The sequence below is a fragment of the Pseudomonas sp. MHK4 genome, from assembly GCF_054600775.1.
This window is the reverse complement of sequence record NZ_BAAIAK010000005.1, coordinates 340,509-396,084: the sequence shown is the minus strand read 5'-3', so window position 1 is coordinate 396,084 and position 55,576 is coordinate 340,509. Positions and strand designations below refer to the sequence as shown.

Below are 55,576 nucleotides of genomic sequence, written 5' to 3'. Positions count from 1 at the left end.
TGCTGTCAGGGGACGACGGCGAGTTGCGCCTGCTGGATTTCGGCCTCGCCTACTGCCCCGGCCTGTCTGAAGATCAACCCAGCGTCCTGCCGGGAACCCCCAGCTACATCGCCCCGGAGGCCTTCCGCGGCGATGCACCGACGCCGCAACAGGACCTGTATGCGGTGGGGGTGACTTTGTATTTTCTGCTCACAGGGCAGTATCCCTACGGTGAAATAGAAGCCTTTCAACGCCCCCGCTTCGGCGTGCCGGTCAGTGCCAGTCGCTACCGCCCCGACCTGCCGGAATGGCTGGCGCAAAGCCTGGAACGTGCGGTGGCCGCAGACCCGGCCCAGCGTTTTGAAACGGCCGAGGAATGGTTGCGGCTGCTGGAACAGGGGGAGCAATGCAGTTCAAGCGTACGGCCCAGGCCTTTGCTGGAGCGCGAACCGCTGAAGGTATGGCGCACATTGGCCTTGCTGTCGCTGGTGGCGAACCTGGGTTTGCTGTTCCTGGCGTTCCATGGCTGAGCTTGTTTTGCCTTCAAAACCGATCATCGTCATTTCGTGAGGAAAAACACTATGAACGCAAAGGTCTGGCTGGTGGGTGCGGGACCCGGTGATCCTGAATTGCTGACCCTCAAGGCGGTGCGCGCTTTGAAAGAGGCAGATGTGGTGCTGATCGATGACCTGGTCAATGGCGCGATCCTCGAACACTGCCCTGAGGCACGGATCGTTGCGGTGGGTAAACGCGGTGGTTGCCGCTCCACACCGCAAGCGTTCATCCATCGTTTGATGTTGCGTTACGCCCGGCAGGGCAAATGCGTGGTGCGACTCAAAGGGGGTGACCCGTGCATTTTCGGGCGTGGTGGCGAAGAGGCTCAGTGGCTGCGCGAGCGCGGGGTTGAGGTAGAGCTGGTCAATGGCATCACTGCCGGGCTAGCGGGCGCCACGCAATGCGATATCCCGCTGACCCTGCGCGGTGTGGCGCGCGGCGTGACTCTGGTCACCGCCCATACCCAGGACGGCAGCAGCCTGAACTGGCAGGCACTGGCCCAGGGCGGTACGACCCTGGTGATCTACATGGGCGTGGCCAAACTCAGCGAAATCCGCGAGCAGCTGTTGGCTGGCGGGATGGCGGCGGACACACCGGTGGCGATGATCGAAAACGCTTCATTGCCCCATCAGCGGGAATGCAGGAGTGATCTGACAGCCATGGAGGAAGATGCCTGCGCCTTTGAGCTGAAAAGCCCGGCCATTTTGGTGATTGGTGCGGTGGCGGCGAGCAGCTGGCGAGAAGATCAAAAGATCACCCGAAACGCGGCCCGAACCTGCGGCAGCTCCATGGGTCCTGCGTAAATCCTCAAATCGCAGGCAAAGAAAAGCCCGGCCTGAGCCGGGCTTTTCTCACAGCTGCGGGCTAATTACTTAGCTTGAGCTTCAACCTGCGCTTCTACGCGACGGTTTACAGCGCGGCCAGCGTCAGTTTTGTTGTCAGCAACTGGGCGGGATTCGCCGTAGCCAACAGACTGAACGCGGGACGATTCAACACCGTACTGGTTGGTCAGAACCTGCTTAACGGCGTTTGCACGACGCTCGGACAGTTTCTGGTTGTAAGCGTCAGGACCGACGGAGTCAGTGTGACCTTCAACAGTAGTGGTGGTGGATGGGTACTGCTTCATGAAGTCAGCCAGGTTCTTGATGTCGCCGTAGCTGTTAGGCTTGACTACCGACTTGTCGAAGTCGAATTTCACGTCCAGCTCAACACGAACAACTTCAGCAACTGCTGGGCAGCCGTCAGCGTCAACAGTTACGTTGGCTGGGGTGTCCGGGCACTTGTCAACGTTGTCGCAAACGCCATCGTTGTCGCTGTCGGAGCAAACTTCTGGAGCTGGAACTGGAGCAGGAGCTGGTTTGGAGCCGCCACCGAAGTTCACACCGATACCGACGCTAGGAGCCCACTCGGTGTTGCCCTGGTCGATGTTGTATTGAGCTTCAACGCCAGCACGGGCGTAGAAGTTCTCGGTGAAGTACAGCTTGGCGCCGCCGCCAACGTTGGCGAAGGTGGAACGGTTACGGCCGTTCGAACCATTCTGGTCGATGCTCTGGTCGGAGAAACCGCCGGAGAGGTACGGACGCACCATGTCGCCTGGGTTGTTGAAGTGGTACAGAGCGTCCAGAGCGGTGTTGGCGCCCTTCACGTTCTGGCCATCATCGGTAACGGCGTTGTGGACTTCGTCGTAAGCCAGACGCAGTTCAACGTCGTCAGTCAGGAAGTAACCGATCGAACCGCCCGGCAGGATGCCGTCGTTCTTGAAGTTACGGTCGCTATCGAAATACTGCTTCTTTGCGTAGCCTTCGATTTCAACTGCGCCTTGGCCCTGTGCCAGAGCGCCGAACGAAGTGGCGGCAATAAGAGAACCAATGGCCAAGCCCAAGGTGTTTTTCAGTTTCATCCGTTAAATCCCCATCTGGTGATTGTGAAGCAGTCCCGCAAACCGGGGGACAACTCGGCAGCAAGTCTATCAGAACTTGCCTACACGTAAGAGATATTTGCGCTGAACTAAGTTTCAGCAATGCCTGCAAATTTCTCACGCAATTTATCTAGAGCGCGTTTGTACCGCATTTTTGTTGCGCTCAAGCCCATGTGCATGATGTCTGCGATCTCCTGAAACTCCAGCTCTGCGACAAATCGTAGCACCAAAATTTCGCGGTCAATCGGGTTCACATACACTAACCAACGATCAAGTCCACCCTTCTCCTCGGGTTTCGGCGCCTTTTCTTCGGACGCTTCCTCGAGGGGGTCAAGACTCAATGCGTCCATCAAGCGACGCTTTCGCCTTTCCTTGCGATACTGCGTAATGCACTCGTTGTACGTGATGCTATATAGCCATGTCTTGAACTTCGATTTGCCCTCGAAGTTCTTCAGGCCATACAGCACCTTCAACATGACCTCCTGACAGACATCATCAGCGTCGCGATCGTTCCCGAGATACCTTGCACAGACGTTAAATAATGTTCGCTGGTAACGCCGCATCAGTTCTTCATACGCGCGCGTCACGTGAAACAGCTCGGTATGCGAGCGCGCGACCAACTCCTCATCAGAGAGCTCGCGGGGGTCATAGCGCGTGGATAGCGATTGGGCTTTATTCAAAACAAGTCGTGCCGACAGTCAGGTCAATGTCCGCCGCAGCCAACATCAGGCGGCATTTTGCGGCGGCATACATTAGCAGGGTTTGCCGGGTTAGCGGCTACTCACATGCTGCTCGAGGAGGATCCGATTGGAAAGAGAGACTAGCTCACCCTCATCGGTCAGCAATGTAGTTTTAACCGTGCCGATCTCTTCGATCTGCCCTTCGACCTCTCCAACTCGCACTTGTTGCCCAACCTGGTACAACTCACGCACATAGATTCCCGCAAGAATCTGACCGGCAATTTCCCGGCTTCCCAGCCCCATGGCCAGCGCAACCGCCAGACCAACGGTAATCAATACGATCACGATCACATGGTTGAGCAGGTCCGTCTTGACCTCCAACTGACTGATCGCAACCGAGATACTGATGATGATCACCAGGCCCTGGGCAATTCTCCCAAGCCCCGAAGCGTAGTCGAGTCCTACGCCTTCTGCCGCACCGCGCACCAGCCCATTGGCCAATTGCGCCAGCAAGACACCCACCAGCAGCACCAGCGCCGCGCCGAACACTTTCGGCAAATACAACGCAAGCATATCCAGCGTAGCTGAAACTCTCTCAAGTCCAAGGGATTCTGCGGCAGAAACCAAAAAAATAAGCAGAACGAACCAATAGACGATCTTGCCGATCAGTGTCGATATGGGTACTTGCAGCCCGGCGCGGGACATCAACTTGGTCAAACCGGTACCGCCCATCAAGCGATCCAGACCCAGTTTGGCGAGTAATTTGGACAGCAGGGTATCCAGCAGCTTGGCCACGACAAAACCGAGCAGGAGCACGACCAATGCGCCAAACAGGTTCGGAATGAAGTTCGCAACCTTGGTCCATAACGCAGTCATTGCAGTGACGAGGCTCTGTGTCCAGAGATCAAGTTCCATATTCAATCAGCCTTATCAGCAGTGCGAGCGGTAGGTTTACGAAGACGGGAGACCGGCGTGACATGGGACGAGCCGTTATTGAGGGCGATCATCAGGGCGGGCAACCAGCGGCCCAGCAGGCTGAACAAATCACCGGCGCCGACCTGGCGATTGGCGGTTTTCAGGACACGGCCCAGGCACGCATCGTCGTCCCGGGTGGACGGTGATGCATTGAGCATGTCGCGCAAAGACTGTTCAAACGGATCGTGCATACGCACCTCTCGTGATGTCTGTGAAAGACGCGGTCAAATTTGCCCGGGTCACATGGCGCATTTTCAAACCCAGCGCAAACGTCGGAATAACCACCACTGCCCAAGCGCCACCGAGATCATCAGCAGGCAGGCGACGAGGAAGCCATAGGGGCTTTGTGAAAATGGAATGCCCCCGACGTTGATCCCCAAAAGACCGGTCAGAAAACTCATCGGTAAAAAAATCCCGGTGACGATACCAAAGCGATACATCGTGCGGTTCATGCGCACGCTCAATCGCCGGTCTTCAGCCTCCAGGACCAGCCCCACCCGCTCCCGCGTCAACTCAAGCTCTTCCAGATAACGGGTCAGGCTGTTGTTCAATTCGTTCCAGTAATCGCCGTCGTCCTCGACGAACCAGGGCAGCTTGATCCGCGTCAGTTGGCCAAAAATGTCCCGCTGCGGAGCGAGAAAGCGCTTCAACGCAGCGGCCCGGCGACGGATCTGTAAAACAGCGCCGTGCTCGGGCGTGTACCGTTCGTCGGAATCCAGCTTTTCTTCTTCCTCATCGACCACTTCCGAGAGGCAACTGACCAGATCCTGCACCTTGTTGGTGAGGTACTGAGCCATGTAGAGAATGAGTTCGGAGGCGGTTTTCGGTCCCTTGCCCTCCTCCAGTTGCACCAGCAGTTCTTCGGTGGCACGCAACGGACGCAAACGCAGGGAAATCACCCGCTGGGCGGAGCCGAAGATCCGCACCGACACCATGTCTTCGGGCTCGGCTCCCGGATTGAGGTTCACCCCGCGCAAAAATAGCAGCAGTTCGCTGTCCGAAAGCTGTAGCAGGCGCGGTCGGGTGTTTTCTTCAAGCAAGAGGTCGCAGCTGAACTCGCTCAGGCCACTGTACTTGCGCAGCCAGGTCTGGGTCTGCGGGTGACTGCGATCCCAGTGCAGCCACAGGCTTTCGTGAGCCTGCAGCTGCAATTCGTCGAGTTCTGTCCGGGCTATCGAACGCGCACCGCCTTTACCGTCCAGCACCAGGGCATGTACCAGCCCCCACTGCGCGTTTTCTTCCTCGAACATCCGCATTCCTTGGCTCAAATAATTACTCAGGCATTTTCAACGGGCTGGGCGAGACGATCACGCCGTTGTTGTCCGCATAGATGTAATGGCCAGGGTGGAAGGTCACGCCGGCGAAGGTCACGGCAACGTTCAGATCGCCGATACCGCGCTTGTCGGTCTTCATAGGGTGGCTGGCCAATGCCTGAACCCCCAGGTCGGTTTGTGCGATGACGTCGACGTCACGGATGCAACCGTAGATCACCAGCCCTTCCCAGCCGTTTTTCGCGGCTTTCTCGGCGATCATATCGCCCAGCAATGCACGGCGCAGGGAGCCACCACCATCGACCACCAACACCTTGCCATTACCCTTGAGCTCGGCCTGCTCCTTTACCAGCGAGTTGTCTTCGAAGCACTTGATGGTCACGATCTCGCCGCCGAAGGAATCCCGGCCACCGAAATTGCTGAACATCGGTTCCAGCACCTGCACCAGCTCCGGATAGGCGTCGCACAGGTCAGGCGTGAGGTAATGGTTCATCGAGAAACTCCTGTAAAGAGGAAGAAAGCACGAACATCATTACTGATTCAGTCATAGAAAATGACCGGAACAGCTCAATGCGTCATATCTTAGCCGCAAGCCGACCAGAGCGAAATGCCCTTGATAGAGCGTCCAGCTTAGATCGCCGTGGCCAAATCCGCTTGATCACCGAGCAACGGCGTGTGCTGATCCGTCAGCCAGCGCGCTACCAAGGGCCAGACTTCAGCCTGGGCGGCTTTGCTGACCAACATTTCCACATGACCGAAATTATCGGCAAAACCCTGCTCGCGTCCCAGGTTGATAAATTGCTTGTGCTCGGAACCTACCTGATCGAACAACTTGCGGCACGCCCAGGCCGGGTCCTGATGATCGCCTGCGGCACTCACCGCCAGCACCGGCATCCTGACCTCGGCCAGGCCCGCCCACCAGTCCTTGTCTGCATCGCCAAAGCGCCCAAACAGGCCGTACCAGCGCATGCTTTCCAGGGCCAGGCCGATCGGCTCGTCCTCGGGGCCACGCTTGAGCCGTGAACCGGACAGCTGGGCAAAACGCTTGAGGATGAAACGACCGCTCCATTCCACTGGTGGAATCTTCAACGGCCAGTAAGTGCGGCTGACTTGCGTGCCAAAAAACGCCGCGGACGCAACCACCGGTTCGCCAATGTATTCGCCACCCAGCGCGGCCGCCAAGGTAATGCCGCCCAGCGAATGGCCGATCCAGTGCGGGACTTGGCCGCTTTGCTCGCGCACGAAGGCGCCAATGGCTGGCAGATCGTATCGCGCGTAGTCGGCAACACGGTTCTTGCGATAGTTCTGGTTGCGCTGGGACAGGCCGTGACCGCGCATTTCGGCGATCCAGACATCGAACCCCAGGCGTGTCAGATAGGCACCCAGGCCCAGCCCCTTGGGGGAGAACCAGAAACGTCGATTGGAAAAGCTGCCGTGCAACAAGATGACCGGCACGCCACGCGATGCGGGTTCATCAGCCATGCCGAGGCGCGTCACCGCCAGTTCTACGGTGCCGTCGGGGCTGTTACCGGGTTTCAACCGGTAGACGTCTTCGCTCAGATCGCCGCGCCGCTCGGCGCTGATCAGAGCGACAGGAAACAGGTTGCTGCTGCTTTGCATAATCTCTTGCACAAAAAAGGGCGGCATCCGGAGGAGCCCGCCCTACTTGAATCAAAACGGCCGCCCCTGTCGGAGCGAGCTTGCTCGCGATGGACTCCGGGACAACGCGTTCATCCAGCAAACACGCGTTATCGTTGACGTCCATCGCGAGCGAGCTCGCTCCTACAGGGGGAGCGGCCCGTTCACACCGGATCAGGCCTGCGCCTGACCCTCAGCCAGGAAGAACCAGGTTTCCAGTACGGAATCGGGGTTCAACGAAACGCTTTCGATGCCCTGCTCCATCAGCCACTTGGCCAGGTCCGGGTGGTCCGAAGGACCCTGGCCGCAGATGCCGATGTATTTGCCAGCCTTGTTGCAGGCAGCAATGGCGTTGGCCAGCAGCTTCTTGACCGCCGGGTTACGCTCATCGAACAGGTGCGCGATGATCCCGGAGTCACGGTCCAGGCCCAGGGTGAGCTGGGTCAGGTCGTTGGAGCCGATGGAGAAGCCGTCGAAGAACTCGAGGAACTCTTCAGCCAGGATCGCGTTGGACGGCAGTTCGCACATCATGATGATGCGCAGACCGTTGTCGCCGCGGGCCAGGCCGTTTTCGGCCAGCAGGTCGATCACTTGGCTGGCTTCGCCCAGGGTACGGACGAACGGCACCATGATTTCGACGTTGGTCAGGCCCATCTCGTTGCGCACGCGCTTGAGGGCGCGGCATTCGAGTTCGAAGCAGTCACGGAACGATTCGCTGATGTAACGCGAAGCGCCGCGGAAGCCGAGCATCGGGTTCTCTTCTTCCGGCTCGTAGAGCTTGCCGCCGATCAGGTTGGCGTATTCGTTGGACTTGAAGTCCGACAGGCGCACGATGACCTTTTTCGGCGTGAACGCTGCCGCCAGGGTGCTGATGCCTTCGACCAGTTTGTCGACGTAGAAGTCGACCGGATCACTGTAACCGGCGATGCGCTTGTCGACGCTTTCCTTGATGTCCTGTGGCAGGCCGTCGTAGTTCAGCAGGGCTTTCGGGTGCACGCCGATCATGCGGTTGATGATGAATTCCAGGCGGGCCAGGCCCACACCAGCGTTCGGCAGCTGTGCGAAATCGAATGCGCGGTCCGGGTTGCCGACGTTCATCATGATCTTGAACGGCAGGTCCGGCATGGCGTCAACGGAGTTCTTCTTGATGTCGAAGCCCAGTTCGCCTTCGAAGATGAAACCGGTGTCGCCTTCAGCGCAGGAAACGGTCACGCCCTGGCCGTCTTTCAACAGCTGGGTGGCGTTGCCGCAACCGACCACGGCCGGAATGCCCAGCTCACGGGCGATGATCGCCGCGTGGCAGGTACGACCGCCACGGTTGGTGACGATGGCGCTGGCGCGCTTCATGACCGGTTCCCAGTCCGGGTCAGTCATGTCGGACACCAGTACGTCGCCTGGCTGGACCTTGTCCATCTCGGACACGTCCTTGATGATGCGGACCTTGCCGGCGCCGATGCGCTGGCCAATGGCACGGCCTTCGACCAGCACGGTGCCGGTTTCTTTCAACAGGTAACGTTCCATGACGTTGGCCTGGGTACGGCTTTTCACGGTTTCAGGACGGGCCTGCACGATGTACAGCTTGCCGTCGTCACCGTCCTTGGCCCATTCGATGTCCATCGGGCACTTGTAGTGCTTCTCGATGATCATCGCCTGCTTGGCCAGCTCGCTGACTTCGGCGTCGGTCAGGCAGAAACGCGCGCGTTCGGCCTTGTCGACGTCGACGGTCTTGACCGAACGACCAGCCTTGGCCTCGTCGCCGTAGATCATCTTGATAGCCTTGCTGCCCAGGTTGCGGCGCAGGATCGCCGGGCGACCGGCAGCCAGCGTGCCTTTGTGGACGTAGAACTCATCCGGATTCACCGCGCCTTGCACGACGGTTTCACCCAGGCCGTATGCGCCGGTGATGAACACCACGTCACGGAAGCCCGACTCGGTATCGAGGGTGAACATCACGCCGGCGGTGCCGGTTTCGGAGCGGACCATGCGCTGCACGCCAGCCGACAGGGCGACCAGCTTGTGGTCGAAGCCCTGGTGTACGCGGTAGGAAATGGCGCGATCGTTGAACAGGGAAGCGAACACCTCTTTGGCGGCACGAATGACGTTTTCGACACCACGGATGTTCAGGAAGGTTTCCTGCTGACCGGCGAAGGAGGCATCGGGCAGGTCTTCGGCGGTAGCGGAAGAGCGCACGGCCACGGCCACGTCAGGGTTGCCGGCGGACAGCGTGGCGAACGCCGTGCGGATCTCGGCATTCAGTTTTTCCGGGAACTCGGCTTCCATGATCCATTGGCGGATCTGGGCGCCGGTCTTGGCCAGGGCATTCACGTCGTCGACGTCCAGGGCATCCAGGGCGTCATGAATCTGCTGGTTCAGGCCGCTCAGTTCGAGGAAATCACGATATGCCTGAGCGGTCGTGGCGAAGCCACCGGGTACCGATACACCGGCACCCGCAAGGTTGCTGATCATCTCGCCCAGGGATGCGTTCTTGCCCCCCACGTGCTCAACGTCGTCTTTGCCGAGCTTGTCGAGGGAAACTACGTACTCTACCAAGGTGATCTCTCCACTAACTGTGTTGGAAAAGCTCAGAAACCGGCTGCTTAAATGTGCATTTACCGGCTATATGGCCTGGACCTGGAAAATAAGTGAGAATGCGGGCCAATGGCGGCCGGCAAATCGCGCCTATCATATCCAAGATTCGTCACTAGCTTAAGGCCCAAGGTGCAAATGAAACGATCTGCTTTCTTTATCTCCGATGGCACGGGCATTACCGCCGAAACCCTCGGCCAAAGCCTTTTGGCGCAGTTCGAAAACATTACCTTCAGCAAAGTCACGCGGCCGTACATCGACAACGTGGACAAAGCGCGGGCCATGGTACAACAAATCAACAAAGCCGCCGAAACCGACGGCTTCCGTCCGATTATCTTCGACACCATCGTCAATCAGGACATTCGTGAGATCCTCGCGACTTCCAATGGTTTCATGATCGACATTTTCTCGACCTTCCTGGCGCCCCTTGAACAGGAACTGACCGAGCATTCTTCATACACCGTGGGCAAATCCCACTCCATCGGTGCCAACACCAATTACATGGAGCGTATCGAGGCGGTGAACTTCGCCCTCGACAACGACGACGGTGCCCGCACGCATTATTACGACAAGGCCGACCTGATCCTGGTCGGCGTATCGCGCTGCGGCAAGACCCCCACCTGCCTGTACATGGCCATGCAATTCGGCATCCGCGCGGCCAACTACCCGCTGACCGAAGACGACATGGAGCGCCTGCAATTGCCAAGCGCCCTGCGTGCCCACCAGCACAAGCTGTTCGGCCTGACCATCGACCCGGACCGCCTCACCGCGATCCGCAACGAGCGCAAGCCCAACAGCCGCTATTCGAGCTACGCCCAGTGCGAGTTCGAAGTGCGCGAGGTGGAAAACCTGTTCCGCCGCGAGAACATTCCGAATATCAACTCCACGCATTTTTCCGTGGAAGAGATCTCCGCGAAGATTCTTGTGGAGAAAGGTGTGGAGCGGCGCTTCAAATAATTCTCTATTGCCTGTTCTGGCCTCATCGCCAGCAGGCTGGCTCCCACAGTTGATCTGCGGTGAATACAAATCAACTGTGGGAGCCAGCCTGCTGGCGATTGAACGATAACGCGGTCTCCTAGATAACAAACAGATCCACAAACCGGTTCACCGCTGTCGCCTCAAGCCCCGCCTGATCCTTGCACAACGCAAAAATCTCCTCGCTACGCTGCCCCGTGAATCGGGTCAGCAGGTTCGCCCTGAACTTGTCCTCCAACAACGGAATGCCCTCGCCGCGGCGCCGACGATGACCGATCGGATACTCCACCACCACGTTCTCGGTGCTGGACCCATCCTTGAAAAACACCTGGATGGCATTGGCGATCGAGCGCTTGTCGGCCTCCAGGTATTCGCGGGTGAAACGCGGATCTTCGACAATGACCATCTTGTCGCGCAGCACATCAATGATCGGATGCGCCCTGTGAAAATCATCTTCGTAGTGCTCGGCCACCAGGTTGCCGAACGCTAGTGGCACCGCTGCCATGTACTGAATGCAGTGATCGCGGTCGGCGGCATTGGCCAGCGGGCCGACCTTGGAAATGATGCGGATCGCCGATTGTTGGGTGGTGATGACGATCCGATCGATTTCATGCAGGCGATTGCGCACCTGCGGGTGCAGGGTCACCGCGGCTTCACAGGCCGTTTGCGCGTGGAACTCGGCGGGAAAACTGATCTTGAACAGCACGTTTTCCATTACATAACTGCCGTAAGGCCGCGCGAAGCTGAACCCACGCAGGTCTTGCGGCTTGAGCGCAAGGTCGTTGTTGGTGTGACTGAACAGCACGTCGTAAAAGCCCCATTGCCTGGCACTCAACACGCCTGGAATGCCCGTCTCGCCACGCATGGCGATGTCTGCCAGGCGCACACCACGACTGGAGGCATCCCCCGCCGCCCAGGATTTGCGCGAGCCGGCATTCGGCGCATGGCGATAGGTTCGCAATGCCTGGCCGTCAGCGAACGCATGGGACAACGCCGAGAGCAACTGCTCACGATTGGCGCCCATGAGTTTGGCGGTGACCGCGGTGGAGGCGACTTTCACCAGGATGACGTGGTCGAGGCCGACACGGTTGAAGGAGTTTTCCAACGCGATCACGCCCTGGATCTCATGGGCCATGATCATCGCTTCAAGCACCGTGCGCACGGTCAGCGGCGCCTCACCATTGGCAAGACGCTTTTGCGACAGGTGGTCAGCCACCGCGAGAATGCCACCGAGGTTATCCGACGGATGGCCCCATTCAGCCGCGAGCCAGGTGTCGTTGTAATCAAGCCAGCGCACAATACACCCAATGTCCCACGCGGCCTTGACCGGGTCGAGTCGGTAACTGGTGCCTGGCACTCGGGCGCCAAACGGCACGACGGTGCCTTCGACCATGGGCCCCAGGTGCTTGGTGCATTCCGGGAAACGCAGGGCCAGCAGGCCGCAGCCGAGGGTATCCATCAGGCAATTGCGGGCAGTGTCGAGGGCTTCCCGGGACTCGATCTTGTAGTTCAGGACGTAATCGGCAATGTCCTGCAGGACCTGGTCGTAGTCGGGGCGGTTGTTGAGGTCGACGTTGGCGCTCATGTTCGATTCACCTGTGTGGAGCTGGCTTGCCAGCGAAAGCGGTGTCATACATAACAATGATGTTGAATTTGACGGCCTCTTCGCTGGCAAGCCAGCTCCTACAGGCGATGGCGATTTCAAGGACGCCATCGCCGGCAAGCCGGGCTCCTACAGGGGCTGTTGCGGTTAGAAGGAGTCACCCGGTACGCGAACGAAACCTTCCATCAACACCCGTGCACTACGGCTCATGATGGCCTTGTTCACGGTCCATTCGCCGTTGACCTGGCTGGCTTCAGCTCCAACGCGCAGGGTGCCCGACGGGTGACCGAAGCGCACCGCGTTGCGTTCGACACCGCCCGCTGCAAGGTTGACCAAGGTGCCGGAAATCGCTGCCGCGGTGCCGATGGCGACAGCCGCCGTGCCCATCATCGCGTGGTGCAACTTGCCCATGGACAGTGCACGTACCAGCAGGTCGACATCGCCCGCCGCTACCGTTTTACCACTGGACGACACGTAGTCCGCAGGCTTGGCCACGAACGCCACTTTCGGCGTGTGCTGACGCTTGGCCGCTTCGTCGACGTTGGATATCAGGCCCATGCGCAGTGCGCCGTAGGCACGGATGGTTTCGAACATCAGCAACGCTTTCGGATCGCCGTTGATCGCGCCTTGCAACTCGGTGCCCTTGTAGCCGATGTCTTCGGCATTGACGAAGATGGTCGGGATACCGGCGTTGATCATGGTGGCCTTGAAGGTCCCTACGCCAGGCACTTCCAGGTCATCGACCAGGTTGCCGGTAGGGAACATCGAACCGCCACCACCCTCCTCTTCCGCTGCCGGGTCGAGGAATTCGACCTGCACTTCCGCCGCCGGGAAGGTCACGCCGTCGAGTTCGAAATCGCCGGTTTCCTGCACTTCGCCGTTGGTGATCGGCACGTGGGCGATGATGGTCTTGCCAATGTTGGCTTGCCACACGCGGACCACGGCAATGCCGTTGTGCGGGATGCGGCTGGCGTCCACCAGGCCGTTGCTGACGGCGAACGAACCGACCGCCGCGGTCAGGTTGCCGCAGTTGCCGCTCCAGTCGACGAATGGCTTGTCGATCGACACCTGACCGAACAGGTAATCGACGTCGTGATCGGCCTTGATGCTTTTCGACAGGATCACGGTTTTGCTGGTGCTGGACGTCGCGCCGCCCATGCCGTCGATCTGCTTGTCGTACGGGTCGGGGCTGCCGATCACGCGCAGCAACAGCGCATCTCGGGCCGGGCCTGGAACCTGTGCTGATTCAGGCAGATCTTTCAGGCTGAAGAACACGCCTTTGCTGGTGCCGCCGCGCATGTAAGTAGCGGGAATTTTGATTTGCGGTGCATGAGCCATGGTGTTGCTTACTCCTTAGCTAGAAAACAGACACGGGACTCAAAGTCCCGTGTCGGCGCAGCAAGTGTTAAACGGCTACCGCCGATTCTTCGAGGAAGTCCTGGGCGAAGCGTTGCAACACGCCGCCAGCCTCGTAGATCGACACTTCTTCAGCGGTGTCGAGGCGGCAGGTTACCGGCACATCGACGCGCTCGCCGTTCTTGCGATGGATCACCAGGGTCAGCTCGGCACGCGGGGTGCGGTCGCCGATAACGTCGTAGGTTTCACTGCCGTCGATGGCCAGGGTGTGACGGTTGGTGCCCGGCTTGAACTCCAGCGGCAACACGCCCATGCCCACCAGGTTGGTGCGGTGGATGCGCTCGAAGCCTTCGGCAGCAATCGCTTCCACGCCGGCCAGGCGCACGCCCTTCGCTGCCCAGTCGCGGGACGAACCCTGACCGTAGTCGGCACCGGCGATAATGATCAGCGGCTGCTTGCGATCCATGTAGGTCTCGATGGCTTCCCACATGCGCATCACTTTGCCTTCCGGCTCGACGCGGGCCAGGGAACCCTGCTTGACCTTGCCGTTTTCCTGAACCATTTCGTTGAACAGTTTCGGGTTGGCGAAGGTTGCGCGTTGTGCAGTCAAATGGTCGCCCCTATGAGTCGCGTAGGAGTTGAAGTCCTCTTCCGGCAGGCCCATTTTCGCCAGGTATTCGCCGGCGGCGCTGTCCATCATGATCGCGTTGGATGGCGACAGGTGGTCGGTGGTGATGTTGTCCGGCAGTACCGCCAGCGGGCGCATGCCCTTGAGCGGACGCGCGCCGGCCAGTGCGCCTTCCCAGTACGGCGGACGGCGAATGTAGGTACTCATCTCGCGCCAGTCGTACAGCGGCGCGACTTTGGGACCTGTGTCTTCGTGGATGGCGAACATCGGGATGTAGACCTGGCGGAACTGCTCCGGCTTCACCGAGGCTTTCACTACGGCGTCGATTTCTTCGTCGCTCGGCCAGATGTCCTTCAGGCGGATTTCCTTGCCGTCGACCACGCCCAGCACATCCTTCTCGATATCGAAACGGATGGTACCGGCGATCGCGTAGGCGACGACCAGAGGCGGCGAAGCGAGGAACGCCTGCTTGGCGTACGGGTGAATCCGCCCGTCGAAGTTACGGTTACCGGACAGTACCGCCGTGGCGTACAGGTCGCGGTCGATGATCTCTTGCTGGATCACCGGGTCCAGCGCGCCGGACATGCCGTTGCAGGTGGTGCAGGCGAAGGCCACGACGCCGAAACCGAGCTGTTCCAGCTCATCGGTCAGGCCGGCTTCGTCGAGGTACAGGGCCACGGTTTTCGAGCCCGGTGCCAGGGACGACTTGACCCACGGCTTGCGGGTCAGGCCGAGCTTGTTGGCATTGCGTGCCAGCAGGCCGGCGGCGATCACGTTGCGCGGGTTGCTGGTGTTGGTGCAACTGGTGATGGCGGCGATGATCACCGCGCCGTCCGGCATTTGCCCCGGCACATCGTCCCACTGACCGGAGATGCCTTTGGCAGCCAGGTCCGACACCGCGACACGGGCGTGCGGGTTGCTCGGGCCGGCCATGTTGCGCACTACCGAAGACAGGTCGAAGGTCAGGCCGCGCTCGTACTGCGCGCCTTTGAGGCTGTCTGCCCACAGGCCGGTGGTCTTCGCGTAGTTCTCGACCAGCTGCACCTGCTCGTCTTCACGACCGGTGAGCTTGAGGTAGTCGATGGTCTGCTGGTCGATGTAGAACATCGCCGCGGTGGCGCCGTATTCCGGGGCCATGTTGGAGATGGTTGCGCGGTCACCCAGGGTCAGCGCCGCGGCGCCTTCACCGAAGAACTCCAGCCATGCGCCAACCACTTTTTGCTTGCGCAGGAACTCGGTCAGCGCCAGCACCATGTCGGTGGCGGTGATGCCCGGTTGCAGCTTGCCGGTGAGCTCGACGCCGACGCTTTCCGGCAGGCGCATCCAGGAGGCACGGCCCAGCATCACGCTTTCGGCTTCCAGGCCGCCAACGCCGATGGCGATCACGCCCAGCGCATCGACGTGCGGGGTGTGGCTGTCGGTGCCGACGCAGGTGTCAGGGAATGCCACGCCGTCACGTACCTGGATCACCGGAGACATTTTCTCCAGGTTGATCTGGTGCATGATGCCGTTGCCCGGCGGAATCACGTCGACGTTCTTGAACGCCTTCTTGGTCCAGTTGATGAAGTGGAAACGGTCTTCGTTGCGACGGTCTTCAATGGCGCGGTTCTTCTCGAACGCCTCCGGATCGAAACCACCGCGCTCGACGGCCAGGGAGTGGTCGACGATCAGTTGCGTCGGCACCACCGGGTTCACTTGCGCAGGATCGCCGCCTTGCAGGGCGATGGCGTCACGCAGGCCGGCGAGGTCGACCAGCGCGGTCTGGCCGAGAATGTCGTGGCACACCACACGGGCCGGGAACCACGGGAAATCGAGGTCGCGCTTGCGCTCGATGAATTGCTTGAGGGATTCGGTCAGCGTGGCCGGGTCGCAGCGACGCACCAGGTTTTCCGCCAGCACGCGGGAGGTGTACGGCAGGGTGTCATAGGCGCCGGGCTGGATGGCCTCGACCGCCGCGCGGACGTCGAAGTAATCCAGGTGGCTGCCGGGCAGCGTTTTACGGAATTCAGTGTTCATCGTCAGGACTCGGGTCACGGTAGTTACAAAGGGTGGGGCCTGGCACAGCTCCCGAATTCAACACGGACCTCTGTAGGAGCTGGCTTGCCAGCGATTGCGGTGGGTCAATCAACGAAGATGTTGGATGACAAACCGTCTTCGCTGGCAAGCCAGCACCTACAGGGTCACCGGTTCATTCAGTGACCTGTGCAGGCATTCCCACCATTCAGCGTTGTTCGATTGGCACGAACTTGCGCTGTTCGACGCCGGTGTATTCGGCGCTCGGGCGGATGATGCGGTTGTTGGCGCGTTGTTCGTACACGTGGGCCGCCCAGCCGGTCAGGCGCGAGCAGACGAAGATCGGTGTGAACAACTTGGTCGGGATGCCCATGAAGTGGTACGCCGAGGCATGGTAGAAGTCGGCGTTCGGGAACAGTTTCTTCTGCTCCCACATGGTCTTGTCGATGGCTTCGGAAACCGGGAACAACACCTTGTCACCCACTTCGTCGGCGAGTTTTTTCGACCAGGCCTTGATCACCTCGTTACGCGGATCGTTGTCCTTATAGATCGCGTGGCCGAAGCCCATGATCTTGTCCTTGCGCTCGAGCATGCCGAGGGTGCCCTTGATCGCGTCTTCAGGCGACGAGAAACGCTCGATCATTTCCATCGCCGCTTCGTTGGCGCCGCCGTGCAGCGGACCACGCAGCGAACCGATGGCCGCGGTGATGCACGAATACAGGTCGGACAGGGTCGACGCGCACACACGGGCGGTGAAGGTCGAGGCGTTGAATTCGTGCTCCGCGTAGAGGATCAGCGAAACGTTCATCACCTTGACGTGCAGCTCGCTCGGCTTCTTGCCGTGCAGCAAGTGCAGGAAGTGACCACCGATAGACTGCTCGTCGCTCACGCATTCGATGCGCTTGCCTTCGTGGCTGAAGCGGTACCAGTAGGTCATGATCGCCGGGAAAGCAGCCAGCAGGCGGTCAGTCTTGTCGTGTTGCTCGCAGAAGTCGTTCTCCGGCTCCAGGTTGCCCAGGAACGAGCAGCCGGTGCGCATCACGTCCATCGGGTGGGCGTCGGCAGGGATGCGTTCCAGCACTTCTTTCAGCGCTTGCGGCAGGTCACGCAGCTTGCTCAGCTTGGTGATGTAGGCGTTCAGTTGCGCCTTGCTCGGCAGTTCGCCGTACAGCAGCAGGTAGGCCACTTCTTCGAACTGTGCGTCAGCCGCCAGTTCACGAACGTCATAACCACGATAGGTCAGACCGGCACCCGACTGGCCCACGGTGGACAGTGCGGTTTGCCCGGCAACCTGGCCACGGAGCCCGGCGCCACTGAGTACTTTTGCTTCGGCCATTTGTGCTGTCTCCAATTCTTCTTGAATTTGTCAGGGAAACTTGTAGGAGCGAGCTTGCTCGCGAAGGTGGACGGCACACCTCGGCGCATCAGGGACACCACGTAATCGTTGACGTCCATCGCGAGCAAGCTCGCTCCTACATGTACAGGGTTTGATTATTTCTTCGCGGCGAACAACGCATCGAGCTTCTGCTCGAAGGTGTGGTAGTCGATGCGATCGTAAAGCTCCATGCGGGTCTGCATGGTGTCGATGACATTCGCCTGCGTGCCATCGCGGCGCAGCGCGTTGTAGACGTTTTCCGCGGCCTTGTTCATGGCGCGGAAGGCCGACAGCGGGTACAGCACCAGCGACACGTCGACAGCGGCGAGTTGCTCGGTGGTGTACAGCGGCGTCGCGCCGAATTCGGTGATGTTGGCCAGGATCGGCGCTTTCACACGGCTGGCGAACAGCTTGTACATTTCCAGCTCGGTGATGGCTTCCGGGAAAATCATGTCGGCGCCAGCTTCGATGCAGGCAGCGGCACGATCCAGGGCAGATTCCAGGCCTTCCACCGCCAGGGCGTCGGTGCGGGCCATGATCACGAAGCTGTCGTCGGTACGGGCATCGACCGCCGCCTTGATGCGATCGACCATTTCCTGCTGGGTCACGATCTCTTTATTAGGACGGTGGCCGCAACGCTTGGCGCCAACCTGGTCCTCGATGTGAATCGCCGCCGCGCCGAACTTGATCATCGACTTCACGGTACGGGCAACGTTGAAGGCCGAAGAACCGAAACCGGTGTCCACGTCCACCAGCAGTGGCAGGTCGCAAACGTCGGTGATGCGACGCACGTCGGTCAGCACGTCATCCAGGCCGGTGATGCCCAGGTCCGGCAGGCCGAGGGAGCCGGCAGCCACCCCGCCACCCGACAGGTAGATCGCCTTGAAACCGGCGCGCTTGGCCAGCAGCGCATGGTTGGCGTTGATCGCGCCGACCACTTGCAATGGATGCTCACTGGCGACCGCATCGCGGAAACGCTGGCCTGGAGTGCTCTTGTTCAAACTCATGACTCACCTCGTTTGGCTGTCGGGTTGGCGCCGTCCTGGTAATGACGGGCGATGTTGCGTTTGGAGGCGCCGATGTGACGGCGCATCAACAACTCGGCCAGTTCACCGTCACGGTCGGCGATGGCATCGAGAATTCGGTGGTGCTCTGCGAACGCCTGGTGTGGGCGATTGGGCGTGCTGGAAAATTTCATCCGGTACATGCGCACCAATTGATACAGCTCGCCGCAGAGCATTTGCGTCAGGGTGCGGTTGCCGCTGCCCTGGATAATCCGGTAGTGGAAGTCGAAATCGCCTTCCTGCTGGTAGTAACCGCGACCTGCCTGGAAGGCCTCGTCGCGCTCGTGGGTTTCGAGGACGCGGCGCAGTTCGTCGATTTCTTCGACGCTCATGCGCTCGGCGGCCAGACGACAGGCCATGCCTTCAAGGGATTCGCGGATTTCGTAGAGCTCGACCAACTCGGCATGATCGAGCGACACCACCCGCGCCCCGACGTGCGGCACGCGCACCAGCAGGCGCTGGCCTTCCAGACGGTGGATGGCCTCGCGCAGCGGGCCACGGCTGATGCCATAGGTGCGGGCCAGCTCCGGCTCGGAGATTTTGCTGCCCGGGGCGATATCGCCCTTGACGATGGCCGCCTGAATACGCCGGAAGACGTTCTCGGAAAGTGTTTCCGAGTCGTCTTGAACGATGAGCGGGGGATCCAGTTGATCCAACATATTGTCGACACCTTGAAAGCCAGTGCCGCAAAAACTAACCAAAACAGGCGCGCCAGTCAAAGGATAATTCGACATTGTCGACAATCGTCTAATAACCGACTGCACCATAACCAAGCAGAGCCCTCTGTTTATAGCCGCCCCCCAGCGGTGGCGCCATAAACCCACCGTGCTAGAATGCCGCCCGCATTTGTCTGTCACATCTGCACGGCTTGTCATAAATAGCTGATAGGCCTACGAGGGAGCTTGCGCAGCGATGCCAGGGCCTTGAACCGAAATACGCACCGCTGCGCACCAGGATTTATGAGACTCAAGCCCTTCTCCACACTCCTTTATTGTCTTTGCCTGCCCGGTTTTGCAGTGGCGGGGGAAAAGACCGTCTATGGCCTCAATGAATACGCATCGCTGGGCGGTATCGACCTCGAAGTGGCCGCCAAACTCGATACCGGCGCGAAAACCGCGTCCCTGAGTGCCCGCGACATCAAGCGTTTCAAACGCAATGGCGAGTCCTGGGTGCGCTTCTACCTGGCCATCGACGCGGCCCATTCGCACCCGATCGAACGACCGCTGGCCCGTGTCAGCAAGATCAAGCGCCGGGCCGGTGACTACGATCCGGAAGAAGGCAAGAAGTACACCGCCCGCCCGGTGATCGAGCTGGATATCTGCATGGGTTCGGCTTTACGCAGCATCGAAGTGAACCTGACCGACCGTAGCGCGTTCCAATATCCGCTCCTGATCGGCTCCGAAGCGCTCAAACGCTTCGATGCGCTGGTCGATCCCAGTCTTAAATACGCTGCCGGCAAACCCGCCTGCGCCACCGACGCTCATACCGCCGAGTAATTCAAATGCGCTCTCTTACCCTTCATCTGAAAATGCTGATCGCCATCCTGGTGGTGCTGGGCATTTCAGTCACGGCCTACCAGATCTTCGTGCTCGGCATTCCCGTGACGGAAGACGCCACCGACGACTTGTGGAACATCGACGCCAAGGTCGAGTTCGTCGCCAGTGCCAAGGACCCGGTCAAGATCCAGATGTTCGTGCCACCGCTGAGCCGCGATTACGTGAGCCTCAACGAAAGCTTCATCTCCAATAACTACGGCGTGGCCGTGAACCGTGTCGACGGCAACCGCAAGGTCACCTGGTCGGCGCGCCGGGCCAAAGGCAACCAGACTCTTTATTACCGCCTGGTGCTGACCAAGCGCTACACCGCCGAAAAAGCCAAGGTCAAGGGTCCGACCTTCCGCGACAGCATTGCCCTGGAAGGTCCGGAGAAACTCGCCGCCGAAGCGCTGCTGGCGCCGATTCGCCAGCACTCGGCCGACGTCGAGACCTTCATCAGCGAAGCGATCAAGCGGGTCAACAACAGCAACGACGACAATGCCAAGATGCTCCTGGCCGGCGACCCGACTCCGGCGCACAAGGCGAAGATCGTCGAGCTGTTGCTGTCCATCGCCCACGTCCCGGTGGAAAAGGTCCATACCATTCGCCTGGTGGCCGACCAACCGCAAACCCCGGAACTCTGGCTGCGCAGCTTCAACGGCACCGACTGGCTGTACTTCAACCCGGAGACCGGCGAACAGGGCCTGCCGACTGACCGCCTGCTGTGGTGGACCGGCGACGAAAACCTGATCACCGTCGATGGCGGCAAGAAGGCCACTGTGACCTTCAGCATGAACAACAGCGAAATGAACGCCATTCGCCTGGCCAAGCTGACCGACGAAAACACCGACGCCAACTTCCTCGAATACTCGCTGTACGGCCTGCCGCTGCAGACCCAGCAGACCTTCATGATCATGGTGATGATCCCGATCGGCGTGCTGGTGATCCTGATCCTGCGCAACCTGATCGGCCTGCAGACCCTCGGCACCTTTACCCCGGTGCTGATCGCCCTGGCCTTCCGCGAAACCCAGCTCGGCTTCGGCATCGTGCTGTTTACCATCATCACCGCCCTGGGGCTGTCGCTGCGCTCCTACCTTGAACACCTGAAGCTGCAAATGCTGCCGAGGCTGTCGGTGGTGCTGACGTTCGTGGTGGTATTGATCGCGGCCATCAGCCTGTTCAGCCACAAGCTCGGCCTGGAGCGCGGACTGTCGGTGGCATTGTTCCCGATGGTGATCCTGACCATGACCATCGAACGCCTGTCGATCACCTGGGAAGAACGCGGCGCCAGCCATGCCATGAAAGTGGCGATCGGCACCCTGTTCGCGGCCTCCCTGGCGCACCTGATCATGAGCGTGCCGGAACTGGTGTACTTCGTGTTCACCTTCCCGGCGATCCTGCTGATCCTGGTGGGCTTCATGCTGGCCATGGGTCGTTATCGTGGCTACCGCCTGACCGAGCTGGTGCGCTTCAAGGCCTTCCTGAAGAAGGCTGACGCCTGATGTTCGGCTTCTGGAAGACCTGGAAAGCCCTGGAAGCCCGGGGCATCATGGGCATCAACCGGCGTAACGCGGACTACGTGCTCAAGTACAACAAGCGCAGCCTGTACCCGATCGTCGACGACAAGATCATCACCAAGGAGCGCGCCATCGCTGCCGGCATCCATGTGCCGCAACTGTATGGCGTGATCTCCACCGAGAAGGAAATCGACAAGCTCGACGAGATCATCGATGGGCGCAACGATTTCGTGATCAAGCCGGCCCAGGGCGCCGGGGGCGATGGCATCATTGTCATCGCCGACCGTTTCGAGGGTCGTTATCGCACGGTGTCCGGCAAGATCATCAGCCACGAAGAGATCGAGCACCATGTCTCGAGCATCCTCACCGGCCTGTACTCCCTCGGCGGGCACCGCGACCGGGCACTGATCGAATACCGGGTGATTCCGGACCAGATCTTCAAGAGCATCAGCTATGAAGGTGTGCCGGACATCCGCATCATCGTGCTGATGGGCTACCCGGTGATGGCCATGCTGCGCTTGCCCACCCGTCAGTCGGGCGGCAAGGCCAACCTGCACCAGGGCGCCATCGGCGTCGGCGTCGACCTTGCCACCGGCCTGACCCTGCGCGGCACCTGGCTGAACAACATCATCGCCAAGCACCCGGACACCACCAACGCGGTGGATGGCGTGCAGCTGCCCTACTGGGACGGCTTCATGAAACTCGCCGCGGGCTGCTATGAGCTGTGCGGGCTGGGCTACATCGGCGTCGACATGGTGCTGGACCAGGAGAAAGGCCCGTTGATCCTCGAGCTCAACGCCCGGCCAGGGCTGAACATCCAGATTGCCAATGACTGCGGCCTGACGTTGCGCACCCACGCGGTCGAGGCGCGCCTGGAAGCGCTGAAGGCCCGTGGTGTCAGCGAAAGCGTTGAAGAGCGAGTGGCGTTTGTGCAGGAGATGTTTGGGCATATTCCGCCGGTTGAGGGCTGAGTCCCTCCTTGCAGGAGCGAGCTTGCTCGCGATGGACGTCAACGATAACGCGTGCTTCCTGGATGTACGCGTTGCTCTCAGGTTCATCGCGAGCAAGCTCGCTCCTACAAGTCCCCGACATGCCTCTAGGAGCATTTCCCCGAGAGGTCTACAATCGCCACCCCGCCTCGATGGCTGATCTCCCCCGCCCATGCTGACCTGTTCCGTACACCCGCTGCCCTATCGCGCCAACCCCGCCGAATACTTTGCGGCCATTCGTCATGCCCCCGGCGCCGTGCTGCTCGACAGCGGCCGCCCCAGTGCCGAGCGCGGGCGCTTTGACCTGCTCAGCGCTTGGCCGCTGGAACAACTGACGGTCGCGCCTGACGAACGTGGCAATGATTTCCTGCAACGCCTGCGGGACAATCTGACACGACTGGGCGAAGCGACACTACCCAATGACCTGCCGTTCGCCGGCGGCTTGATCGGCTACCTGAGCTACGACTTCGGCCGTCACCTGGAGAACCTGCCGAGCCAGGCCCTGGATGACCTGCATTTGCCGGATGCGCGGTTCGGCCTGTACGACTGGGCGCTGATCAGCGATCACCAGCAGGCCACCAGCCAACTGGTGTTCCACCCGACGCTGGCTGACAGCGAACGTCAGCGTTTGATTGAGCTGTTCAGCCAGCCGACCGCTGACGCTGGCGAGCCGTTCAGGTTGCAGGCGCCGATGCATGCCGATCTGAGCGCTGACCAGTATCGCGAGGCGATCGAGCGCATCCAGCAATACATCCAGGCCGGTGACTGCTATCAGGTCAACTTCGCCCAACGCTTTCGCGCGCCCTGCCAGGGTGACCCATGGACGGCGTACTGTGCGTTGCGACTGGCGTGCCCCACCCCGTTTTCGGGCTTCCAGAGCCTGCCCGACGGCGGCGCGGTACTGAGCCTGTCTCCGGAACGCTTCGTCAAAGTCAGCGAGCGTCTGGTTGAAACCCGCCCGATCAAAGGCACGCGCCCACGGGGCCTCACCCCAGCCGAAGACGCGGCGAACGCCGTCGAACTGCTGGCCAGCCCCAAGGACCGTGCGGAAAACCTGATGATTGTCGACCTGTTGCGCAACGACCTCGGCCGCACCTGCCGCACCGGCTCGGTACGTGTGCCCGAGCTGTTCAGCCTGGAAAGCTACCCGAATGTGCATCACCTGGTGAGCAGCGTGACCGGTGAACTGGCGGACGATCGGGATGCGCTGGACCTGATCGCCGGCAGCTTCCCCGGCGGCTCGATTACCGGCGCCCCGAAAATCCGCTCGATGCAGATCATCGACGAGCTGGAACCGACCCGACGCGGTTTGTACTGCGGTTCATTGTTGTATCTGGACGTGCGCGGCGAGATGGACAGCTCCATCGCCATCCGCAGCTTGCTGGTCAAGGATGGGCAGGTGTGCTGCTGGGGCGGCGGCGGGATTGTCGCGGATTCCGAGTGGCAGGCCGAATATCAGGAATCGATCACCAAGGTGAAGGTGCTGCTCGATACCCTGCAGAACCTGTAGGAGCAGCCGGTCGACGCTCGATTGCTCGCGATGGTCGTTAACGATAACGATGGAAACCTGACGCCCTGCGGTGCTCTCAGGTTCATCGCGAGCAGGCTCGCTCCTACAGGGGGCGGGTTTACAAGGTCAGGGTGCGGTTGGACGCGTTGATGAACTCCTGCTTCAGCTCTTCAAACGTGTGCACCGCCGGGAACTGCGGGAACTCGCTGATCACATTGTCCGGCGCATGGAACAGAATCCCGGCATCCGCCTCACCCAGCATCGTGGTGTCGTTGTAGGAATCCCCCGCTGCAATCACCCGGTAGTAGAGGCTCTTGAAGGCCAGCACCGACTGGCGCTTGGGATCTCTCTGACGCAATTGATAGCCAGTAACGCGCCCGCTATCGTCAGTGATCAGACGGTGGCAGAGCAAGGTCGGGAAGCCCAGCTGACGCATCAGCGGCTGGGAAAACTCGTAGAACGTGTCCGACAGAATCACCACCTGGAAGCGCTCGCGCAACCAGTTGACGAACTCGACAGCACCGTCCAGCGGCTTGAGCGTCGCGATCACTTCCTGGATGTCAGCGAGCTTCAGGCCGTGTTCGTCGAGAATCCGCAAGCGCTGCTTCATCAGCACGTCATAGTCGGGAATGTCCCGAGTGGTGGCCCTGAGGGATTCGATCCCGGTTTTTTCCGCGAAGGCGATCCAGATTTCCGGGACCAGCACACCTTCAAGATCCAGACAGGCAATTTCCACAAGACACTCCATTGGTATTGTTTATTGAGTCGAGCGAGCCCGAACTCTAGCGACAACTCCCCCACCGCGCAACGCAGAGGACGCCCCGTCCCCTGCAGCTTTTTGTTACCATCGGCCCCATATAGAGCGCCAAGCGCCACCGACCTGTAGGAAGCCGCCCTGATGAGCCCAACGTTCGACGTCGTGGAACTCGCCACGACCTATGCCAACAAATCCGCTCAGGACATTCTCAAACTCGCCTTCGCCGAGTTTGGCGATGAACTGTGGATATCTTTCAGCGGCGCCGAAGATGTGGTGCTGGTGGACATGGCCTGGAAACTGAACAAGAACGTCAAGGTGTTCAGCCTCGACACCGGCCGCTTGCACCCCGAGACCTACCGCTTCATCGATCAGGTGCGCGAGCACTACAAGATCGACATCGAACTGGTGTCGCCGGACTACACCAAACTCGAACCGTTCGTGAAGGAAAAAGGCCTGTTCAGTTTCTATAAGGACGGCCATGGCGAGTGCTGCGGCATCCGCAAGATCGAGCCGCTGCGCCGCAAGCTGTCTGGCGTGAAGGCCTGGGCCACCGGCCAGCGCCGCGACCAGAGCCCCGGCACGCGCAGCGCCGTGGCGGTGATGGAAGTCGATACCGCGTTCTCCACCCCGGACCGCACCCTGTACAAGTTCAACCCGCTGGCACAAATGACCAGCGAGGAAATCTGGGGCTACATCCGCATGCTCGAACTGCCGTACAACAGCCTGCACGAACGCGGGTTCATCAGCATCGGCTGTGAGCCGTGCACGCGCCCGGTGCTGCCGAACCAGCACGAGCGTGAAGGTCGCTGGTGGTGGGAAGAAGCGACCCAGAAAGAATGCGGATTGCATGCAGGCAATATCATCAGCAAGTCCAAAGCCTGATCTCTCTGCAAATCCCCCTGTAGGAGCGAGCTTGCTCGCGATGAACCCTGGAACGCCGCGGGGTATCAGACACCCCGCGTTATCGTTGACGACCATCGCGAGCAAGCTTGCTCCTACAGGATTCGTGACCAAGCCGAAAAATGTGTACACAGGAATGTCACCATAGGTGCCATTTATGTGTGCACTTTTAATCTCCACGCCCCAAAAAGTTACATCCTCCTTTCCTGACTTCCCCAGTCAATCAAACCCAACAATCCCGCTGAAAAATAAATACCTGTTCAAACGGTCAATTTACATTTCCAATTTTTCAATCACTTGGCCGAAATACATAACAAAACGAAATGAGCAGCGCATTTCATATATCTCTCGCCTGGCACGCATCTCGCTTAAGTGCATACATGTTTTGTATACAATCAATCCAAAACATACACACTCAGATCCGCAAGCCTGAAGCGCCCTATCCCGTACAGGCTGCAGATGCCCCGTAACCAATGATATTCGCCACCCGCGACGAAGATTGCCGAGCAAAGGCTCAAGCACAGTCATCGCGGCGTCGAGCATCAGGAGCCTGCCGGAATGCGTACAAGTCTCTCCAATAACAATGTCGCGCTGGATCTACCCTCCTCCCACGCCACCCAGATCGCTTTTGAGCAAACACTTGAATCCCCTGTCGTGCTCAGCCCACGCCTGCACAACAAGGACTTGGCGCCGACCAAGGCGGAAGGTCGTCGCTGGGGGCGCTACAGCATCTTCGCGTTGTGGACCAACGATGTGCACAACATCGCCAACTACTCGTTTGCCATCGGCCTCTACGCCCTGGGCCTGGGTGGCTGGCAGATACTTCTTTCGCTGGGCATCGGCGCGGCGCTGGTGTACTGCTTCATGAACCTGTCAGGCTACATGGGCCAGAAAACCGGTGTGCCGTTTCCGGTCATCAGCCGCATCAGTTTCGGCATTCACGGCGCGCAGATTCCCGCATTGATCCGCGCCGTCATCGCAATCGCATGGTTCGGCATTCAGACCTACCTGGCCTCGGTGGTCTTTCGGGTGTTGCTGACCGCCATCCATCCAGGCTTCGCCGACTACGACCACAACTCGATCCTCGGTCTGTCGACACTGGGTTGGGTGTGTTTCGTCTCGATCTGGTTCGTGCAGCTGGCGATCCTCGCCTACGGCATGGAAATGGTGCGGCGCTACGAAGGATTTGCAGGACCGGTGATCCTGCTGACCGTCGCGTCCCTCGCCGCCTGGATGTACTTGCAGGCCAATGCGACCATCGCCTGGTCGATCCGCGAGCCACTGAGCGGTGGCGAGATGTGGCGCAATATCTTTGCCGGCGGGGCGTTGTGGTTGGCGATCTACGGCACGCTGATCCTCAACTTCTGCGACTTCGCCCGCTCTTCGCCATGCCGCAAGACCATCAAGGTCGGCAACTTCTGGGGCCTGCCGGTAAACATCCTGGTATTCGCCGCCATCACAGTCCTGCTCTGTGGTGCGCAATTCCAGATCAATGGCCGGATCATTGAAAGCCCGACCGAGATCATCGCCTCGATCCCCAACACCTTCTTCCTGGTCCTGGGCTGCCTGGCGTTCCTGATCGTCACCGTGGCGGTCAACATCATGGCCAACTTCGTCGCCCCGGCCTTTGTCCTCAGCAACCTGGCGCCCAAGTACCTGACGTTCCGTCGTGCCGGGCTTATCAGCGCGACCATTGCCGTGCTGATCCTGCCGTGGAACCTCTATAACAGCCCGCTGGTGATCGTCTACTTCCTCTCCGGCCTCGGCGCCCTGCTCGGCCCGCTGTATGGCGTGATCATGGTCGACTACTGGCTGGTGCGAAAAGGCCAGGTCAACGTGCCGCAGTTGTACAGCGAAGACCCCAGTGGCGCCTATTACTACAGCCGCGGGGTCAACCTGCGCGCCGTGGCGGCCTTCATTCCCGCCGCGCTGATCGCCATCATCCTGGCGCTGGTTCCGGGTTTCCACCTGGTGTCGCCGTTCTCCTGGCTGATTGGTGCCGGGATTGCCGGGATGCTCTACCTGATCATCGCCAAGCGCCAACCCCACTACGCCGACGTCAGTGGTGAAGCCATCGCCGTGGACAACGTCAGCCATTAACTCCCTCGTGGCCTGGCAGCATCGGGCCGCTGAACCACCCGTTATAAGGACTTCCCATGCGCATTCTCGTGGTCAACGTCAATACCACCGAATCGATCACCCAGGCCATCGCCCGCTCGGCCCAGGCCGTGGCCGCGCCCGGCACTGAGATCGTTGGCCTGACGCCCAATTTCGGCGCCGACTCGATCGAAGGCAACTTCGAAAGCTACCTGGCCGCTATTGCGGTGATGGACCGGGTCATGGCCTACGACCAGCCCTTCGATGCGGTGATTCAAGCCGGCTACGGCGAACACGGCCGCGAAGGCCTGCAGGAATTGCTCAACGTACCGGTGGTGGACATCACCGATGCGGCCGCGAGCACCGCGATGTTTCTCGGTCATGCCTACTCGGTCGTCACCACCCTCGACCGCACCGTACCGTTGATCGAAGATCGCCTGAAACTGTCCGGGCTCTGGGACCGCTGCGCCTCGGTGCGGGCCAGCGGCCTGGCGGTGTTGGAACTGGAACACGAGCCGCAACGCGCGCTGGAGGCCATCGTGCATCAGGCTGAACTGGCAGTAACCCAGGACAAGGCCGAAGTGATTTGCCTGGGCTGCGGCGGCATGGCCGGGCTGGACGAGCAGATACGCCAGCGCACCGGCGTACCGGTGATCGACGGCGTGACGGCGGCGGTGACCATCGCCGAATCGCTGGTGCGGCTGGGGCTGTCGACGTCCAAGGTGCGCACTTATGCAACGCCGCGGCCGAAGCGAATCATTGGCTGGCCGGGTCGGTTTGGCAGGTAGTGTGGGAGCGAGCCTGCTCGCGATTGCCGCGCCTCGGTCCAGAGCCATACTCATAAAGCACTGAACCTGCGCCCCCACCCCCGCTTCGCAAACTGCTCAATAATGAAATCCACAAACGCCCGGGTCTTACCGGGCAGCAGTTTGTGTTCAGCGTAATAGATGGAAATATTGCCATCATCGACATACCAGTCCGGCAACACCCGCTGCAACGTCCCCGCCTCCAGATAACCCGACGCGAACGGCATGCTCACCAAGGCAATGCCCAACCCCTGAACTGCCGTGGCACAAGCCGCCTCCGAATCGCTCATGGTCATCCGCGTCCTGAGGCTCAAGGGGCTGTGTTGCTGGGTGCGACTGGTCAACTGCCAGGAGCGCACGCGCCCGGTCTGCGGCGAGCGAATGAGGATGCCGTCGTGCTGCTTGAGATCGTCAGGCTCGAGGATCGCCTCGTGCGCCGCCAGGTAACCGGCAGAGGCCACCAGCACACGATGGGCTACCGTCAGCTTGCGCGCCACCACCCCTTGGGGCAGTTCGAAGCCGCCACCAATCGCGGCGTCGAAACCCTGGCCGATCAGGTCGACTTGCCGGTTATCAAAATGCCAGTCCGGGTTGATCGCCGGAAAGCGCTGTAAAAATTCACCGAGTAGCGGCACGATGTATAAACGCCCGAACACGGTACCCATGCTGACCTTCAGGGTGCCCGCCGGTCGGCCTTCGGCGCTGGCCAGATTGGCCACGGCGTTCTGGATGGTCAGCAGGCTGCCACTGACTTCATCGAGAAATAGCTGACCGGCCTCCGTTAGCGTCAGGCTGCGGGTGCTGCGTTGAAACAACCGTACGCCCAGCCGCGCTTCGAGTTTGGCCACGCTCTTGCCCACTGCCGCAGGGGTCAGGCTCAAGCGTCGCGCAGCTTCGGCAAAGCTGCCAACCTCAGCGCTGCGTACAAAGCATTCGATACTGCTGAACGTTTCCATGGATAGCCATTATAAACTTGCGGTTTACACAGACTATCGCAATTACCCTCTACTCAGCGTGCAATCCTGATTCGATACTAGGCTCCATCAACCGGGACATCTCGCCTCGGGACTTTGGAGATCGATATGACTACTCAGAACCTCAGCGGCAAAGTGGCTTTGATCCAGGGCGGTTCCCGCGGCATCGGCGCTGCCATCGTCAAGCGCCTGGCCGCTGAAGGCGCGACGGTCGCCTTTACCTATGTCAGCTCCACGGCCAAGGCCGAGGAATTGCAAAACAGCATCACTACTGCTGGCGGCAAAGCCCTAGCCATCAAGGCCGACAGCGCCGACGCAGATGCTATTCGCGGCGCCGTGAACGCCACCGTGGAAGCCTTTGGCAGGCTGGATATCCTGGTCAACAACGCTGGCGTGCTGGCCGTTGCACCGCTGGAAGATTTCAAACTCGAAGACTTCGACCAGACCCTGGCGATCAACGTGCGCAGTGTGTTCATCGCCACCCAGGCTGCCGCCAGGCACATGACCGAAGGCGGTCGAATCATCAACATTGGCAGCACCAACGCCGACCGCATGCCCTTCGCCGGTGGTGGCCCGTACGCCATGAGCAAATCGGCGCTGGTCGGCCTGACCAAGGGCCTGGCCCGCGACCTCGGCCCCAAAGGCATCACCATCAACAACGTGCAGCCCGGCCCGGTGGATACCGACATGAACCCTGCCCACGGCGACTTCGCCGACAGCCTGATTCCGCTGATGGCAGTGGGGCGTTATGGCAAGGCCGAAGAAATCGCCAGTTTCGTCGCTTACCTGGTCAGCCCCGAAGCCGGCTACATCACCGGCGCGAGCCTGACCATCGACGGTGGTTTTGGCGCCTGATGAATTGAATGCAATCAAACTGTGGGAGCGGGCTTGCTCGCGAAGAGGGAGTATCAGTCGACATTGATGTGGCCTGACACACCGCTTTCGCGAGCAAGCCCGCTCCCACAGTTAATGTCATCAGGACCACTCAAGTGCCGGCAAGCCACAGGCACCCGGTACGAATGCCTTCAACGTACGAAGAATGCCATCGGCGTGTGCGTATTTTTCGTCCGCCATGGCCGCATCGGGAATCGCAATCGCCGTCATCCCCGCCGCCTTGGCTGCCGTGACACCGAACGGCGAATCCTCGAACACCAGGCAATCCTGCGGCTCGACACCCAGGCGTCGCGCTGCCGTCAGGAAGATATCCGGCGCCGGTTTGGCTGCGCCGACTTCCGGATCATCGGCGGTGACGATGAAGTCGAACAAGGCGAACCAGTCGCGGTGCAAGGTGGTTTTCTGGCCGAACGACTGGCTCGAGGAGCTTGTGCCCACGGCAATGGGAACGTTATGCGCCTTCAAGTGCCGGACCAGCTGTTCTGCGCCCGGCATCGCCTGCGCCGTAGGAAAACGCTCTTGCATCAGCGGCTCGCGAATGACTAGAAACTCTTCGGCGCTGATTGGCAAATCCAGCGCCTGCACCACATAGCGCGCCAGATCACCGGCACCACGACCGATGATGTTCTGTTTGACGCTCCAGTCGAACGTGCGTCCATAGCGTGCGGCGATCGTGGCCGTGACCTCGGTGTAAATGCCCTCGGTATCCAGCAGCAAGCCATCCATATCGAAAATCACGGCCTTGATCGGGCCGAACTCTTTGCGCGGTGAACTCATCGCATCTGATCCGTTTTCATGACATCCCAGGCGGCTCAGGTACGGCCGGCTCCGCGACAGATTAAAGGTTTCAGCAGCATAACGAGCAGCGCCGGCCAAGAGCAACGAGAGGATGACGCAAAAGCCCGGCAAATCGCCGGGCTCGTCCTCTCACTGCTGTTGATTCTTCAGCAGGCTATCCGCCCGCTTTGCCTGTCCCGCCACCCGCAGGCGCTGTGCTCCCGCCGGCAGGACTACCTGATCCTCCAGACCCACTCCCAGAACCGCTCCCCATCGAATTGCCACCGCTGGTCGAGCCGTTTTTTGTCTCCGGGCGGGTGCTGCTCCCATTGGCATCGCCTGCATTGCCGTTATTGATGGAGCCAGGAGGCAGCGCATTCTCCGGGCCAGAGCCTGCATTCATTTCGGTGGACGGTGGCATCCCGCCCTTGTCGACGGGCGCATCATTGCCAGACGACTGGGAAAATGCCATGCCTGACCCGAGCGACAACAGACCGGCCACTGTCAGGGCCATCCATCTTGACCTGATCATGGTGCGTCTCCTTTACGAGTTGCATACCTTATGTCTGGCAGCCATGCGTCGGTATGGTTACCAGTCATTCGACAGGCGGTCTCGCACTGGATGTCTATCAGCTTGGCTCGCCGGAGGCATCCTCCCCTGCGATGTCCGGGTCGCTCGGGTCTGCTTCGACATCGGAATCCGTGCGCTTGAGGTCATCGTTGGGAACCTGCTCGACACCAGCCTCATCATCGGGTGGGCGCTGATCCCGACTCAGGGAATCGGTGGGAGAAGGCAGGGGATATTCGGGGGTTTCGTCGATGTCGGAGACTTTCGGATCAGCGTTCATGGGACACCTCTCAACGGGCCTGAAAGGCAGGCCCTGACCGTTGGAGGGATGGTTGATCGCCAGGTTCGATCAGGGAGACCATCGGTTGCGACACCGATCGATGTCCGTCAGTGATGCTTGTTTTTGTGTTTGTTCTTATGTTTATGGCCGCCACCGGAATGGGATCCGCCATCGTCACTGCCCAGATTGTTGCCCACCGCCCCACCGGCCGCCCCACCCAGGCCTGCACCAATGGTCGAACCGGTGGAGCCACCCAGGCTGTTGCCGATCACCGAACCGCCTGCCGAACCCAATCCACCGCCCACCGCGGCTTCTGTGCGACTGCCCTTGGGTGCGCCGACCGCACTACCGGCCGCGCCGCCGACACCGGCACCAATGGCGGCGCCTGTGCTGCCGCCCATTTGTCCGCCAACCACGTTGCCCAATGCACCACCAATGCCACCGCCAACGGCGGCAGTGCCGTCGCCTGCTGCCAGCACGAACGGTGTAAACAACAATCCAAAAACAAAAGCCGACCAGCGTCGAGCACCAGGGTATCGCGCTTCACTGCCTTTGGTTTTCAGGGTCATGGCACGCCTCTTTTCTATCGGGGGTATGGAGCATTCGAGGCGCAAACGGCAGAAACGTTCAAAAACGCAAAAGCCCGGCATCGAGCCGGGCTTTTGTTGTGGACCCTTGAGGATCAGTGACGCTTGTGGCCGTGGGCCAGGTTACTGCCTACGCCGCCGCCCAGGGCGCCGCCCAGGCCTGCACCGATGGTCGAACCGGTCTTGCCACCCAGGCTGTTGCCGATGACCGAACCACCGGCAGCGCCAACGCCACCACCGATGGCAGCGCTGGTACGGTGGCCTTTCTTGGCGGCAACCGCACTGCCGGCTGCGCCTGCAACACCGGCACCAATCGCGGCACCGGTGCTGCCGCCCATGCTCTGGCCAACAACGTTACCCAGTGCACCACCCAGGCCGCCACCGACGGCGGCAGTGCCGTCGCCGGCCATTGCACCTTGAGCAACCAGAAGACCCAGAACCAGAGCAGGCAGAGTGAAACGCATGACAGAAACCTCAAAAATAGGGGATGAAAATCAAAAGGGGCGAGATTGAATGCTTTAGAGGAGACAAAGTCCAGACATGCGCGCGCTCAACCTCGTTATAGGCGACGGTTGGACAGCAATTTCGGAAAAGGTTTTATCGCAGGCAAAAAAAAGCCCGCTGGGGAACGGGCAGGGTGTTGCTTCTAACGGATGAGTTGAGCCTACGTAGCGCCTTGTGAAAAGTTTGTGAAAACTTTCCAGATTAAATATTCGTTCACATTTCCGGCAAAAAAAACCCCGTTCGATGACGGGGTTTGCTCGCAGGTACATTTATTACTGCCTGGCCGGTTCCGTAAGTTTGGGTAGGAATTTCCCCTTCAACACTCGACAAGCCTTGGTCTTGATCTTGAGGACCTTGGCCTGGTCTTCACCGAAGCTGGCCACATACTCCGTCTGGCCGCACTGAACGTAGTTGTTGATCGGATATTCTGCGCCGTCGTCTTCGATATACGGTTCAGTCATCGCTTCACCCCTCTCAAATTCGGGATCGACACCGGCAAGCCCTTTGCACGAAAAATATCGATCACCAAGGATTTTGAGACTAGCCGGTCATTTACGGACTTGTAGTTCAGATGAGCGAATGCCCGACGAATGGGCAGGAACTTTCACCTCAGTCTGACCGCCGTTCCGGACGCAAAAACCACAACCATGCCGCCCTTCCCGGTGGGCATGCTGATCTGGTAAGCGAGCCCCACCACCGCATCCGCCTGGAGTGCCCGCGCTTGCTCCCTTATCTCGTCGGTGGCCTGGATACGTGCCTCTTGCAACGCACGCTCCAGGGTCTGGGAGCGCCCACCGAAAATATCCCGCATGCCGGCGAAAAGGTCGCGGACCAGGTTGACGCCCTGCACTGACTCAGCGCTGACGATGTCCAGATAGGCGGTGATCTGTCGGCCTTCGACCGTGTGGGTTGTGGTCGTGATCATTGAATGGCCTTCTTGTTCAAGTGTTGAGCCAGCACATCGAATGCCGGCATCGTTACAGGGTCGTTGGCCGAGTTGCCGGCCACCGGATGCGAGGCGTAACGAACGATCACCATCTCGGCCGCGGGGTCGACATAGATCCGCTGACCATGGACCCCGCGCGCCATGAAGGCCCCGCCCTTCTTGTCCGTCACCCACCACATCGAACGGTAGCTCCAGCCCTTGAGCAAGGCATAACCGGCCGGGGCAAAAGCCTGCTTGTCGCCCCCGCGACGTATATCGTCGACCACCGCCCTGGGGACGATTTGCTCACCATTGAATCGACCGTCATTGCGCAGCATCTCGCCAAAACGGGCAAGGTCGCGCAAGCCCGTGTTCAAGCCACCGCCAGCAAAGGGAGTGCCGATGGAATCCACGGTGAAGTAAGCATCCTGCTCGACCCCCAGCCGACTCCAGATGCGCTCCGACAACAACTGCGCGACGTTGCGCCCGGTGGCTCGGGCGATGATCCACCCCAGCACGTCGGTGTTGACCGTCTTGTAGGCGAACGCGATGCCATGCTCACCTTGCGTTTGTACCGTCTGTAAAAACTCGTAGTAACTACGCGGACCGTTGTAATCCTTGGGCTTGGGCAGCGGGCCCCTTGCGGGTTCAACACACCGAAGTAACGCTCGTAGACGATTTTCCCGCGATGCAATACCACAACGCCGTCGGTATAGGTGGCTGCGAGGGACTGTTCCCACGTCATCGCATCCTGCGAACCGAGCGGGAAGAAACTGATGGAGTCGATATCCTTACGCAGCGCCGACGGCAACGACACGGGTGCGCCCAGTCCTCGCGAAACATTGGTGGTGGGCATCAGCTGCCGGAAGTTCGAGACACTCCAGCGCATCGCCGGAAAGCGGAAAAAACTGCCGTCTTCAAACCGCACAGTACGATCGGCAGGTGGGCAGAGCCGACCATCCAGCCAAGCCTGGCCGGGTCACTGCGGCAGCATCGGGAAAACTCGTGGGGGTTAACGCAGAGGCGAATGAGGGGGCGACGCCCAACAGTACTCCGGCGATGGACATCGTTACACCGCGAAAAGCGGCGTGAAAGGGGTACATGCTGTCGATTCCATTCGAAGGGTTCGGGCAGTTTAACAGGTGAACGGATGTGGACGCGGCTCCCTGGTAAGACCCACGGTGTCAGAGCAACTTCACCAGCACCGCAGTGACTGTGGCTACTGTACCAATCAGCCCGGTGGCCACCGCCACTGGATACCAAAACGTTTCACGGGTCATCTTTCCCGCTTCGGCGTTCAGCTTGCGCTGTTCAGCCATCAGCTTGACGATTTCCACATGAACCTTTTCAAGTTCGGCCTGCTTCATGGTCAATTCCTGCATGGCGGGTACCTTTCCATCCTGGAGTGAGTCGCGTTGGGTGCTGCTACTCATTTTGCACCCGAAAAACATAAAACCAATACCTTTTACCAGACGACTTGTTTCAAGTGGCAGCCCCTATGAAAGCAGCTATCCACTTGACTCTCCAGCATGACGTCCGACACGCCGATCTCGTTTCCTACGCAGATTTCGGAATTGCCTTCGCTAGTTACCTGGCGCAGTTACACGATACGTAAATAAATGACATGTCCAAAAACACAAAACCCCCGGCTTCTCTCGAAACCAGGGGTTCTGTTTACATCGAATGTGGCGGTGAAGGAGAGATTCGAACTCTCGATACAGTTTCCTGTATACACACTTTCCAGGCGTGCTCCTTAAGCCACTCGGACACTTCACCGTATCTCTTCAAACATGTTCTGTCTGTCGAGGCGCGCTAATGTAGTCGAAAGCCTTTCTGATGGCAAACATTTTTTTCAGAATTTTCATGCGCTTAACGCTCTTACCTGTTTCCGGTTGCCTCGGGTAATGGCAAACCGGCCAATCTCCGGCCTGGCACTCGCTTCTATATAGCTGGCAATACGCGGCTGGCGTGCCGGGTGACGCTTGCCGAGCGGGTAAAGGGTGACCAGCGAGTCAGTCATGGCGCTTTACCTGACCGGTGGCGGTGAGTAACTTCTGCCCTACTTTATTGAAAGGATTAGCGTCATGAGTGAGTTGATTTCCTACCACCTCGAAGACGGTATCGCGACCCTGACCTTGAGCAACGGCAAGGTCAATGCCATCTCTCCGGACGTGATCGCGGCGTTCAACGCTGCGCTGGATCAGGCGGTGACTGATCGCGCGGTGGTGATCATTACCGGTCAGCCAGGGATTCTCTCGGGCGGGTACGATCTGAAGGTGATGACCTCCGGTCCCAAGGAAGCCGTGTCGCTGGTGACATCCGGCTCGACGCTGGCCCGTCGCCTGTTGTCGCACCCCTTTCCGGTCATCGTCGCCTGCCCTGGGCATGCGGTCGCCAAGGGTGCATTCCTGCTGCTGTCGGCGGATTATCGCCTGGGTGTCGATGGCCCCTTCAGCATTGGCTTGAACGAAGTGCAGATCGGCATGACCATGCACCACGCCGGTATCGAGATTGCCCGCGATCGCCTGGACAAATCAGCCTTCCAGCGTTCAGTGGTCAATGGTGAGATGTTCAATCCGCAAAGCGCCGTGGCCGCCGGGTACCTGGATGTCGTGGTCGCGGCCCAAGAGCTGCAAGGCGCGGCGCTGGCGGCGGCTCGCCAGTTGAAGAAAATCAACATGACGGCCCACAAGAACACCAAGCTGAAAGTGCGCAAGGCTCTGCTGGAAAAGCTGGATAACGCGATCATGCTGGATCAGGAACATATGGGCTGAGCCCGATGCTGCATTAACCCGGGAGCCCGACCGTCGTGTCGGGCTTTTCTTTGGGGCTGCGTTGAAAAGGCCGGGACCGCTCTAGGACAAGTCTGACCTGCCAGTCGGAAACATGTGCTCAAACATCGTCTATCTCCCGCCTCTATAGTGGCAATTGCCGAAAACAGTGCACATCCGTACACTGCGCCACCTTTTGTCCCGGTGGGGCCTGAAAATGCTCTTTGCTTTACGTATGTCTTTGATGGGCCTGCACTTTGTTGTGGCAGGTGTGCTGGGCGTAGTGCTTGGCCTGTGTCGCCCATTCAATCCGGACAACAGCCGCCTGTGCGCGCGTCTCTATGCGTGGCCGGCGATGTGCATTTTGCGCCTGCGGGTAAAAGCCGACGTCGGGCCGTTGATGGACAAACCCGACAGCTGCGTGATCATTGCCAATCATCAGTCCAACTACGATTTGTTCGTGTTTGGCAATGTGGTGCCCCGCCGTACTGTGTGCATCGGTAAAAAGAGCCTGAAATGGGTGCCTTTGTTCGGTCAGTTGTTCTGGCTGGCCGGTAATGTACTGATCGACCGCGGCAATGCGCAGAAGGCGCGCCAGTCGATGTTGACCACCACCCATACCCTGCAAAACGAAGACACTTCGATCTGGGTCTTCCCGGAGGGCACACGCAACCTGGGCGAAGAGCTGCTGCCGTTCAAAAAAGGCGCCTTCCAGATGGCCATCGCCGCCGGTGTGCCAATCGTCCCGGTGTGTGTGAGCAGTTACGTCAAACAAATGCGCTTGAACCGCTGGCGCAGCGGGAAAGTTCTGATCCGTTCCCTGCCGGCCATTCCTACCGCGGGATTGAGCCTGGATGATATGCCCATGCTGATCGCCCAGTGCCGCGAGCAGATGCGCGAATGCATCGATTCGATGGATCGGCAACTGCAGGCTGCTTGAAAAAGCGGTCTGTCCGTCGATAAATCCATCGACTGGGCGGACGCCTTCGCCGGCAAGCCGGGCTCCTGCAAGATTTCACTGCCTCCCGATAGCAGACAAGGCTAAGCTGAACGCTGCCAAGAAGAAGTGAATCAACATCATGGGTAGAGTTGTTGCTGCTGCGGTTTACAGCGCTGGTAAGAAAGTCACCAATATCACCCTCGACGAAGGCGCGGCCTGGGCAGCAAAGCCTGGGCACTTCGTCTGGATCGGCCTCGAAGAGCCGAATGAAGAAGAACTGTACAACCTGCAACGCCAGTTCAACCTGCATGAACTGGCCATTGAAGACGCCCTGGAAAAACACAGCCGCCCGAAGCTGGAAACCTTTGGCGATGCGCTGTTCATCGTCACCTATTCGCCCATACGCGAAGAAGGCAAGCTCAAGTTCATCGAGACGCATATCTTCGCCGGCAACGGCTACATCATTACCGCGCGCAACGGTCATTCGGCGTCCTACGCCTATGTGCGGCAGCGTTGTGAGGCGCGTCCGCTGTTGCTGGAGCACGGGGAAGATTTCGTACTCTATGCCATCCTCGATTTCGTCATCGAAAACTACCAGCCGATGGGCGAAGCGATCCATGCCGAGATCGATGAGCTGGAACGCAACGTGATGTGTGACTCACTGAATGAGCGCGACATTCAAAAACTCCACAGCCTGCGCCGCGATGTATTGCGCTTGCGCCGGTTTGCAGCGCCGATGGTGGAGATCGGTGAAGAACTGCAGAAGCTGAGCTTCCCCTTCATCGACAAGAACATGCGCCCGTACTTTCGCGATGTGCAGATTCATGTGACGCGGCAGATGGAAGACCTGACGACCTTGGCGGACATTGCCAGCCAGACCATCGAGGTCGGGGTCTTGCTGGAAGCCTCACGCCAGAGTGTGGTGCAGCGCAAGTTCGCGGCGTGGGCGGCCATCCTGGCGTTTCCGACGGCAGTGGCGGGGATCTACGGGATGAACTTCCAGAACATGCCGGAGTTGACCTGGCATTACGGGTATTTCGCAGTGTTGGGTTTTATTGCGGTGGGGTGTACGGGGTTGTGGGCGAGCTTCAAGAAATCGGGGTGGTTGTAGGCGAGACCGAGGCGTTCGTGGGAATCGCTGGCAAGCCAGCTCCTACAAGGGACGCGCAATTTCTGTAGGAACCGGCTTGCCGGCGGAGCTTTTAAACGGTTTCTGGTTTATGCGCCACAAAGCGCATCATCCACTCGGCGACGGTCGTGCCGTGGTGCTCATGCTCCAGGCTGGCCATGCCTTTGGAATAAATCTGCTCGCCCAGCGCCTGCTGGCGAATTTCCAGTAATGCCCGGGAATAGTCGTGGATGAATTCCGGATGCCCCTGGAAGCACAGCACCTGATCGTTGATGTGGTAGGCGGCAAACGGGCAGAAATCGCTGGAGGCGATCACCGTGGCGTTTTCCGGTAGCGAGGTGACCTGGTCCTGGTGGCTGATCAACAGGGTCAGCTCTTCGCGTACCGGGCTCATCCATGGCGCCTTGGCGGCCAGTTTGTAGTTATGGGTGCCAACGCCCCAGCCCTGGGTCGCACGCTCGCTTTTGCCGCCCAGCAACAGTGCCAGCAACTGGTGGCCGAAGCACACGCCCAGCAGCTTGTCGCCGCGCTCGTAGCGCTTGAGTAAATAGGTCCTGAGGGTTTCGATCCACGGGTCGGTACCAAAGGAATCGGCTTTGCTGCCGGTCACCAGGTAGGCGTCGAACGTCAGGTCATCGCTGGGATACTCGCCCTGCATCACGTTGTAGACGGTGAACTCGGCGGCGATGGGTTGCTGCGAAAACAGGTGTTTGAACATCTGCCCGTAGCCCTGATATTGGTCAACCAATTCCGGACGCAGGATGTCGGTTTCCAGAATGCAGATGCGTAACGACATAAAAAATACCTGACACGTGATGGGAATATTGCACACCCCAGAGCCTGCCTTGAAACACCGTGACAAGGCAAGCCCCGCAGTGTGTCACCTATCCCTAAAACGTCTCCCCTTTGGCGGCTTTCTCCAGCAGCAGCGCCGGCGGTGCAAAGCGCTCGCCATACTGCCCGGCCAGATATTCGGCACGGGCGACAAAGTCCTGCACCCCGTACTGATTGATGAACTGCAGCGCTCCGCCGGTCCAGGCGGCGAAGCCAATGCCGAAGATCGAGCCGACGTTGGCATCCGCCGTTGAAGTCAGCACGCCCTCCTCCACACAGCGCACGGTCTCGATGGCTTGCACGAACAGCAGGCGATCACGCACATCCTTTGGCGAAATCTGCCCGTCGGCCTTTTCGAAGCGGGTTTTCAGTTCAGGCCATAAATGTTTCTGGCCACCCGCCGGGTATTCATAAAAACCACCTCCGGCAGCCTTGCCCGGACGTTTGTACTCGTTGAGCAGCAAGTCAATCACGGCGTAGGCCGGGTGTTCGATCAGCGCCTTGCCTTCTGCCTCCAGGTCTTTGGCGGTTTGCTGGCGGATATGGCTCATGAGGCTCAAGGAAACTTCGTCCGAGATCGCCAGAGGCCCGACCGGCATGCCGGCCTTGCGCGCCTCGGTCTCGATCATCGCCGCACAGACGCCCTCACCCAGCATGGCAATGCCTTCATTGGTGAAGGTGCCGAACACCCGAGACGTGAAGAAACCACGACTGTCGTTGACCACGATCGGGGTTTTCCTGATCTGCAGGACGAAATCGAAGCCGCGAGCCAGGGTTTCGTCGTGGGTGCTGGCGCCCTTGATGATTTCCACCAAGGGCATTTTTTCCACGGGGCTGAAAAAATGCAGGCCTAAGAACTTGCCTGGGTCCGGCACCACCGTGGCCAGGCCACTGATCGGCAGGGTCGAGGTGTTGGAGGCAATCACCGCATCCGCGCCCACCACTTTTTGCGCGGCCAATGAGACCTTGGCCTTCAACTCTCGGTCCTCGAATACCGCCTCGATAATCAGGTCGCAACCGGCCAGTTCGGCATCGTTGTCGGTAGCGTGGATGCGCGCCAGCACGGCTTCCCGCTGCTCGGCGCTGATCTGCCGACGCGCCACTTTCTTGTCCAGCAACGCCGCCGAGTGCGCCTTGCCCTTCTCGGCCGCCGCCAGGGTGATGTCTTTGAGCACCACTTCGATACCGGCTGACGCGCTGACAAAAGCGATGCCCGCCCCCATCATCCCGGCACCGAGCACCCCGACTTTTTTCGTCACATAAGGCGCGAATCCTTGAGGACGCGAACCGCCGGCATTGATTTCGTTGAGTTGGAACCAGAAGGTGCCGATCAGGTTTTTCGCCACCTGACCGGTAGCCAGCTCGGTGAAGTAACGGGTTTCAATCAGGTTCGCCGTGTCGAAATCCACTTGGGCGCCCTCCACTGCCGCGCAGAGTATTTTCTCCGGCGCGGGCAGTGTGCCCTGGGTTTTGCTGCGCAGGATCGACGGCGCAATCGCCAGCATCTGTGCGACTTTCGGGTTGGACGGTGTGCCACCGGGAATCTGATAGCCCTTCACGTCCCAGGGCTGGACCGCCGTCGGGTTGGCAATGATCCAGGTGCGCGCCTTGCTCAGCAGCGCCTCGCGATCCACCGCCAGTTCATCGATCAATCCCGCCTGCAAGGCCTGCTGCGGGCGGATTTTCTTGCCTTCAAGCAGGTACGGCAGGGCTTTTTCAATGCCCAGCATGCGCACCATGCGCACCACCCCGCCGCCACCCGGCAGCAGGCCGAGGGTCACTTCCGGCAGGCCGAGTTGCACGGAGGAATCGTCCAGCGCGATGCGGTGATGGCAGGCCAGGCAGATTTCCCAGCCACCACCCAGCGCCGCGCCATTGATCGCGGCGACCACGGGTTTACCGAGGGTTTCCAGGGTGCGCAGTTGGCCCTTGAGGGTCAGCACCCTGTCGTAAAAAGCCTTGGCCTGGGATTTGTCGACCTTGATCAGCTCATTGAGGTCGCCGCCGGCAAAGAAGGTTTTCTTGGCCGAGGTGATGATCACCCCGGCGATGTCGTCCTTGTCGGCCGCCAGGCGGGCGATACACTCAGCCATGGCCTCGCGGTAGACCGCATTCATGGTATTGGCGCCCTGGCCCGGCAGATCGACGGTCAGGACGACGATGTGGTCCTGGCCTTTTTCGTAACGAATGGCTTGGCTCATAAACAGGTTCCTTGAAGTGCGGGCTCAGAGGCGTTCGATGATGGTGGCAATGCCCATGCCGCCGCCGACACACAAGGTCGCCAGGCCATAACGCAGGTGCCGGGCTTGCAGTTCATCGAGCAGCGTGCCGAGAATGGCGCAGCCTGTGGCGCCCAACGGATGGCCCATGGCAATGGAACCGCCGTTGACATTGACCTTGTCCGGGTCGACGGCCATGTCCTTGATGAACTTCAACACCACCGAGGCAAACGCCTCATTGACCTCGAACAGATCAATGTCTTCGACCCGCAGCCCGGCCTTGGCCAACGCCTTGCGGGTGGCTGGCGCGGGGCCGGTGAGCATGAGGGTCGGGTCGGTGCTGGTGACCGCCGTGGCGACGATCCGCGCCCGTGGCTGCAGGCCCAGCGCCCGGCCCTTGGCTTCGGAGCCGACCAACATCAACGCCGCGCCATCGACGATGCCGGAACTGTTGCCGGGGGTGTGGACATGATTGATCCGCTCCACTTGGCTGAAGACCCGCAGCGCGGTGGCGTCGAAGCCCATCTGGCCGATCATTTCGAAACTCGGCTTGAGCTTGCCCAGGCCTTCCAGGGTCGATTCGGCTCGGATGAATTCATCATGATCGAGCAGGAGGATGCCGTTCTGGTCTTGCACTGGCACCAGGGACTGTTTGAACGAGCCATCGGCCCGTGCCCGTGCGGCTTTTTGTTGCGAGTGCAGCGCGTAGGCATCGACGTCCTGACGGCTGAAACCTTCAAGCGTGGCGATCAGATCGGCACTCACCCCCTGTGGAATGAAATGGCCGTGCAGGTTGGTTGCCGGGTCCAGCGCCCACGACCCGCCGTCGCTGCCCATGGGCACTCGTGACATGGACTCGACGCCGCCGACCACCACCAGGTCTTCGAAACCGGAACGGACTTTCATCGCCCCCAGGTTCACCGCCTCCAGCCCCGAGGCGCAGAAACGATTGACCTGCACGCCGGCCACACTGACGTCCCAATCCGCCACCTGGACCGCGGTCTTGGCGATGTCGGAACCTTGATCGCCAATGGGCGTCACGCAACCGAGCACCACGTCATCGACCTGGCTGGTATCCAGGTCGGTACGCTGTTGCAACGCCGTGAGCAAACCGGCCACCAGGCTCACCGGCTTGACGCCATGCAAGGCGCCGTTGGCCTTGCCTTTGCCACGGGGCGTACGTAACGCGTCGAAAATCAAAGCTTGGGTCATGACGTCCTCGAACCGCAATGCAGGTGAGAAAAAACACAGCCCTCACTGTTGGCCCATGGCGCAATGGATTCAATGACCGCAGTGCTCACAGGCATTGACGCCCACGCTCAGACGGACGGTCATCCCGCCACCGGTGAACCGGTTCAGGACACGCAGGTGTCTAGCAAAAGGCCGCACAAGAAGCTGGCAATAGGCCTCATGCCTTTTTAATAGCATCTAGTGAGAACACCATACTAAATGGATCTAAACCAAGCGTGACGCGGGCTCTAAGGTGAAGGTGTACGAAGTTGTCGTCGGGTTTTGCCGAGGCGCTCGTCCTACAGGAAGTGCAGCGTTTGCCGTCAGGAGATGTGCAGGCAGGCATCAGGAAATAACAAAAAAAAGGCGGTCAGCCATGTTCAAACAATCGAAAGTTCGTCAAGCCGGGCTCATTCTTTTCGCCACCACTCTGTTGTTGATTTTGCCGAACCTGACCAAGGTGATCGGATAGTCGTTCTTGAAAGACGGCACCAGATGTTTTATCGCCATGTAAACATGTGACTGGCTTCCTTCACGGGCCAGCGTGGTTGTGCCAACCTTTGTGGCACTTGCACAACATGGATGGCGATCATTTGAAAACGCTCATTGTGTTCGGGGCCCTGCTGCTCAGCACGCCTCTACATGCCGCACAGCTGAACCTTGAGCTGGGCGCGAACAGTCGCACGTGGCAAACCGAGGAGCTTCTCAAGCACCCTCAAGTGCAGACCATCAATATCAGCAATGACGTTTCCTACAAGCGTGACATGACCTATCGCGCCGTGCCGCTGGCCGCGCTATTGACCGACATCAAGCCTGACGACCACCTGCAAGCCGTGGCACTGGACGGCTTTGCCGCCGAACTTTCGGCCGCACCGCTGCTCAACACCCAGGGCGCACGGGCCTGGCTTGCGATCGAAGACCCCGCCAAGCCATGGCCACCGCTGTCTGCGGGCAAACACAGCGCCGGGCCGTTTTACCTGGTCTGGACCGATCCGCGGGCAGGCAACATCAGCCCCGAACAATGGCCGTTCGAGGTCGCCAGCATCAAGCGCCTGGCCCCCGTGGCCGAGCGCTTCCCTGCCCTGCTGCCGGATCCTGCGCTGAAGGCCGATGACCCGGTCAACCAGGGTTTTGCGCTGTTTCAGAAAAACTGCCTGGCTTGCCATCGGTTGAATGGCGCCGGGGATGCGCAATTCGGCCCCGACCTGAATATTCCCTACAACCCGACCGAGTACTTCGGTGCGGATTTCCTCACGCGCTATATCCGCGACCCGCAGAGTTTGCGCCAGTGGCCCCAGGCGAAGATGCCCGGGTTCTCCGCAGAGGTGTTGCCGGATGAGGATCTGCGGATGCTGGTGGGGTATTTGCAGCATATGGTCGGGCGCAAGGTTAAGCCCTGAACACGTGGCCTTGTAGGAGCTGGCTTGCCAGCTCCTACAAGGGATCTGTGGTGTGGCTGATTACTGCTGTTGTACGCAAATCACCGGCGTCGGCGATACGAACACTTTGGCGTGCATCTGCTCACACCCGCCACCGCGGCGCATACCACGTACGGGGCAGGCGTCCAGGTAATCAAGGCCCACCGCCAGTTTCAGGTGTCGCTCCGGTCGCGCCAGTTCGTTGGTCACGTCGAAGCTGTACCAGGCGTCATCGAGCCAGGCTTCGGCCCAGGCATGGCTGGCCAGGTGTTCGCTGTTTTCGCTGTACAGGTACCCCGACACATAACGCGACGGGATGCCCAGGCTACGCGCGCAGGCGAGGAACGCGTGGGTGTGGTCCTGGCACACGCCCGAACGCCCGGCGAAAGCCTGCGCAGCGCTGGTGTCCACTTCGGTGGCGCCCGGCGTGTAGGTCATGTGCTGATTGAGGCCGTGCATCAAGTCGATCAGCGCCGTCCGGTCGCGGCGCTGCTTGCACGCCTTGTCGGCGAACGCACGCAGCGCCTGGTCGGCCTCGGTCAGCCGGGTGAAGCGCAGGAACGGCAAGGCTGACTGGCTCTCGTGCTCAGCCTCGCGCAACTCGTCGATGTCGACCTGGCCACGGGCGCCGATGATGATCGCCTCGTGAGGCTCGTCCATGGTCAGCACATGCAGGATGTTGCCGAACGGATCAAGTTGCGCACGCACCGGCCGCGGCAAATCGAGTTGCCAGCTGAGCACGTGCTGGCGCTCGCTGTCGTGGGGAGTCAGCCGCAGGTACTGGATGCTCGCCCGCACCTGATCCTCATAGTGATAGGTGGTCTCGTGACTTATGGAAAGTCTCATGCAGCCTCCAGGTAGGAACTGTGAATGGCGTTACCCAACTGGCGCACCAGCGGGATGAACTCGGTGAGCCAGGCATGCAGGCCTTCGTCGAGGATTTCGCTGATGCCGGTGTAGCGCAATCGCGCGTCGATCTCCGCTGCCAGGCGCTGTGCGGGGCGGCCGTTGGCCCCCGGAAGCTGGGCGAGGATCTGGTCGATTTCTTCGGTGCAGGCGCGCAAAGAGCGCGGCACATCGGCCCGCAGCAGGAGCAACTCGGCCACATGCCGGGCACCGGGCGCATCACGGTAGATCTCGGTGTACGCCTCGAAAGACGACAATGCCCGCAGCAACGCACTCCACTGGTAGTAGGCGTGGGCCGTGCCGTCGCTGACCGCTTCGGCTTGATCGCCGGCCATCTCGTAGCGGGCATCGAGCAGGCGCAGTGTGTTGTCGGCCCTTTCGATGAACGTCCCCAAACGTATGAAACGGAATGCGTCATTGCGCATGATGGTGCCGTAGGAAGCTCCCCGGAACAGGTGGGAACGCTCCTTGATCCACTCGCAGAAACGGCTCATGCCGTACCGGCTCAGGCCCTGTTCGGCGATGCCACGAATCTCCAGCCAGGTGGCGTTGATGTTTTCCCACATGTCGGCGGTGATGCGCCCACGCACTGCGTGAGCACTGGCCCGTGCGGCGCCGAGGCAGCTGTAGATGCTGGCCGGGTTGGCCGCGTCCAGGGCAAAGAAATGCAGCAGCCGTTCGGCATGCAGCGCGCCGTGGCGTTCGAGGTAATCGTCCAGGGTGCCGGTGATCAGCAGCGGCATGGCCAGTTCGTGCAGGCCGTCGCCGCGACCATCCTGTGGCATCAGCGACAGCGAATAACTGATGTCGAGCATCCGTGCGAGGTTTTCCGCCCGCTCCAGGTAACGCGACATCCAATACAAATCCGAGGCAGTTCTACTTAACATGTCAGGCTTCCTTCAATCCTCGACCACCCAGGTGTCCTTGGTTCCGCCGCCCTGGGAGGAGTTCACCACCAGGGAGCCTTCGCGCAGGGCGACACGGGTCAAACCACCGGGTACGACCCGGGTTTCGCGGCCAGACAATACAAACGGACGCAAGTCGATATGGCGTGGCGCGATGCCGCTTTCGACAAAGGTCGGACAGGTCGACAGCGACAGCGTCGGCTGAGCGATGTAGGCATGGGGCTTGGCGATGATGCGCGCGCGGAAGGCTTCGATTTCCGCCGCGGTCGCCGCTGGCCCCACCAGCATTCCGTAGCCGCCGGAGCCCTGGGTTTCCTTGACCACCAGCTCTGGCAGATTGGCCAGGACGTGGGAAAGTTCAGAAGGATTGCGACACTGCCACGTGGGTACGTTCTTCAGGATCGGTTCTTCATCCAGATAGAAACGGATCATGTCGGTGACGAACGGATACACCGACTTGTCGTCCGCCACCCCGGTACCGATGGCGTTCGCCAACACGACATTGCCGGAACGATAGGACGACAGCAGCCCCGGCACGCCGAGCATCGAGTCGGGGTTGAACGCCAGCGGGTCGAGGAACGCATCGTCGAGGCGACGGTAGATCACGTCAACGGCTTTCGGTCCGTCGGTGGTGCGCATGTATACCTTGTCGTCACGCACGAACAGATCCGCGCCTTCCACCAGCTCGACGCCCATTTCCCGGGCCAGGAAGGCATGTTCGAAGAAGGCGCTGTTAAAGCGCCCCGGCGTCAGCACCACGACACTCGGGTTATCGATCGGGCTGGAGCTTTTCAGGGTGTCGAGCAACAGGTTCGGGTAATGGTCGATCGGGGCAATGCGCTGGGCCGCAAACAGCTCGGGGAACAGGCGCATCATCATCTTGCGGTCTTCGAGCATGTAGCTGACGCCGCTCGGTGTACGCAGGTTGTCTTCGAGCACGTAGTAGGTGCCGTCGCCGTCGCGCACCAGGTCGACGCCGGAAATGTGCGAATAGATATCACGGTGCAGGTCGAGCCCTTGCATTGCCAACTGGTATTGCTCGTTGGCCAGCACCTGTTCGGCCGGAATGATCCCGGCCTTGATGATGCGTTGCTCGTGGTAGAGGTCGGCGAGGAACATGTTCAGCGCCTTGACCCGCTGGATGCAGCCGCGCTCGACCACCCGCCATTCACTGGCAGGGATGCTGCGAGGGATGGTGTCAAAGGGAATCAGGCGCTCTGTCCCCTGCTCATCACCGTAGAGCGTGAAGGTAATCCCGGCGCGATGAAACAACAGATCGGCCTCGCGTCGCCGTTGCGCCAAAAGCTCGTCAGGCGTATCGGCCAGCCAACGGGCAAACTCCCGATAATGCGGGCGGACCTGGCCGCCGGCATCGTACATCTCATCAAAATAGGTGCGGATCATGCCGTACTCCTTGTCACCCGGACAACCAGGCCTTCGCAAGGCCCGTGCCATCGGCAGAAACGCTTAGATTTCAATCGGTTGGATAATCGCTGCGCGAGCACCGCACCAATCCTGTGCGGCAAATGCCCCAACCTGACTGCCCCCGCTTCATTGCAAGGCGTTGTTGTCGCCCATCACTAGCATAGTCTGTAGGAGCCGGCTTGCCGGCGAAGGCGTCATTAGGTCATGCGTCGTTCTTCGGGGACGCCTTCGCCGGCAAGCCGGGCTCCTACAAAGCCGTGTTCAATTCCCCATCGGCACAAACGAAAACGGCCAACCCGAAGGTCAGCCGTCATTGCCGAGTGTCACTGTTCATAAGATTATGCGAGTCGCCCTCGTACCTCCTGTTTCACACCCCAGCCTTCAATAATGCCGCCCAGAGGCTCGACCACTGCCTCGAAACCCTGTTCGAAATCGCCAATGTCATCGTAGGTCGCATACATGACCTTGCACAACTCCAGCGCCCAGGCGCCATCGTCGCGCACACTGACTTGCGCATCCAGGGATTCACCACGGTGGAAATGACCTGCCGCCCTGCGTGCCCGCTCCTCGTCCGGGAAAATGGCGTAGAACTCGATGGGATGGAACCGGGAAAAGTCAAAACCGCCTTCTTTCATGCGGCGCAGCACACTGCTGCTGATGTCTTCTTGATAGGCTGTGCTCATGAAACGTCCTCCTCAAACTGATGGATAGACTTTCCGTACTCCCAGGGTGCGCAACCCAAAGGGTACGCACGAATCGACAACCAGATGCCGATGGGAAACAAGCATGGAGCTGACAAGACCAGACCTTAGCGATCCATTCGCTGATCTCGATTGCAGAGTAGCCCCAAGATAGAGGCGCTGCCAAGGCCTGGTTTCACTGCGGTCAATGACGAGAAGTGGTTCAGATGGGAGTAATGCTGCGGATTTCGATACTATTCTGGGTCTTCAGGTTTTTCACGCCTGCATCGGAGGTTCGCCCCTCCAGATCGTTCAGATCCAGTTTGGCGGCCACAGGAAAGAGCCGTTCCTTGATGAGAGTGGCGGCCTTCTCGTGATCCGGGCACTCCTCGCACTCGAAGACTTCGTCGATTACTTCACCATGATCATCCACGAAAGTGACTTTCCACTTTTGCATCGGTGCCTCCTCGATAAAACCCATTGATGGGCCTACACCTATCTCGACCCTGGACGCCGGGCAAATGTTCCGGCGAGTGCTCTGCTTCAGATGCGCACATTTCCTCGCGGCCCTGCGATGGCCCAGATGATCAGGCCCAGAACCGGCAGCAACAGGATCAACAGCACCCAGAAGATCTTCATCCCGGTTTCGGCGCCGCTTTTCAGCACGTTGATGATTGCCCAGATGTCCAAGGCAAGAATGATCAAGCCAACCAGGCTATTGAACGTGGAACCCATGATGACGCTCCCGAAGAGTGAGTTGCCCTCTTAGGATAGCCGGCCGTGACCAGGGTTCCCTTTTTTTGACAGCATTACCGGTTCAGACGTGGATCGCGACTTTCAAGGCTTCCAGCGAGGGCGCAGCGGCGATGCCGACTTCGGCGCACAATTCCAGCACCCGCGGCACGGCATTGCCGTAGACCAGCACCACTTGCAGCTCATCGTCCAGCAACTGGCTGAAGTTCATCAGCGTGTAACCGCCGTTTTCCTTGTTCAGGCTGCTCATTTGCACCTGGATGCGATTGAGCGCGGTCAAGGCTTCGGTTTTGGCCAACTGCTTGGGTTTGAGATTGAACTCCACCCCCGGGCCGAACGAGGCGACGATCTGGGCAAACAGGTCCACATAGGTGTCGGCCTGGAACAGCACGGTCTCGGGCAGACTGCCAACGACCACCCATTCACCCAGCGGGATCGGGAAAGTGTCGTCGTAGTTGATGTCCGGGTTGGCGCTCAGGAAAGCCGCTGGGTCGGCGTAAGCCTGGGCCGCTTCGTCAGCGACTTTTTCGATTTCGTCATCACCCATGCACCCGGAGCTGATGTTGCTGATGAGTTCGATGAGTGCGGCTTTCATGGGGCGGATCCTGTAGCAAGTCAATTTTGGGGGCGCGCAGGATAGCGCATTACGCCCCGGGATGGCGGCGTGCAAGCATGGCTCGTTATCTTGACCCACATCAAGCGCTCAGCCGAACAGTAGCGGCACAATAATGGCACCTTGCCAAAACTGTTTCCGCTATCAGAGAAGACCTCCATGGGTGCCTGGCTTAGCAACATCTCGTTGAAGTACAAATTCTGGGCGGTCAATGCCGTCGCCTTCGTCACCACGCTGCTGCTGGTGTTTTATGCCGTGCACCTCGAACAACAGGCCCGCAGCCACGCCGCCCAGGCGTCAGCCCAGGCCCAGGCACGATGGCTCGCCGACTGGCCTGCCGGGCAGCCGCTGCCCAGGGCCGAGCATCTGTTGACCTTCGAGCAGGGCCAGGCACCGATGCTCAACGGTCAACCGCTGCAGGCACTGGCCGATGCAAACGGCTGGGTCGAGATCGATGCGCTGCCGTATTTTGGTGACAACCTGCCGATCGGCACCGAAGTCTTCACCCGCGCGGATGGCCAGCGGGTCGCGCTGATTGCCCATGGCCCGAGTCTCTTCCAGGTGTTTGGCGAACGTGCTGCCAACTATGCGGTGGCGGTGTTCATCCTGATGCTGGCGATGCTCGGCGCCTCACAGTTGTTGATCCGTTTTTTGCTCAGCCAGCTCAATACCTTGAAGGACGTGATGCTTCACGTCGAAAAAACCGGCGACCTGTCGGCCCGCGTCCCGCTGACCTGCAGCGACGAAGTCGGGCAGATGGCCAACGCGTTCAACGCCATGCAGGCCGGTTACCAACGCGTGGTCAGCACCGTCGCCAGCACGGTCCGGCAACTGGACGACGGCGCCGCACGCCTGGCATCGAGCATGAATGAAGTGCGTCACGGCATGCTGGGCCAACAGAGCGAAACCGATCAGGCGGCGACGGCCATCAATGAAATGACCGCCACCGTCTATCACATCGCCCAGCACGCCGGTGCCACCCGGGACCTGTCGCAATCTGCCGACACCTTGGCCGGCAGCGGGCAGGAAGTGGTCATGCGCGTGCAGCGATCGATTGCCGGACTGTCTACAGGCGTGCAGCAGACCGCCGAGATGATCCAGCGCCTGGCCGAGGACAGCCATAAGATCAACGGTGTGGTCAATGTGATCCACAGCATCGCCGAGCAGACCAATCTGCTGGCGCTGAACGCGGCGATCGAAGCGGCCCGCGCCGGTGAAATGGGCCGTGGCTTTGCGGTGGTCGCCGATGAAGTGCGCAACCTGGCCAAGCGCGTGCAGACCTCCACCGATGAAATCACCGTGATGGTGTCCGCGTTGCAATCGGGCACTCGCGATGCGGTGGACTTCATGCAGGAGAGTTCGTTCAAGGCCGACGAATGCGTACAGCAGGCGCAGGAGGCTGGGGCCGCGCTGGCGCAAATCACCGGGGCGGTGGCGCAGATGCGTGAAAGCAACACCCAGATCGCCGTGGCGGCCGAGCAACAGAGCCAGGTAGCCGAAGAGATGAACCGCGCGGTGGTGAGCATCCGCGACGTCACCGAGAACACGGTGCGCCAGACCGTCAGCTCGGCCACCACCAGTGATGAGCTGGCGGCGTTGGCGGGTCAGTTGAGCAAGGCGATCGGGCAGCTCAAGCTATAACGGGCGGCATCGACAACGACGATGAGCGCTATCGCTTCGATAGTCAGGCTTGATTCGCCGCCTGCATTGACCGGGCCTATCCTTGGTTCATGAGTTCAACATGGATCGAGGATCAGCATCATGGGTAAACGTCACCCCAACCTTCCCGCCTGGCAATGGCGCGCCTACCCGAACAATCACCAGCACCCGACCAACCTGGTGCTGCACCTGATCGCCGTGCCCTTGTTCATCGTCGCGTTCCTGCTGATCGTCAGCGGGGTGTTCGGCCTGAACCTGGCGAACTTCGCCATCGGCGTCATCGGCGTGATCGCCGCACTGGGCTTGCAACGTCACGGCCATACCCTGGAGGCGCAAGCCGCCGAGCCGTTCAGCGATCGTAAAGACGCGGTTTCGCGCTTGCTGGTCGAGCAATTCCTGACCTTCCCGCGATTTTTTCTCAGTGGCGGCTGGTGGCGCGCCTGGCGTGAGCGCCACCGTCGTCATTGATCAGGCGAACTGATCAGGCGAACACTGTCACCGTCTGCCGGCTCATGGCTATCAACCGCCCTTCCCCGTCCCACAACTTCGCCGCGGCATGGCCGTAGCCGTCGGTGGCGTGTTCGGTTTCAACCAGATATTTGCACCAGTCCAGGGTGCTGAGCTGCAGTAACGGCTGGACGAATTCGATGGTCCAGGTCAGCGTGCTGCCCATCGCTGGTTGCTTGAGGAACGGCATCAGGGCCGGTGGCCAGGCATCCACCAGCGCCAGGATATGCGCCTCGGTGACCGGCTCTTCCTTCACATCGCCACGCAAGCGCACCCAGCCGCCCATCTGACGGGATGTATTGCCGGTGAACGGCAACCCGCCAACACTCCAGCGCATCGCCAGATGCTGCATGAATTGCGGGACCACACCCTCGATGAAAGGCAGTTCCTGGCATTCGTCCCAATGCTTCATCTCTGGCGCTGGCTCTGCCTGCACCTTCACTTGCGATGGACGCGAGGCGCCGAAGCTGCCCTGGACCAGGGTCACCACCTGGCCCTTCTGCATCGCCCGGCCCAGCACCTGGCTGACAGCCTTGCCCTCGCGCAGTACATCGACTTCAAAACTGACTGGCACGTCGGGTTCGACCGGGCCGACAAAGGTGATTGCCAGCGAGCGCACGGGCCGGTCCGCCGGCACCTTGGCGCGCATGGCTTCGAATTGCAGGGCAACCACCAGGCCGCCGAAACTGGCACGCCCTTGCGCCCATCCGGCCGGGATCGACAGTTCCAGGGGCTGACGGCGGACAGCGTCGAGCAGATCGCAAAAGCGCATGAAGACCTCGATAAAAGGAAAAAGATGACGGGATCTTAACCAGCTCACCGAGGCTGTACAGTGCCTATTCCGGTCAAATTGACTGACAGATGAGCCGCCTGTGCCCCTGTAGGAGCGAGCTTGCTCGCGATGAACGTCAACGATAACGCGTTCATCCTGAATGTACGCGGTGCCCTTGAGTCCATCGCGAGCAAGCTCGCTCCTACAGGGGGGCGTGGGGATTCAGGATTTGAAACAGTCGGCGCCGAGCTTGTCCAGCACCCGGTCTGCGCGCTGTTCGGCCTTGGCCATGGTGGTTTGCCAGGCGGCGACACAGGGCTGCAAATCCGCCTCCTGCTCGGCCATGGCCAGCCATTGCACACAGTCGTGCCAGTCCCCCAGAGCGCCCTGGGCCGCTTTCAATCGGGGCATGGTGGCCTTGGGCAGGCGATCCAGTTCGGGATAGGCGTCGATGCCGTAACGCACGCGCTTGATCAACAGGCGCAAACGATGACGGTCATGGGCGGGATCGTGCAGGGCGGTGTCGAGTTTCTTCCACTGTTTGCCCAGGCGTTTTTTGATGCGCTTGCCGAGTCCCTTGAGCAACCCCTGGCGCTGGGCGGCACGTAAAAATCGCGGGAAGGCATCGAGGATCATCAGCAGCTGCGCAAGCTCTGTACTGGTCGCTACCGCTGGATAAGCCTTGGCCATCTGGTCCATGCGTCGTTGCGCGGCTTGCGGTTGATCGTGCTCAAGCAAGTAAGCCGCCAGTACTTCGCGATCGCGTAATGGCGTACTCAAGTCGCCAACCGCGGATGCCGCCACTTCCAGCTGCTCCACCCCCGGCAAGCCACGCAAGGGCCGCAACAGGCTGCGCAACCGGCGCATCGTGGTGCGCAAGTCGTGCAAGGCCTCAGGGTCGGTATGGGCACTCAAGCGTGCCTGACAGGCCAGCAGACGAATTTCCAGGCCCAGGACGCGAGCCACCAGCCGATCGATCATGGGGTTTACTCCGTAAACAGCTGCAAGCATCAAGCTTGCAGCTTATTACTTGTAGCTGCTTCTATCGCCCCGCGCGCGACTCACGAATATAGAAACGCGCCTTTTCGGCCTTTTTCGAGCAGCCCTCGAAGCCTTCGAATTGCTGCTGGGTCTTGGCCGCGGTCAGCAGCGACAACGCCTTGGAGTAGCTGACGGTGCCGGCGAAACCTTCGGCCTTGGCCAGGTCCAGCTCATGCCACGCGGCATCGAGCTGGCTGCCGCAGCTGTCGCGATAAGCGGTTTTGCCGGCACAACCGGCCAGTGCCAGGGCAATCAGTGGCACGCAGATCCAGGCTTTCATTTCTTACACCTCAAATATAGGTAGACAGTCATGCAGATAGGACGGTCTGACGGGCAAAAAGTGCCGTTCATCGCCAACGCAAACCCTGCGGTGCGAGAATACCCATCAGCCACCCGGAGTGTCGAAAAAACGACCCGTTCGCGCGACCCAACGACCTGACGATTGAAGCGCGCCCCTCGAAGGGTGCATTGTTGAACCATTCAAACGAGGGCGATCAATGAAAAAGCGTGTCGCACTGGTGTTGGGCTCGGGTGGAGCCCGGGGCTATGCCCATATCGGCGTTATCCAGGAAATCGAACGGCGTGGCTACGATATCGCCTGTATCGCCGGTTGTTCCATGGGCGCGGTGGTCGGCGGGATCTACGCCGCCGGCAAACTCGACGATTATCGCGACTGGATCGAGAGCCTGGATTACCTCGACGTGCTGCGCCTGGTGGACGTCAGTTTTCGTCTGGGGGCAATTCGTGGGGAAAAAGTCTTCGGGCAGATCCGCAAGATCGTGGGTGAAATCAATATCGAAGACCTGCGCATCCCCTATACGGCGGTGGCCACCGACCTGACCAACCAGCAGGAAATCTGGTTCCAGGAAGGCTGCCTGCACCAGGCCATGCGTGCCTCGGCGGCGATTCCCAGTCTGTTTACGCCGGTGATGCAGGGCAATCGCATGCTGGTCGACGGCGGCATCCTCAACCCTTTGCCGATCGTGCCGGTGGTGTCGAGCCATTGCGACCTGATCATCGCGGTGAACCTCAACTCCACCAACCAGCGTCACTACAAACTGCCGGTGATCCAGCGCCCGGCCGCGTTCAAGACCCGCTTCGACAGCCTGATCAACTCCCTCGGTTCGAAGATGCCGTTCCGGCGCAAGCAGGCCGAACAATTGCTGCTGCTGGAAAAGGAAGCGCTGCTGGCCGAAGCGGCGGAGATCAACCCCTGGGTCGAGTCGGCCAAGCCGCAAGCCCAACAACCGGCGGCCGCGCCAGAGCAGGACGGCGCGCCGAAGTCCGCCACCGGCTCGTTCATCATCGACAACGTGGGGCCGGCGTCCCTGCTGGATTTGATCAACCAGAGTTTCGAGGTGATGCAGACCTCGTTGGCGCAATACAAGATTGCCGGGTATCCGCCGGATATCCTGATCAACGTGCCGAAGCGGGTGTGCCGGTTTTTCGAGTTCTACAAGGCGCCGGAGTTGATCGCGCTGGGGCGGGAGATTGCGCGCGATACCCTGGACCGGTATGAGAATGAGCGCGATTCCTGA

The 55,576-nt window shown here is 60.1% G+C and carries 54 protein-coding genes, 1 tRNA gene and 1 pseudogene (1 of these 56 running past the window's edge); 18 read left to right on the top strand and 38 right to left on the bottom strand.

Features of this window, described 5'->3' with window-relative positions; all coding sequences use genetic code 11:
• Positions 1 to 509: the end of a protein kinase domain-containing protein gene (locus ACYP2Q_RS16160; protein ID WP_459731357.1), read on the top strand. The gene continues 1,162 nt to the left of window position 1, outside the view; 509 of the gene's 1,671 nt are visible here — the last part of the coding sequence; the start codon falls outside the window, past its left edge; it ends in the stop codon at positions 507 to 509.
• Positions 510 to 560: 51 nt separating this feature from the next.
• Positions 561 to 1,337: a uroporphyrinogen-III C-methyltransferase gene (gene cobA, locus ACYP2Q_RS16155; protein WP_459731356.1), complete on the top strand. Its 777-nt coding sequence runs from the start codon at positions 561 to 563 to the stop codon at positions 1,335 to 1,337.
• Positions 1,338 to 1,402: 65 nt separating this feature from the next.
• On the opposite strand, the gene ACYP2Q_RS16150 is transcribed toward cobA, so the two are convergent.
• From ACYP2Q_RS16150 to ppsA, 8 genes are all read right to left on the bottom strand, one after another.
• On the bottom strand, positions 1,403 to 2,434 hold the full coding sequence (locus tag ACYP2Q_RS16150; RefSeq protein WP_459731355.1) for an OmpA family protein: 1,032 nt from the start codon (positions 2,432 to 2,434) through the stop codon (positions 1,403 to 1,405).
• Positions 2,435 to 2,541: 107 nt separating this feature from the next.
• Positions 2,542 to 3,132 (bottom strand): RNA polymerase sigma factor SigX, encoded by a 591-nt coding sequence (gene sigX / locus ACYP2Q_RS16145; RefSeq protein ID WP_017337463.1) that lies wholly within the window; start codon positions 3,130 to 3,132, stop codon positions 2,542 to 2,544.
• A 90-nt stretch (positions 3,133 to 3,222) separates the two neighbouring features.
• A complete protein-coding gene (locus ACYP2Q_RS16140; protein WP_007916401.1) occupies positions 3,223 to 4,047 on the bottom strand; it encodes a mechanosensitive ion channel family protein in 825 nt (274 codons plus the stop codon).
• 2 nt (positions 4,048 to 4,049) lie between these two features.
• Positions 4,050 to 4,298, bottom strand: coding sequence for a CrfX protein (locus tag ACYP2Q_RS16135; protein WP_459731354.1), 249 nt, complete (start codon positions 4,296 to 4,298; stop codon positions 4,050 to 4,052).
• Positions 4,299 to 4,361: 63 nt separating this feature from the next.
• Positions 4,362 to 5,357 (bottom strand): zinc transporter ZntB, encoded by a 996-nt coding sequence (locus tag ACYP2Q_RS16130; RefSeq protein ID WP_459731353.1) that lies wholly within the window; start codon positions 5,355 to 5,357, stop codon positions 4,362 to 4,364.
• A gap of 22 nt (positions 5,358 to 5,379) precedes the next feature.
• Positions 5,380 to 5,871 (bottom strand): ribonuclease E activity regulator RraA, encoded by a 492-nt coding sequence (gene rraA / locus ACYP2Q_RS16125; protein ID WP_008061717.1) that lies wholly within the window; start codon positions 5,869 to 5,871, stop codon positions 5,380 to 5,382.
• A 137-nt stretch (positions 5,872 to 6,008) separates the two neighbouring features.
• The gene (locus ACYP2Q_RS16120) at positions 6,009 to 6,998 is read right to left on the bottom strand and encodes an alpha/beta fold hydrolase (RefSeq protein ID WP_459731352.1); all 990 of its coding nucleotides are present in this window, start codon (positions 6,996 to 6,998) and stop codon (positions 6,009 to 6,011) included.
• Between the two features lie 192 nt (positions 6,999 to 7,190).
• A complete protein-coding gene (gene ppsA / locus ACYP2Q_RS16115; protein WP_459731351.1) occupies positions 7,191 to 9,566 on the bottom strand; it encodes a phosphoenolpyruvate synthase in 2,376 nt (791 codons plus the stop codon).
• A 174-nt stretch (positions 9,567 to 9,740) separates the two neighbouring features.
• Between ppsA and ppsR the strand changes: the two genes are divergently transcribed.
• Positions 9,741 to 10,559 carry a posphoenolpyruvate synthetase regulatory kinase/phosphorylase PpsR gene (ppsR, locus tag ACYP2Q_RS16110; RefSeq protein WP_008048584.1) on the top strand — a complete coding sequence of 273 codons (819 nt, stop codon included), beginning with the start codon at positions 9,741 to 9,743 and terminating at the stop codon, positions 10,557 to 10,559.
• Positions 10,560 to 10,677: 118 nt separating this feature from the next.
• On the opposite strand, the gene prpD is transcribed toward ppsR, so the two are convergent.
• The 6 genes from prpD to ACYP2Q_RS16080 form a co-directional block, all read right to left on the bottom strand.
• Positions 10,678 to 12,162 carry a 2-methylcitrate dehydratase gene (gene prpD, locus ACYP2Q_RS16105; protein WP_459731350.1) on the bottom strand — a complete coding sequence of 495 codons (1,485 nt, stop codon included), beginning with the start codon at positions 12,160 to 12,162 and terminating at the stop codon, positions 10,678 to 10,680.
• 165 nt (positions 12,163 to 12,327) lie between these two features.
• Positions 12,328 to 13,518 carry a 2-methylaconitate cis-trans isomerase PrpF gene (prpF, locus tag ACYP2Q_RS16100; RefSeq protein WP_459731349.1) on the bottom strand — a complete coding sequence of 397 codons (1,191 nt, stop codon included), beginning with the start codon at positions 13,516 to 13,518 and terminating at the stop codon, positions 12,328 to 12,330.
• A 67-nt stretch (positions 13,519 to 13,585) separates the two neighbouring features.
• Positions 13,586 to 16,180, bottom strand: a complete 2,595-nt coding sequence (gene acnD / locus ACYP2Q_RS16095; RefSeq protein WP_459731348.1) for a Fe/S-dependent 2-methylisocitrate dehydratase AcnD — start codon at positions 16,178 to 16,180, stop codon at positions 13,586 to 13,588.
• 205 nt (positions 16,181 to 16,385) lie between these two features.
• Positions 16,386 to 17,513: a bifunctional 2-methylcitrate synthase/citrate synthase gene (gene prpC / locus ACYP2Q_RS16090; protein WP_459731347.1), complete on the bottom strand. Its 1,128-nt coding sequence runs from the start codon at positions 17,511 to 17,513 to the stop codon at positions 16,386 to 16,388.
• A 155-nt stretch (positions 17,514 to 17,668) separates the two neighbouring features.
• The gene (gene prpB / locus ACYP2Q_RS16085) at positions 17,669 to 18,559 is read right to left on the bottom strand and encodes a methylisocitrate lyase (RefSeq protein WP_459731346.1); all 891 of its coding nucleotides are present in this window, start codon (positions 18,557 to 18,559) and stop codon (positions 17,669 to 17,671) included.
• The gene (locus tag ACYP2Q_RS16080; RefSeq protein ID WP_459731436.1) at positions 18,556 to 19,272 is read right to left on the bottom strand and encodes a GntR family transcriptional regulator; all 717 of its coding nucleotides are present in this window, start codon (positions 19,270 to 19,272) and stop codon (positions 18,556 to 18,558) included. Before ACYP2Q_RS16080 ends, prpB begins: the two co-directional genes overlap by 4 nt.
• 303 nt (positions 19,273 to 19,575) lie before the next feature.
• On the opposite strand from ACYP2Q_RS16080, the gene rloA reads away from it, so the two are divergent.
• The 4 genes from rloA to pabB all read left to right on the top strand — a co-directional run bounded on the left by rloA (position 19,576) and on the right by pabB (position 24,167).
• Entirely contained in the window at positions 19,576 to 20,112 is a 537-nt protein-coding gene (gene rloA / locus ACYP2Q_RS16075; RefSeq protein ID WP_046816176.1) for a retropepsin-like aspartic peptidase RloA, read from the top strand.
• Positions 20,113 to 20,117: 5 nt separating this feature from the next.
• Positions 20,118 to 21,653, top strand: coding sequence for an osmotic stress tolerance membrane protein RloB (gene rloB / locus ACYP2Q_RS16070; protein ID WP_459731345.1), 1,536 nt, complete (start codon positions 20,118 to 20,120; stop codon positions 21,651 to 21,653).
• Positions 21,653 to 22,639: an alpha-L-glutamate ligase-like protein gene (locus ACYP2Q_RS16065; protein WP_459731343.1), complete on the top strand. Its 987-nt coding sequence runs from the start codon at positions 21,653 to 21,655 to the stop codon at positions 22,637 to 22,639. The genes rloB and ACYP2Q_RS16065 overlap by 1 nt, the downstream gene beginning before the upstream one ends.
• Positions 22,640 to 22,829: 190 nt before the next feature.
• A complete protein-coding gene (gene pabB, locus ACYP2Q_RS16060; protein WP_459731341.1) occupies positions 22,830 to 24,167 on the top strand; it encodes an aminodeoxychorismate synthase component I in 1,338 nt (445 codons plus the stop codon).
• Positions 24,168 to 24,285: 118 nt separating this feature from the next.
• On the opposite strand, the gene thrH is transcribed toward pabB, so the two are convergent.
• Positions 24,286 to 24,903, bottom strand: a complete 618-nt coding sequence (gene thrH / locus ACYP2Q_RS16055; protein ID WP_459731340.1) for a bifunctional phosphoserine phosphatase/homoserine phosphotransferase ThrH — start codon at positions 24,901 to 24,903, stop codon at positions 24,286 to 24,288.
• Positions 24,904 to 25,065: 162 nt separating this feature from the next.
• On the opposite strand from thrH, the gene ACYP2Q_RS16050 reads away from it, so the two are divergent.
• From ACYP2Q_RS16050 to ACYP2Q_RS16040, 3 genes are all read left to right on the top strand, one after another.
• The gene (locus ACYP2Q_RS16050) at positions 25,066 to 25,806 is read left to right on the top strand and encodes a phosphoadenylyl-sulfate reductase (RefSeq protein ID WP_459731338.1); all 741 of its coding nucleotides are present in this window, start codon (positions 25,066 to 25,068) and stop codon (positions 25,804 to 25,806) included.
• Positions 25,807 to 26,382: 576 nt separating this feature from the next.
• Positions 26,383 to 27,924, top strand: a complete 1,542-nt coding sequence (locus tag ACYP2Q_RS16045; protein ID WP_459731337.1) for an NCS1 family nucleobase:cation symporter-1 — start codon at positions 26,383 to 26,385, stop codon at positions 27,922 to 27,924.
• Between the two features lie 56 nt (positions 27,925 to 27,980).
• Positions 27,981 to 28,709: an aspartate/glutamate racemase family protein gene (locus ACYP2Q_RS16040; RefSeq protein ID WP_459731336.1), complete on the top strand. Its 729-nt coding sequence runs from the start codon at positions 27,981 to 27,983 to the stop codon at positions 28,707 to 28,709.
• Positions 28,710 to 28,759: 50 nt separating this feature from the next.
• Here the strand turns inward: ACYP2Q_RS16040 and ACYP2Q_RS16035 are convergent, their stop codons facing one another.
• The gene (locus ACYP2Q_RS16035; RefSeq protein ID WP_459731335.1) at positions 28,760 to 29,683 is read right to left on the bottom strand and encodes a LysR family transcriptional regulator; all 924 of its coding nucleotides are present in this window, start codon (positions 29,681 to 29,683) and stop codon (positions 28,760 to 28,762) included.
• A gap of 126 nt (positions 29,684 to 29,809) precedes the next feature.
• Between ACYP2Q_RS16035 and ACYP2Q_RS16030 the strand changes: the two genes are divergently transcribed.
• The gene (locus tag ACYP2Q_RS16030; RefSeq protein WP_459731334.1) at positions 29,810 to 30,556 is read left to right on the top strand and encodes a 3-oxoacyl-ACP reductase family protein; all 747 of its coding nucleotides are present in this window, start codon (positions 29,810 to 29,812) and stop codon (positions 30,554 to 30,556) included.
• Between the two features lie 120 nt (positions 30,557 to 30,676).
• On the opposite strand, the gene ACYP2Q_RS16025 is transcribed toward ACYP2Q_RS16030, so the two are convergent.
• The 9 genes and pseudogenes from ACYP2Q_RS16025 to ACYP2Q_RS15985 form a co-directional block, all read right to left on the bottom strand.
• Complete coding sequence (locus ACYP2Q_RS16025) at positions 30,677 to 31,372, bottom strand: HAD-IA family hydrolase (RefSeq protein WP_459731333.1); 696 nt, start codon at positions 31,370 to 31,372, stop codon at positions 30,677 to 30,679.
• A gap of 629 nt (positions 31,373 to 32,001) precedes the next feature.
• A complete protein-coding gene (locus tag ACYP2Q_RS16020) occupies positions 32,002 to 32,220 on the bottom strand; it encodes a hypothetical protein (protein WP_459731332.1) in 219 nt (72 codons plus the stop codon).
• A 107-nt stretch (positions 32,221 to 32,327) separates the two neighbouring features.
• Entirely contained in the window at positions 32,328 to 32,789 is a 462-nt protein-coding gene (locus ACYP2Q_RS16015) for a glycine zipper domain-containing protein (RefSeq protein ID WP_459731331.1), read from the bottom strand.
• A gap of 113 nt (positions 32,790 to 32,902) precedes the next feature.
• On the bottom strand, positions 32,903 to 33,271 hold the full coding sequence (locus tag ACYP2Q_RS16010; RefSeq protein ID WP_459731330.1) for a bacteriocin: 369 nt from the start codon (positions 33,269 to 33,271) through the stop codon (positions 32,903 to 32,905).
• A gap of 312 nt (positions 33,272 to 33,583) precedes the next feature.
• On the bottom strand, positions 33,584 to 33,772 hold the full coding sequence (locus ACYP2Q_RS16005) for a hypothetical protein (RefSeq protein WP_046816156.1): 189 nt from the start codon (positions 33,770 to 33,772) through the stop codon (positions 33,584 to 33,586).
• Positions 33,773 to 33,915: 143 nt separating this feature from the next.
• A complete protein-coding gene (locus ACYP2Q_RS16000) occupies positions 33,916 to 34,236 on the bottom strand; it encodes a YbjQ family protein (protein WP_459731329.1) in 321 nt (106 codons plus the stop codon).
• Positions 34,233 to 35,303, bottom strand: a pseudogene (locus ACYP2Q_RS15995) (serine hydrolase domain-containing protein). The gene ACYP2Q_RS16000 and the pseudogene ACYP2Q_RS15995 overlap by 4 nt, the downstream one beginning before the upstream one ends.
• A gap of 117 nt (positions 35,304 to 35,420) precedes the next feature.
• Positions 35,421 to 35,603, bottom strand: a complete 183-nt coding sequence (locus tag ACYP2Q_RS15990; protein ID WP_274073285.1) for a hypothetical protein — start codon at positions 35,601 to 35,603, stop codon at positions 35,421 to 35,423.
• 319 nt (positions 35,604 to 35,922) lie between these two features.
• A tRNA-Ser gene (locus ACYP2Q_RS15985) sits at positions 35,923 to 36,012 on the bottom strand.
• 308 nt (positions 36,013 to 36,320) lie between these two features.
• Here ACYP2Q_RS15985 and ACYP2Q_RS15980 point away from each other — a divergent pair.
• The 3 genes from ACYP2Q_RS15980 (at position 36,321) to ACYP2Q_RS15970 (ending at position 39,058) form a co-directional block, all read left to right on the top strand.
• Positions 36,321 to 37,010 (top strand): crotonase/enoyl-CoA hydratase family protein, encoded by a 690-nt coding sequence (locus ACYP2Q_RS15980; protein ID WP_459731328.1) that lies wholly within the window; start codon positions 36,321 to 36,323, stop codon positions 37,008 to 37,010.
• Positions 37,011 to 37,224: 214 nt separating this feature from the next.
• Entirely contained in the window at positions 37,225 to 37,947 is a 723-nt protein-coding gene (locus ACYP2Q_RS15975; protein WP_459731327.1) for a lysophospholipid acyltransferase family protein, read from the top strand.
• A 139-nt stretch (positions 37,948 to 38,086) separates the two neighbouring features.
• A complete protein-coding gene (locus ACYP2Q_RS15970) occupies positions 38,087 to 39,058 on the top strand; it encodes a magnesium and cobalt transport protein CorA (protein WP_459731326.1) in 972 nt (323 codons plus the stop codon).
• Between the two features lie 91 nt (positions 39,059 to 39,149).
• On the opposite strand, the gene ACYP2Q_RS15965 is transcribed toward ACYP2Q_RS15970, so the two are convergent.
• From ACYP2Q_RS15965 to ACYP2Q_RS15955, 3 genes are all read right to left on the bottom strand, one after another.
• Positions 39,150 to 39,872 carry an amidotransferase gene (locus ACYP2Q_RS15965; protein WP_459731325.1) on the bottom strand — a complete coding sequence of 241 codons (723 nt, stop codon included), beginning with the start codon at positions 39,870 to 39,872 and terminating at the stop codon, positions 39,150 to 39,152.
• 94 nt (positions 39,873 to 39,966) lie between these two features.
• Positions 39,967 to 42,111, bottom strand: coding sequence for a 3-hydroxyacyl-CoA dehydrogenase NAD-binding domain-containing protein (locus ACYP2Q_RS15960; RefSeq protein WP_459731324.1), 2,145 nt, complete (start codon positions 42,109 to 42,111; stop codon positions 39,967 to 39,969).
• Between the two features lie 24 nt (positions 42,112 to 42,135).
• Positions 42,136 to 43,341: an acetyl-CoA C-acetyltransferase gene (locus tag ACYP2Q_RS15955; RefSeq protein WP_459731323.1), complete on the bottom strand. Its 1,206-nt coding sequence runs from the start codon at positions 43,339 to 43,341 to the stop codon at positions 42,136 to 42,138.
• 596 nt (positions 43,342 to 43,937) lie between these two features.
• On the opposite strand from ACYP2Q_RS15955, the gene ACYP2Q_RS15950 reads away from it, so the two are divergent.
• Positions 43,938 to 44,759 carry a c-type cytochrome gene (locus ACYP2Q_RS15950; protein ID WP_459731322.1) on the top strand — a complete coding sequence of 274 codons (822 nt, stop codon included), beginning with the start codon at positions 43,938 to 43,940 and terminating at the stop codon, positions 44,757 to 44,759.
• A gap of 60 nt (positions 44,760 to 44,819) precedes the next feature.
• On the opposite strand, the gene ACYP2Q_RS15945 is transcribed toward ACYP2Q_RS15950, so the two are convergent.
• From ACYP2Q_RS15945 to ACYP2Q_RS15915, 7 genes are all read right to left on the bottom strand, one after another.
• Entirely contained in the window at positions 44,820 to 45,623 is an 804-nt protein-coding gene (locus tag ACYP2Q_RS15945) for a transglutaminase family protein (RefSeq protein WP_459731321.1), read from the bottom strand.
• A complete protein-coding gene (locus tag ACYP2Q_RS15940) occupies positions 45,620 to 46,570 on the bottom strand; it encodes an alpha-E domain-containing protein (protein WP_459731320.1) in 951 nt (316 codons plus the stop codon). Before ACYP2Q_RS15940 ends, ACYP2Q_RS15945 begins: the two co-directional genes overlap by 4 nt.
• A 12-nt stretch (positions 46,571 to 46,582) precedes the next feature.
• Positions 46,583 to 47,992: a circularly permuted type 2 ATP-grasp protein gene (locus tag ACYP2Q_RS15935; RefSeq protein WP_459731319.1), complete on the bottom strand. Its 1,410-nt coding sequence runs from the start codon at positions 47,990 to 47,992 to the stop codon at positions 46,583 to 46,585.
• Positions 47,993 to 48,351: 359 nt separating this feature from the next.
• Entirely contained in the window at positions 48,352 to 48,696 is a 345-nt protein-coding gene (locus ACYP2Q_RS15930; RefSeq protein WP_007971898.1) for a ribonuclease E inhibitor RraB, read from the bottom strand.
• 220 nt (positions 48,697 to 48,916) lie between these two features.
• Positions 48,917 to 49,150, bottom strand: a complete 234-nt coding sequence (locus ACYP2Q_RS15925; RefSeq protein ID WP_459731318.1) for a hypothetical protein — start codon at positions 49,148 to 49,150, stop codon at positions 48,917 to 48,919.
• Positions 49,151 to 49,236: 86 nt separating this feature from the next.
• Complete coding sequence (locus ACYP2Q_RS15920; protein WP_020796120.1) at positions 49,237 to 49,428, bottom strand: PLDc N-terminal domain-containing protein; 192 nt, start codon at positions 49,426 to 49,428, stop codon at positions 49,237 to 49,239.
• 82 nt (positions 49,429 to 49,510) lie between these two features.
• Positions 49,511 to 50,041 carry a hypothetical protein gene (locus tag ACYP2Q_RS15915; RefSeq protein WP_459731317.1) on the bottom strand — a complete coding sequence of 177 codons (531 nt, stop codon included), beginning with the start codon at positions 50,039 to 50,041 and terminating at the stop codon, positions 49,511 to 49,513.
• A 177-nt stretch (positions 50,042 to 50,218) separates the two neighbouring features.
• On the opposite strand from ACYP2Q_RS15915, the gene ACYP2Q_RS15910 reads away from it, so the two are divergent.
• A complete protein-coding gene (locus ACYP2Q_RS15910; RefSeq protein WP_459731316.1) occupies positions 50,219 to 51,700 on the top strand; it encodes a methyl-accepting chemotaxis protein in 1,482 nt (493 codons plus the stop codon).
• Positions 51,701 to 51,820: 120 nt separating this feature from the next.
• The gene (locus tag ACYP2Q_RS15905; RefSeq protein ID WP_459731315.1) at positions 51,821 to 52,186 is read left to right on the top strand and encodes a DUF962 domain-containing protein; all 366 of its coding nucleotides are present in this window, start codon (positions 51,821 to 51,823) and stop codon (positions 52,184 to 52,186) included.
• 13 nt (positions 52,187 to 52,199) lie between these two features.
• Here ACYP2Q_RS15905 and ACYP2Q_RS15900 read toward each other — a convergent pair whose 3' ends face one another.
• From ACYP2Q_RS15900 to ACYP2Q_RS15890, 3 genes are all read right to left on the bottom strand, one after another.
• Positions 52,200 to 52,997: an acyl-CoA thioesterase gene (locus ACYP2Q_RS15900; protein ID WP_459731314.1), complete on the bottom strand. Its 798-nt coding sequence runs from the start codon at positions 52,995 to 52,997 to the stop codon at positions 52,200 to 52,202.
• 222 nt (positions 52,998 to 53,219) lie between these two features.
• Complete coding sequence (locus ACYP2Q_RS15895) at positions 53,220 to 53,978, bottom strand: CHAD domain-containing protein (RefSeq protein WP_459731313.1); 759 nt, start codon at positions 53,976 to 53,978, stop codon at positions 53,220 to 53,222.
• Positions 53,979 to 54,039: 61 nt separating this feature from the next.
• On the bottom strand, positions 54,040 to 54,318 hold the full coding sequence (locus ACYP2Q_RS15890; protein WP_041069470.1) for a hypothetical protein: 279 nt from the start codon (positions 54,316 to 54,318) through the stop codon (positions 54,040 to 54,042).
• A 217-nt stretch (positions 54,319 to 54,535) separates the two neighbouring features.
• On the opposite strand from ACYP2Q_RS15890, the gene ACYP2Q_RS15885 reads away from it, so the two are divergent.
• Positions 54,536 to 55,576: a patatin-like phospholipase family protein gene (locus ACYP2Q_RS15885; protein ID WP_459731312.1), complete on the top strand. Its 1,041-nt coding sequence runs from the start codon at positions 54,536 to 54,538 to the stop codon at positions 55,574 to 55,576.

What these genes read in the sequence shown, in the direction of transcription:
- cobA (WP_459731356.1), top strand. Translation starts at nt 561, where the DNA reads ATGAACGCAAAGGTCTGGCTGGTGGGTGCGGGACCCGGTGATCCTGAA.
- ACYP2Q_RS16150 (WP_459731355.1), bottom strand. Translation starts at nt 2,434, where the DNA reads ATGAAACTGAAAAACACCTTGGGCTTGGCCATTGGTTCTCTTATTGCC.
- ACYP2Q_RS16140 (WP_007916401.1), bottom strand. Translation starts at nt 4,047, where the DNA reads ATGGAACTTGATCTCTGGACACAGAGCCTCGTCACTGCAATGACTGCG.
- ACYP2Q_RS16135 (WP_459731354.1), bottom strand. Translation starts at nt 4,298, where the DNA reads ATGCACGATCCGTTTGAACAGTCTTTGCGCGACATGCTCAATGCATCA.
- ACYP2Q_RS16130 (WP_459731353.1), bottom strand. Translation starts at nt 5,357, where the DNA reads ATGTTCGAGGAAGAAAACGCGCAGTGGGGGCTGGTACATGCCCTGGTG.
- rraA (WP_008061717.1), bottom strand. Translation starts at nt 5,871, where the DNA reads ATGAACCATTACCTCACGCCTGACCTGTGCGACGCCTATCCGGAGCTG.
- ACYP2Q_RS16120 (WP_459731352.1), bottom strand. Translation starts at nt 6,998, where the DNA reads ATGCAAAGCAGCAGCAACCTGTTTCCTGTCGCTCTGATCAGCGCCGAG.
- ppsR (WP_008048584.1), top strand. Translation starts at nt 9,741, where the DNA reads ATGAAACGATCTGCTTTCTTTATCTCCGATGGCACGGGCATTACCGCC.
- prpD (WP_459731350.1), bottom strand. Translation starts at nt 12,162, where the DNA reads ATGAGCGCCAACGTCGACCTCAACAACCGCCCCGACTACGACCAGGTC.
- prpF (WP_459731349.1), bottom strand. Translation starts at nt 13,518, where the DNA reads ATGGCTCATGCACCGCAAATCAAAATTCCCGCTACTTACATGCGCGGC.
- acnD (WP_459731348.1), bottom strand. Translation starts at nt 16,180, where the DNA reads ATGAACACTGAATTCCGTAAAACGCTGCCCGGCAGCCACCTGGATTAC.
- prpC (WP_459731347.1), bottom strand. Translation starts at nt 17,513, where the DNA reads ATGGCCGAAGCAAAAGTACTCAGTGGCGCCGGGCTCCGTGGCCAGGTT.
- prpB (WP_459731346.1), bottom strand. Translation starts at nt 18,559, where the DNA reads ATGAGTTTGAACAAGAGCACTCCAGGCCAGCGTTTCCGCGATGCGGTC.
- rloA (WP_046816176.1), top strand. Translation starts at nt 19,576, where the DNA reads ATGAGACTCAAGCCCTTCTCCACACTCCTTTATTGTCTTTGCCTGCCC.
- rloB (WP_459731345.1), top strand. Translation starts at nt 20,118, where the DNA reads ATGCGCTCTCTTACCCTTCATCTGAAAATGCTGATCGCCATCCTGGTG.
- ACYP2Q_RS16065 (WP_459731343.1), top strand. Translation starts at nt 21,653, where the DNA reads ATGTTCGGCTTCTGGAAGACCTGGAAAGCCCTGGAAGCCCGGGGCATC.
- pabB (WP_459731341.1), top strand. Translation starts at nt 22,830, where the DNA reads ATGCTGACCTGTTCCGTACACCCGCTGCCCTATCGCGCCAACCCCGCC.
- ACYP2Q_RS16050 (WP_459731338.1), top strand. Translation starts at nt 25,066, where the DNA reads ATGAGCCCAACGTTCGACGTCGTGGAACTCGCCACGACCTATGCCAAC.
- ACYP2Q_RS16045 (WP_459731337.1), top strand. Translation starts at nt 26,383, where the DNA reads ATGCGTACAAGTCTCTCCAATAACAATGTCGCGCTGGATCTACCCTCC.
- ACYP2Q_RS16040 (WP_459731336.1), top strand. Translation starts at nt 27,981, where the DNA reads ATGCGCATTCTCGTGGTCAACGTCAATACCACCGAATCGATCACCCAG.
- ACYP2Q_RS16035 (WP_459731335.1), bottom strand. Translation starts at nt 29,683, where the DNA reads ATGGAAACGTTCAGCAGTATCGAATGCTTTGTACGCAGCGCTGAGGTT.
- ACYP2Q_RS16030 (WP_459731334.1), top strand. Translation starts at nt 29,810, where the DNA reads ATGACTACTCAGAACCTCAGCGGCAAAGTGGCTTTGATCCAGGGCGGT.
- ACYP2Q_RS16025 (WP_459731333.1), bottom strand. Translation starts at nt 31,372, where the DNA reads ATGAGTTCACCGCGCAAAGAGTTCGGCCCGATCAAGGCCGTGATTTTC.
- ACYP2Q_RS16020 (WP_459731332.1), bottom strand. Translation starts at nt 32,220, where the DNA reads ATGAACGCTGATCCGAAAGTCTCCGACATCGACGAAACCCCCGAATAT.
- ACYP2Q_RS16015 (WP_459731331.1), bottom strand. Translation starts at nt 32,789, where the DNA reads ATGACCCTGAAAACCAAAGGCAGTGAAGCGCGATACCCTGGTGCTCGA.
- ACYP2Q_RS16010 (WP_459731330.1), bottom strand. Translation starts at nt 33,271, where the DNA reads ATGCGTTTCACTCTGCCTGCTCTGGTTCTGGGTCTTCTGGTTGCTCAA.
- ACYP2Q_RS16005 (WP_046816156.1), bottom strand. Translation starts at nt 33,772, where the DNA reads ATGACTGAACCGTATATCGAAGACGACGGCGCAGAATATCCGATCAAC.
- ACYP2Q_RS16000 (WP_459731329.1), bottom strand. Translation starts at nt 34,236, where the DNA reads ATGATCACGACCACAACCCACACGGTCGAAGGCCGACAGATCACCGCC.
- ACYP2Q_RS15990 (WP_274073285.1), bottom strand. Translation starts at nt 35,603, where the DNA reads ATGAAGCAGGCCGAACTTGAAAAGGTTCATGTGGAAATCGTCAAGCTG.
- ACYP2Q_RS15980 (WP_459731328.1), top strand. Translation starts at nt 36,321, where the DNA reads ATGAGTGAGTTGATTTCCTACCACCTCGAAGACGGTATCGCGACCCTG.
- ACYP2Q_RS15975 (WP_459731327.1), top strand. Translation starts at nt 37,225, where the DNA reads ATGCTCTTTGCTTTACGTATGTCTTTGATGGGCCTGCACTTTGTTGTG.
- ACYP2Q_RS15970 (WP_459731326.1), top strand. Translation starts at nt 38,087, where the DNA reads ATGGGTAGAGTTGTTGCTGCTGCGGTTTACAGCGCTGGTAAGAAAGTC.
- ACYP2Q_RS15965 (WP_459731325.1), bottom strand. Translation starts at nt 39,872, where the DNA reads ATGTCGTTACGCATCTGCATTCTGGAAACCGACATCCTGCGTCCGGAA.
- ACYP2Q_RS15960 (WP_459731324.1), bottom strand. Translation starts at nt 42,111, where the DNA reads ATGAGCCAAGCCATTCGTTACGAAAAAGGCCAGGACCACATCGTCGTC.
- ACYP2Q_RS15955 (WP_459731323.1), bottom strand. Translation starts at nt 43,341, where the DNA reads ATGACCCAAGCTTTGATTTTCGACGCGTTACGTACGCCCCGTGGCAAA.
- ACYP2Q_RS15950 (WP_459731322.1), top strand. Translation starts at nt 43,938, where the DNA reads ATGGATGGCGATCATTTGAAAACGCTCATTGTGTTCGGGGCCCTGCTG.
- ACYP2Q_RS15945 (WP_459731321.1), bottom strand. Translation starts at nt 45,623, where the DNA reads ATGAGACTTTCCATAAGTCACGAGACCACCTATCACTATGAGGATCAG.
- ACYP2Q_RS15940 (WP_459731320.1), bottom strand. Translation starts at nt 46,570, where the DNA reads ATGTTAAGTAGAACTGCCTCGGATTTGTATTGGATGTCGCGTTACCTG.
- ACYP2Q_RS15935 (WP_459731319.1), bottom strand. Translation starts at nt 47,992, where the DNA reads ATGATCCGCACCTATTTTGATGAGATGTACGATGCCGGCGGCCAGGTC.
- ACYP2Q_RS15930 (WP_007971898.1), bottom strand. Translation starts at nt 48,696, where the DNA reads ATGAGCACAGCCTATCAAGAAGACATCAGCAGCAGTGTGCTGCGCCGC.
- ACYP2Q_RS15925 (WP_459731318.1), bottom strand. Translation starts at nt 49,150, where the DNA reads ATGCAAAAGTGGAAAGTCACTTTCGTGGATGATCATGGTGAAGTAATC.
- ACYP2Q_RS15920 (WP_020796120.1), bottom strand. Translation starts at nt 49,428, where the DNA reads ATGGGTTCCACGTTCAATAGCCTGGTTGGCTTGATCATTCTTGCCTTG.
- ACYP2Q_RS15915 (WP_459731317.1), bottom strand. Translation starts at nt 50,041, where the DNA reads ATGAAAGCCGCACTCATCGAACTCATCAGCAACATCAGCTCCGGGTGC.
- ACYP2Q_RS15910 (WP_459731316.1), top strand. Translation starts at nt 50,219, where the DNA reads ATGGGTGCCTGGCTTAGCAACATCTCGTTGAAGTACAAATTCTGGGCG.
- ACYP2Q_RS15905 (WP_459731315.1), top strand. Translation starts at nt 51,821, where the DNA reads ATGGGTAAACGTCACCCCAACCTTCCCGCCTGGCAATGGCGCGCCTAC.
- ACYP2Q_RS15900 (WP_459731314.1), bottom strand. Translation starts at nt 52,997, where the DNA reads ATGCGCTTTTGCGATCTGCTCGACGCTGTCCGCCGTCAGCCCCTGGAA.
- ACYP2Q_RS15895 (WP_459731313.1), bottom strand. Translation starts at nt 53,978, where the DNA reads ATGATCGATCGGCTGGTGGCTCGCGTCCTGGGCCTGGAAATTCGTCTG.
- ACYP2Q_RS15890 (WP_041069470.1), bottom strand. Translation starts at nt 54,318, where the DNA reads ATGAAAGCCTGGATCTGCGTGCCACTGATTGCCCTGGCACTGGCCGGT.
- ACYP2Q_RS15885 (WP_459731312.1), top strand. Translation starts at nt 54,536, where the DNA reads ATGAAAAAGCGTGTCGCACTGGTGTTGGGCTCGGGTGGAGCCCGGGGC.